Below are 57671 nucleotides of genomic sequence, written 5' to 3' on the forward strand. Positions count from 1 at the left end.
TAATCCTTTTTTACAAAGGGAACAGTTCCATTTCGCAAAAATTCATCACTCATCTTGTGCCATTCGTCAATTTGACCCATTTTTCCATGATTTCAGTCACGACAGATGGGCAACCTATTGAAGGTCTGCCTAATCCTAAAAACATACCTCTTCATGAAATACAAAAAACAATGAATTTGCAGTCACGCTACATGCCAGCACTGTTTCTTGTTGATTTAAAAACACAACACATGTCGCCCTTGTCCTACGGTTTTGTCTCCACAACCGAGCTAAAGGAACGTCTGCTGGATGTGGCGACTCATTACAAACGATACAGCTATGAGGGGTTTGAAGCATGATTGTCCGCATCATTTTTTTACTGCTTTTTTCTGTAATTAATCCATTGCACGCCAATGTCGCAGTTGAAGAACTCAATGCACTGTTATTGAAAAAGCAAGCCCCTAAAGCTTTTGCACAGAAGGAATCAGCTGAAGCTAAAGATTTATCCCAAAATTATTATTTTGCATTTATTTATCGAAGCACCTGCCCACATTGTAAAAAATTCTCCCCTGTTTTAAAGGATTTTTCAGAAACATTCCATATTAAGGTTCGTGCTTTTAGCCTGGATGGAGAATCCCTGGATGGACTCGATACCACACCATTAACACCTGAACTTTTTCAAACGTTCTATGTATCAGGAGGGTATAAGCCTACGGTTCCCGCCTTGTTTTTAGTCAATCGACATACCCTGGAAGCCTACGCTGTCTTGTTTGGGCAAGCTTCACCTTATCAGCTGGCACAAAGAGTTCATGAATTAAAGCAACACATTGAGGAGAAATTTAATGATTAGAGCTCTTGTGCTAGCCGTTGTTGCGTCTTTTACTTGTGTTGCAGGAAATGGTGTTCATGCATCAGCCAGTGCCGATTTAAATCATTTTTTTAATAATCTTGGTTATTCTGCGAATGTCACAGGTAGCCATTCCTATGAATCACAGGCAGCAGGATTTGCATCATTAGGCTCAGTCTATGCCAGAAATCAGGTGCGCTCCATTCAGATAGCTCACGTTGATGTACCTGGTTTTCGCTCAGGATGTGGCGGAATTGATATTTTTGCAGGTGGTTTTTCCTTTATTAAATCAGAGCAGATTGTTTCATTTATGCAGAACATTTTAAGTAACGGGGCAGGCTATGCAATGAACCTGGCACTCGAGACCGAGCTGCCTGAAATTGCTCATGCCATGCAGTACATGCAAAAGCTGGCAAATGACATTAATGGAACTAATTTTAATTCGTGTGAGATGGGAGAAAATCTGACTGCAGCGCTTTATCCCAAAAATAGAGCGGCACATCAGCGTTTGTGTGAGGACATCGGGCGTAACCGTAATGTATACACCGATTGGGCAGAAGCCCGACATAAATGTTCGACAGGAGGGGAGATTGAAAAGCGATTAGAACAGGCAAAAAACGATTCAGAATATAAAGACAGGGCTCTTTTGAATACCAACGTAGTTTGGGATGCATTACAACTGAATGAATTCATCAAATCAGATACAGAAATTTCAGAAGTCTATATGTCAATTTCAGGAACGCTGGTATTTGATGCCAAAGGAGGGATGCAAACGTATCCCTCTTTAGCGACTAATCAGGATTTTGTAAAAGCCTTGCTTTATGGAGGCAAATTACCCAGCTATAAGTGCACTGATTCGAACAAGCCTATAAAATGTGTTGCCATCAATGTGAAAGGAAGCCAGGAGATTAGCAGCAAAGACGCTCTGGTATCTCAAGTACAGGCCATCCTGCAGGGAGTTTATGAGAATATCAAATCAGGGACAGCCTTAACGCCCCAACAAAAAGGGTTAATTGAACTCACCCAGCCGTCCGTATTTCAGCTTATTTCAGCCAGCGCACAGCAGAATATTGGCATACAAAGCAGTTATGAGCTTGCCCAGAGTGTAGCAACGGATTTGCTTGCCCAATATCTTGCAAACTCACTTGAAGTGATTCGAGCATCCCTTGCAGGGCGTGATATAGGAAATGCCCATGAAGAAAAACTATTTAAAAATCTACAGGTGGCACAACAATTTGTAGATAATTTTAATAGCGAATCAAGAGCACGTTTTAATGCGGCACTGACCACCAATCAATTGGTTCAAAACAACGTGAAGCAGGCACTTAATGCCCTTAATCCCATCTTAAGACAATCCTATACCGGAGGAGCACAATGAGCCCATTATTAATCTATACCCCACAAAATGGGATTTATTTAAAAGAGCTGCTTGATGGTATGGCCACTTTGCTTACTGAATCTACCTTTAGTACGGCGTGTGACATTATCATGATTCTATCCGTTGGTATGGTCGGTTATCAGTACGTGATGGGGAAAAAGCTCGAATCATTAACTCGCTTTATGCTGACCACCTTTTTAGTCATGTATTGCGTGCTGGGCATTAAAGTGCCTGTGGCTATTATTGACATGCAGACAGCCGAAGGAGCAGGGGAAGCCTTAACGGTTGATCATGTACCGCTAGGCGTTGCTTTACCTGCCTCATTGATTAGTGGCATGGGGTATGGAATTACGACTGCCTTTAGTGATGTATTTCGCATGCCAGATAGTCTGGAGTATAACAAAACAGGAATGATTTTTGGTGCAAGGACTTGGCTTGCAGCAACTCAGACAAGGCTCTCCATGTCGCCTGATTTGGCACAAGACCTATCGTCCTATATCCGCCAATGCGTGTTTACGGCAAAACTTTTGGCAAGCCATCAATTAAGCCCTCAAGAACTGACCCAAAGTGCTCATCTTTCTAAAACCTATTTTGAAGAGCCATCACCCATTTATCGGGTGATTCTGCACAATGGAGTCAATTTAAGTTGTGGTGATGCAGCTGCCAATTTGAAGACTCGGTTGCCCATTGCAGCAAAATTGGAGTTGGAGCGTCTTAATCATTTGGTAACCACAGGCGCTTTAACATCACGCAACACAGACAGCAGTTCATTGCCTGGCGAAAAGACTTTTGGTGACAGGTTGGAGGCCGCTCACAAATATTACATGAACATTACCGAAGATGCTGCCGAAACACTCACCCAAAATATCTTAATTAATGCAACCCGACATGCCGCAGCCGATGCTTTTGCTTTTTCAGGAGCTGATGCTGCACTCATGAATTACACCAATACGGACAGCACCCAAAAAATGCACATCGCTGAGGCCAATAGTTTTTGGCTTGCAGGATTTCGCCTGCCTTACTATATGACCGTGATGTGGATGTTGACGCTGTGTATCTTTCCATTAGTCGTTTTGATTTCATTTTTTCCGACCCTGAGTAACGCTTATTTCCTGTGGGTGCAATCTCAAATCTACCTTTGGTCATGGCCACCGATGTTTATTATTTTTCATTGGTTTGTTTCCATGGCCTCAAGTACTACCATTACTTTGTTTGGTCAAAAAACAGGAGGAGTGACCTTCTCTAATATCGATTCATTAGCCAGCATGCACAGTAATTTTGCCTATACGGCAGGTGCATTGGCGGCAAGTGTTCCAGTTATTGCCCTGTACATCACGAAAGGATTAGGACAGATTTTAAGTACATCCTCCCAGCATTTTGGTGGTATGGCGCAATCTTTGTCAGTCAGTGAAGCGCAATCTGCAGCTGCAGGTAACATCTCAATGGCAAGTTACAGCGGTTGGAATATGAACTATGAAAATACCAGCGCCAATAACGTTTCGGCCAATAAGCACGATACCAATTGGACGAACATGCATGGGATGCACACGGAACAATTGGGAAGTGGTGTGCTTAAGACTACCACAAGCCATGGGGATGCTGTTTTTGACGTAAATCCTGGGATGTCACGAGGCCCCGTACACATTTCAGATACAAAGGCCTTAAGCGGCTCTTTAAATCAGGCTTTTGAAGAATCCAGACAGGCTGCAGCCAATGAAAGTCAGCATTATCAAACGTCCTTGTCCAGTTTTGCGCACAGTGCCGTGCAGTTATCTAAAATGCAGGGTCATGATATGCGTTTGGGCGATGGAGTTTCTGAAAGTGAATCCGGTCAATACAGCCAGGCATTATCGACCATGACGCATATTGCCTCGGATGTAGCTAAACGCGAAGGGATAAGCCAAGAGGATGCGCTGGCTCATATGACCGCTGTTGGATTAAATGTCCACGCCGGAGTTGCAAGTGAAAAAAGCATGCTAGGAAGCATTGGGCGGTTTGCTTTTGGAGCAACAGGAGGTGCTGATAGCCATGCCAAGTTCGATCGGTCATCAACAAGTAGTGATCGTTACCATGAAGGGACGGACAGCAGCATGTCAGCGAAGGAAGCAGAAGACTTTAATCAGGCGCTTAATTACGTGAGTCAGTTTGCACAAAACCATCATTTTGATAACAGCCATTCGGAAGGGGCAAGCCTTTCGAATCAAATGGGTACTGACTTGCGGGAAGCACAAACGGCAAGTCAAAACTACGATGCCTCGATGTCTAAAGCCGCTCGCATTAGCACGGCCAGGAGTTATGTGGAATCAAACTCCGATCAGATTACAACCGATCTTAATCAGGCATTTCCTGGCTTTGTGGCACACCGCATTGGAGAAAAGGCACGAGATGAATTGTATTCTAATCCTTCAGATCTGGCTTCATTAAAACAATTACAAATGCTAGCTAATGAGTTTATCAGTGAACAACGAGAAGGTTTAATCGCACGATACGGCAATGCTTCTAAAAATGCTCGGATTGACTCCTTTTATCAGGATGCAGCAAATCCATTAAGTACCAAAGAGTCACAAATGAGAGCGGACTACCACAAAAACAGTAATGCATTGGAGGATTCTGGAAGGACTCTGGGAGTTGGCATGGATGCATCAAGAGCCGAAAGCATGCAGCAAAAAATTAATAATCAGGTCGATGCGGCGGTAAATAAAACAAGCAGTGGAGGAGGGCGTTTAAAGAGTCAATACCAGCAAGCGGTTGAAACAACGAACAACGATGTAGGCGAGGGGAAAAAACTGGGGCAAAGTAACGTCAACGCAGTTATACCTCGCCTATTTTACTAAATGGGTTGATCATCATGATAAATCAGCCCCAAAGAAGGAGCTTATCCATGAATAATGAAGAAATGAATTCACAAGAATTAAAAGAGGCCATCGCCTTGGATATAGAAACATTAAAAACATTGGACGTGGATATTATGCCGGCCAAGGAGTATTACCAGGCGAACAGGCGTTTGTTTTTGCATGTTTTTTTTAAACTATATGGAACAATACTTCTAGGATTTTTACTTCCACTCCCTTTTTATTGGAACGTATTGATGGTGGAGATTTCAACGCACGAGCTCATCTACATGTTTTTCTGGCTGCCATTAATGGCTCTAGGACTATGCCTTTTTGTTTTTCTATTCATTTACAGCACATTAAATCAATACATTTTGATTGACTATCAATTGAAACACAAACTAAGAACAGGCTCATTGATTGTAAAACAAATAAGAAGGGCTGGAACTATAGCCTATCGAATATTTGCGGGGATTGTTTTGATTCCTTCACTGTTCTTGTTTCCCAGTGCTGCCTTCTTCATATCCTTTGGCGCGTTTTTCATCAGCGGGATTTTAACGAGCATCCTTGTTGAAATGGAGCTCAATAGGATAGGCATCAGCGTGCTGTTTACTCTCATAAAGAATTATTTTGATAAGGACAAAAATGCCAGTGCGGCAATACCCTTAAAATAAACAAAACACATCAAAAAGAATAATTTTTAACCACAAATACAAGCAGTGGAAGCCGCTGCTTTGCCCAAAACAAGCTGGAGGAAGATATAATGCGCCATGAATCCAATTACAAACATTATACACGGGGCGGCCAGATCTCATTCCATAATCTGCGGATGTGGTTTCAGATTAACAAAGCGCTCTTTCATGTTTACTTATTCATTTGGGCAGGGTTAAGCATTGTAATGACCTGTATCTTTGCGCCACATGGAATGATAAGACAGACTGTGTCCTATCATGCGGCTCATTTTTATCACCTGGCAGGGGTGCCACATGTATTTTCTATCCCTGTTAAAGGGGGGTATGCATCACAAACTGTCGAACAGCTTCTCCACAATCACTATTTTTCTGCTACCTCCGATCGTTTACTGACACTCCTGTTACAGTCAACTCTATGGAGTTTTCCCCTATCGTTGATTGTGGCACTTTTGGTGAGCCGATATTTCATTTATCGAGGAAAGGTACAAACACAAAACCAATTTATACGAGGGGCTAGTTTAGTCCCATCAGAAACACTTAAAAAACAGATCATAAAGCAAAGAAAAGCATCTGATTTACATCTTGATGGATTTCCCCTGTTGCAAGGTGCAGAGGTGCAGCATTTATTGGTTCATGGCACGGTTGGGATGGGGAAAAGTCAGTTCATTATGAAATTGATGGATTGTTTACGTGCACGAGGCGACCGAGTCATTGTCTATGACAAGGGATGCACGTTTACTCAGGCTTATTTTCAGGAAGATCATGATGTTTTACTTAATCCTTTTGATGCACGCTGTGCTAATTGGGATTTATGGCTGGAAGCCCCAAAAGATGAATTACTGGAAAACATGGCAGAAAGCCTCATCCCCATGCATGGAGAAAACGATCCATTTTGGGTTAATGCAGCACGCACCGTGTTTGCCTGTCTTGCAAGTCAAATGCGTGAGGATAAGGAACGTTCCCTATCCAAGCTGTTAGGGTTACTGGTAACGGGCGAGTTTAGTGAGTTGGAACCTTATCTCAACGGCACGGCTGCAGCGACTTTGGTCAGTAATAAAATAGAAAAAACAGCCATCTCCATTCGCTCCGTCATCACAACCTACCTTAAATCAATGCAGTCGTTAAGTGGGCTTGATGAATCTGGTAAGCCTTCCTTTTCCATTCGTGATTATCTGTTAAATAAAGATTTGGAGGGCTGGCTTTTTATATCAAGCAATGGGGAACAGCATAAATCTTTAAAACCATTGATTTCGATGTGGATTGCCATGGCATCCCTGACACTTTTGAGCTTGCCAGAAGATGCGAACAGGCGAATTTGGTTTATTTGTGATGAATTACCAAGCCTGCACAAATTACCCTTATTGGGTGAAACCATTGCTGAAGTCAGGAAATTTGGCGGCTGTTTTCTGCTGGGAATGCAGAGCTTTAGTCAATTGGAGAAGGTATATGGGCGTAGTGGGGCGGCTGAAATTTTTGACTTGCTGAATACCCGAGCCTTTTTTGCAAGTCCAAGTCATGAAATGGCGCAACTTGTCAGTAAGGAACTTGGGGATGAGGAAATTGATGATACCCGAGAAAATTATTCTTATGGAGCTAACTCCATTCGTGATGGGATTTCCTTAGGAAAAAACCGTATTACACGACCCTTGGTGACTTATCCTGAAATTATGGGGCTTGATCCGCTTACTTGTTATCTGCGATTGCCAGGTCAATATCCTATAACAAAATTGGAGCTTCATTATCAAAAAAGAAGCGCGAAGGCTTCAGGTTTTCTACCTCGTGCCATACCGTCTCTTCCTGTTTCTAATACCAGCATTAAACATGTGCCTGTTGTTAATGAGTCCTCAGACAGTCGCTTTAATGCGCAAGAGTCGACTAATTCCAAGCGTTTCCAAGGTGAATACGAGATTGAATCTATTTTTTGATAGAGGAATAAATTATGTTAAGTCTGCGAGTTAAACCGATTAAAATGCCAGGTTATTATTTTGATAAGGAAAATTATTACTTTTCAAATCAATTGACCACCGAATGGGTGGGGTTAAGTGCTGAGCGACAAAACCTTTCTGGAGAGGTTAACGTACTATCCCTTGAGGCCGTTGTTCGTGGTGCATTACCGAGCGGCGATGTCATTGGCCTCAAAACCCAATCCGGCGAAATCAAGCATCGTGGCGGATATGATCTGACCTTCTCCGCGCCTAAATCGGTGTCCTATCTTGGTTTGGTTTGTGGCCATAAAGAGTTTATTGATTTGCATTTAAATGCCGTAAAAACGGTATTAAAACTCATTGAGAAGGAAGCTGCCGAAGCACGCAAATCAGGAAAAGAGGGTATGGAGTATGAAAAGACTGGCAATCTGTGTTTTGCGACCATCCTCCATGACACCTCCCGAGAGCTTGATCCTCAGCTCCATGTGCATGCACTTTTGATGAATTTTACTGAACGTCTTGATGGCAAGTGGCGTGCTTTAGCCTCTGATATCAGTCGTAATCACGGCACTATGGAATGGATTATGGACAACCAAATCTTTTTAGGGCTTGTGTACCGGTCTGAAATTGCTCTTGGTTTAAAAGAAATGGGGCTCGAAATAGAACATACAGGCGATGCCCATGGTTTATTTGAAATCAAACATTTTGATAAGACATTGCTGGAACGAATGTCTAAACGCCGTACCCAGGTTGAAGAACACATTAAAGGGATGCACTCAAATTCGTTAAAAGCATATGACAGAGCAACTCTGGATTCAAGAAAGTCAAAGGAAGTGGTTTCCCCAGAGGAATTACGCATGCGATGGAAAGCAGAAAGTGAAGCGCTGGGAGTAAATCCTGCCACCTATCTGGCCACTTTAAAGGATAAAACCAAAGAATCGCATACGCCTAAAGAAGCCATGTCCAATAATCAAGAACTCGATAGAAGTGTTCTTGATGCAATTGCGCATTTAGAAGAGAAAAAACTTACATTTACCTATCAGGAAGTGTTACAGACAAGTCTCTATTTTTCCTTAGGTGAACAGGGCTTTGAAGCGCTGATGTCACGGATTGATCAAGAAATTGATGCACAAAATCTGATTGCTCTTAATGCAGAAAACTCCTCTTTTACAACGAGTAAGCTCATTAACAAAGAACAAGAGCTCATAAAAAAAATCGTGAACTTCACACACCAAAAAAAAGGCATCGAACGAAATATGGATAAAGTGTGCAAACTCACCGATAATGAGTCCATTCAAAAGGCAGTAACTCAAGCCTTATTTAATAAAGATGGAGTTGTACGCATCAAGCAGCAAAGCGCTACCTCGCGTGAGCTTTTAAGTACTTTAATTGATTATTCACAGGATTCCAAAATAATTCGTATCCTTTGTCCCTCTGCTTTTTCTGCCAATACAATCAATAAGGATATGGCCAAATCAGCGCCTACACTGTGGCAATGGATTTTATCTATTGGGAAACAGGATTTGTGTGAAACAGTAGCAGGCTTTAATTATCGTCATGGTTCAGAACATAAATTGCCCTTTTTTCATAGTAAAAAGGAGCGCGAAGTACTGATTGTGGATGAAGCACAGCGCCTGGCTCCTGACGAGATGAATACTTTATTATCTATTGCCGATAAGCGATGTGCCAAGGTCATTTTTCTGGAAAAATCACAATCTCTGTCTGGCTTTAAATCCGATATTCCCGACTTGCTTGATAAAGCCTGTATAAAATCATTTGAGGTTGATGACAGAAAGGTGCCGGCCACCAGCATCAATCTTATAGAAGCCCAAACCGTTGAGGGACGTATTCTTAAAACAGCGCAAATGTACTGTAACTTGCCAGTAATCCAGAGGCAAAATACAAAAGTCTTTACTGTCTCAAAGCTCGAAGCTAAAGAAGTCAATGAAGCAATCCGTACTCAGTTAAAAGAGCAGGGAGAGATTTCATCAGATGAAAAGACTATAAATACATTAACCCGTATTCCCTTGACCCTCAGTGAAAAAAAACTGGCTAAAAGTTATCAGTCCAATTGGATATTAATCCATAACACCCGTACGGAATCAAAAAAATTCACGGTACTCGGTATTAATGAAAAAGACAATCAATTGATTGTTCGTAATTCCAATGGGGCAAGATCACTACTTGCTGCTAAAAATATTACAGATTCCATGCAGATTTATGAACAAACACCTTTATCGGTAGGAATCGGGGATCAATTAGTGGCCACTGCCAGTTTATCCTTTGAAGGATTAAAAATAGGAAACCAATATGAGGTTACTGCATTTACCCGACATGGAATAAAAATAAGAGATGGGAAAAGAAGCATTCATCTTATCACGAGTAACGAAAAGCATTTCCCATTGAGCCATGCCTATGCCAAAACCATGTATTCCGATGATCTTAAACCCGTGAAACAAACCATTATGACACTGCCAGCCTATGCGCTCAAACAAAATACCATGTCGCTTTTATGCGAATCCAGTAAAGAAAACGTAATGATTATTACGGATAATGTGGACAAGGCAAATCGATTTGCCATGAAAAGTGCGACAAAATCCTCCGCGATATCGCTGACTTTGGATGCCGCCAAAACAAATCATGGTGCACAGATTATTGACCATAGAACCACGAGTGATCTACTCAGTTCACTAGAGCAGGCCTTAACCCTATTAACCGCTAAAAAACCCCAAAAAAGTGATGCGGAAAAAGCGCTGCACTTTGCAATTGCTCACCTTTCAGAACGAGAGGCAGCCTTTACTCGATCAGATTTACTTGAAGTGGCCGTTCATCAGGCTATTGGAAAAGCAGGTCTTAATGAAATAGATAACGTCCTGGGTAATGCCATAAACAGTGGCGACTTAATATCTGGAGGGAACGAGTTTTTGACCACCAAAGAAGCGGTGGCATTTGAAGAATCGATTATAAAGAATGTTAAAGCGGGTATTAACATTCTTAAGCCATTGATGAGCAGTGATGAAGCGCAAAAACAACTAGAACTGACAGATCTTACCAAAGGCCAAAAAGAAGCTTGTGAGTTAATCACGACTACATCCGATCAGTTTATTATGATTCAGGGGTATGCAGGAACTGGAAAAACAACCATGACTCGCAGTGCTATTGATACCATCAAGCATGCCCAATCAATGACTCATGAAGAGGTTGAACTAATTGCGGTTGCGCCCACTCACCAGGCTGTAAAAGAAATGAGGGCTCTGGGAATTGAAGCCCAAACATTAAAGAGTTTCCTTATTGAACAAGAACAGGAATCGACATTAAGCAAAAAAACACTTGTTCTTATCGATGAATCATCCATGGTCTCTAATCGAGATTGCGCAAACCTCATGCAAAAAATTCATCATTCTGGCGCTCGTTGTGCAATGCTTGGCGATATTAGCCAACATCAAAGTATTGAAAGCGGTAAGCCAAGTAAGATATTAATTCAAGAGGGAAGCATCAGGGTGGCCTGTATGGATGATTTGGTAAGACAACAAGTTATCGAATACAAAAAAGCAATCGAAACATTAATCGCCGGTGATATTGACAAGGCCTTAGCTCAGTTAGCCAATCAACCCTTAGACTCAATCACCCGCACTAAAGCGGATAGTCCTTACCATAGCATTACCTCTTCAATTATTGAAACAGGCGATTCGACCAAAGACTACCTGCAACTGGAAAACACACAACAGCAATCAATAGATCCATTCCAGGAAGAATTAAAGCAAAAGAACCCCATCGAAATGGCTGTAGGAGATTATTTATCTCGTACACCATCATGCCGTGATAACACGATTGTTATCATTCATGAAAATAAAAAACGGGAAGTTGCAAATGGTTTGATAAGAGATGCCCTTATGAAAGAATCTACTTTAGGCTCCGAAAACAAAGAATTTCCGAGACTGTTAAGCACTAATTACACTACTGCAGAGCTTTATTATTGCGAAACATATCGGGATTGCTTAAAAAAGCAAGAGGAGTATTTTTTAAAGAAAGCGGAGCACTATTTCAAAGTGGTTTCAGTAGATGAATCAGCGAAAGTGGTAGTATTAAACGATGCGAAAGGAAATAAATGCCTCTTTGTTCCTGAAAAAGAAAATAAAGACTGGAAAATTGAATTGTTTCAATCGATGCCAGGAAGGGTTTCAGTTGGTGAAAAAATTCATTTTAAAAAATCCGATAAGACTCTAGGTCGATTCGCTAATGAAAGGGTACAGGTGACGGCGGTAAATAATGAGTCATTTACCGTAAAAGACAGTAGTGGTGTGGAACACGTGCTGCAAAAAAAATTGATGAGCGACTCCCATTGGGATTATAGTTATACGGCTACCAGCTATTCAATTCAAGGAGCTTCATCCCCATTTGTTATTGGGGTTGCTGAGACTAAAAATGCGCAAGTAAATCACCTGCGGTCGTTTTATATTATGGTAACGCGAGGCTCCTTGCAGGCAATGATTTATACAGACGATCATAAAAAGCTGCAAAAACAACTTCGCGTTACTCCTGAGAAAACTTCTGCATTGGAATCACTTAACCATCTGAATGTCCAAACAAAGCCCCCAATACCCAATGCACCATCAACATCACTCAAAGCAGCGCAAAGAATGCCCATAATGAAGAACCAGGAGCCTCGTTATGATGCGAATATGCTGTCACAACACTTATCCGAGCAGGCAGAGCTGGTAATAGAATCATTGCTAGGGCAGCCTAATCAAGCGCTTTCTTCCAAAACAGAATATCGATATGGTACTCACGGCAGCTTAAGCCTCTGTTTAAGCGGAGAAAAAAGAGGAGTTTGGCATAACTTTGAAACACAAGAAAAAGGAAACATGCTTCATTTGATCCAAAAAACATTGAATCTAAATTTTAAAGAAAGCCTTGAATATGCCGCCAAATTAACAGGTGATGACCTAAAGGAACGTATTAAAATAGCAAACAAAAACCCCAATAATTTTCAAGTGAAAGACACTGATAAGAAAAGAAAAACATCAGATTATGGTTTGCAATTGGTGCGAGAATCCAAACCTATATCAGGCACTATAGCAGAAAGGTATTTAAAAGAAATTAGAAAGATACATAATGTATCTGGGGAAAATATTCGATTTCATCCTAATGTCTATACCAAAGATACTGAGGAAGTACGCTACAGGCCAGCACTGTTAAATATTGCACGAGACAAAGACAATAAAGTGGCCTGCGTTGAAGTGGTATACCTGGATAATGAAACAGCAAATAAAGCAATAATGAAGATAAAACCCAAGAAATCTTATGGCTCAAAAGCAGGCGTTGGCGTCGTTTTAAGCGAGGGTAAAGGACATGAAAGTGTCACCTACATTACAGAAGGGGTGGAAACCGGATTAAGCGTTAGAGATGCAGTTCAAAATGAACGGGTTATAGCGACTCTTGGGAAAGAAAATTTTGTAAATATCGATATGGCATTACTTACAGATAAAATAGTCATTTGTATGGATAATGATGGCAAATCAATTAAAGAAGATAAGGTAATCATTCAAACCATTGAACGATTAAAACAGCATGGAAAAACTGTAGAAATTGCCATTCCGTTACATCAAAAAGACTTTAATGATGTGAATAAAAGCAGTGGGGTTCAAGGAGTGGTAGATATATTAAATAAAGCAACGAATGTCGATAAATTTATTGGCTGCCCTAATAAAATAGATATGAATCAAGATCAAATTAAGAAGTGTCTTGAGAGCATTTCTCGACAAATGAATCTCGAACTTCCTGAAAATAAAAATAATCCAATTGAGAAACTGAAAACCCTGCAGCGAGGAGAAATGGAAATATATTAATTACTTGAACGCAGTGCATCTAGGAATTTTATATGAAAAAAATGTTTGGAGTAATTTCTCTTTTATTGATAAATGGATCATCGGTCTACCTCATTTATCTCTATGTTTCAATAGCGTGCTCCACCAAAGTGAATAACCTGCTTCAGGTTGCTTATGAGCCATCTGGAATGCAAATGATTTTTTACTTTATATCGTTTCCAATTTTTATGGTTTTAGCAATATTAAGTCGTATTCATTGCTATTATTTTAATGTAAAAAATGGATTGACTTTATGTTTATTTTTAATCTGGTTCTTGTATTTTATGTTTATCATATACATTGATCGAATAGTTCATTTTCCTAAAGGGAATGAACTATTTTATTATGGTAGTTTGGCTATTTCATTAGTGGCATTTGCTTTAATTGGATTGACAACATATTTCCAGATGAAACAATTAATGACTTATTCAGAGTAAAATTTGAAGCTTAAAATAAGCCATATTATTTTTAAATTTAACTGGTAAATACCATTAATACTAACTTAATTATTGATATATCCTTCAATGAAATTATCTACTTTCTTCTTAAGTTCTGCGATATGTTCTTCGGCATTATTTGATTCACCTGAAAGTTTATTTTTATCATAAACACAGCGAAAAATATCAGCACTTATTCCCAGTAATCTTAAAAGATGAGTCGTGTGTTGACGATTCAATTCCTCCTCTTTTTCTAAGCGTCTTTTTTCATCTTCGCTGATTACTGGATTATCTTTATTGTGTAGGTATACCTTAATTCCTAATTCGATCATTTCTTTCATGGTTTGGGATGATGAATCATGTCCTTCATCTTTTTTAATTGTTTCGAGCTGATCAATGATTCTTTGATTTAGATAACAATAAGCCTTGGGCATACAATCCTCTTTTAAATTTATAATGCAGGTTCTGTGCATTGTTTTTACCTGGTTTAGAATAATTGTATCATTTAATAATGGGTGTCGAATAGGTGTGTATATTCGTTCAATAGATATTTTTTACTCATTCAATAGGTGTGGATTAGGTGTTGATATTTTATAACTTATTGATTATTATTAAAGAGTGGATGCACACCTATATAAAATAGGGGTGTTAGCAGATCTTAAAATGCCAATCCGCACGTAAGCTACTGAATAATAATAAAATGTTTTAAGCAATAAACATTGCGAGGGGTGTGTTCTTTTTTATTTTAATCATTCTTTTATATGTGTATTTAATTGGGTATTTTAGTATTATTTATTTAAATTAATATTTTGAAAAGCGCATAATAATTGCGTGCTTGTGATTCACAGTATTCTCTTAACCATTTACTCAATAGGGATATTTATATCATGAATATATTAAAAAGATTTCTGAAAAAAATTGCTAAAATCATTCATTTTAGACCCTATAGTGAATGGACTGAAGAAGAGAAGGCTGTGTATGCTAAACGGCATTCTTTTCATTCTTACTCTAAATCAAATGATACAAAAATTAATCCTGCAAGCGGCCTGCCAATGATTGGTTGTCTGGATGTAAATGGCAATACATTTGGATCTAGCAGTTCATTTGATGATTATCATAGAAATCATGACAACAATTATCGTAGTTATTCATCTACAAATTATTGCAATAGTTATGATCCGTTTGCCAATCGCTATTAATTGTTTCGATTTGTATTTTTATGTCCTATTTTTACTGATATAGTAAACTAAATTTTTTATAAAATTGATGTTAATTTTGGAGAATACCATGGCTTTAATTAGTGCAAAAAAAACACCTGAAAAAGAAAAAATTAAAATCGAAATTAGTAAAGACATTTACTCAGAAATAAAAGAATACTGCTCATGGGTTGGCATTGATGATATTAGCTATTTTTTTGAAGAGTCCTCCATCATGATCTTTTCTAAAGATAAAGAATGGAAGCAACATCGAAAAGAGAAAAAACAGGCTATTGAATCCGTTTAGTATTGTTCCGCATTAAGATTTAATTTAGTAAATATACAATTAAAAAAACAAGGATATCCGAGTGAAAAACCGTATTAGGACTACATGTAAATACATCATACCACTAACTATTATTGGTCTATTTGGTTATCACTCTTATTCCGTTCAATCAAAACTAAATCAAAAAGAAAAGCAAATCTATATATCTCTAAAAGAGTTGTCCGAGATTGCCACGAAAATTCATGGTGTTGAACCTCCTTTTCTGGATAAGGTCATGATAACCATTGTTGATTGGTTTATCCCTATTCCGTTTATTAATAAAAATGAGTCTCTAAAACTGCTGGCCGAACATAAAAATGAACTCACATCAAAATCAAAAAGAATTTATGTGTCAGAAAGCAAGATGGGGGAAGTTGTGGTTACAAAAAATTTTAATTTCACCTCATCTGATATTAAGGAATCTAAATCGATACCCATGGGTACAATTTTCAGCGCATTCGTCATGGCTCCTTTTCATGATTCTGATAATCCAAATCAATTACGATTTAAAATAAACATCAATTCCATGTCTTGTACGGCAATTGCTGATTCCATTTTAAAAGCAGATTATCAATCAGGAAGTATAGTTGCCAAAATTAACGGCATAAACTGCGCTAATGAGAACTCAAAATCGATACCCTTAGAAGCGGTGGGATTGGTATCAGGTAGGGTACTATCCTAGAATGAATATTAGATCCTTACAAATAAAAGCACATTCAATAATGTTATTTTTTTCCTTAATAAAAAGGAAGGTGGCGTTATTTTTAGTCATTATTATTCTGATGAATATTAATGCTATTTTTTCTTACATCAAGAATTTTTTATTTTTAATCATCAATAAATTGGAAGCTCTAATTTTAGATCACAGAATTTTTTTATTATTCTGTGATCCTATCAATTAACATACTATTAATTATCAACGCATATATAAGATATAAAACCAACAAAAGGAGACAAAAGGAATAGAAAAAAGTACCACTTATATTCCAATTAATTCCCAATCCCCAAAGTACCCCTCTTTGGTTTTAATTAAATCCTCATAAACACGCATCTCTAAACCATCAGCAATCTCATCCCATCCGGTTACTTCCTTGGCAATATTAAAATAATCATCATTAATAAAAAACACCCTGGGAACTCCGTATGTCCAGATAATGCCATCAACACCAAAAAGTGTTGCTCCTTCAAAACCCCAATCATCCATTTCTTGTTCTGGGGTATTGCGTCCGTGGTATAGTCTTAATTTCATCAAATGTTCCTTTCATCTTGCTGTTGTTATCACGCCATTTTCAAAATGAGGCAAAGGGATTGTTCTTTGCCTCTTAAAAAATTCCGTTACCTTTTTATTTCCATCATTCTTTCAGTAAGAGTCCACAAGGCACGATTTAATTTCACATTTTGATCAATGGCTTTTACTTCTCTGGTTCTTGTTCGAGTGGTGTATCCGTATTTATTTAAACGATGGCCACGAATCCCACCTTTAATTAAATTTTCTTGCAGGACATTAAACACCGTAAACAAATCATTATCTTTTTGATCCACATAACGCCTTGGTTGCAATAAACGCTCAGGAGCAACGATCATTGCGCCCTCATCATCAGAAAATTTTAGAGAATGGGCAGCTTCGGCAAAAATCATCTTTTCAGTATCGTTTAAATGAATTGAAGTCATATCATCTGATACATCGAGCATCTTGTTCGCGGTTTCAATCACCTTATAAGTACCTTCAATAACATTTCCAATAACATCTCCCTGATGTTTAATTCTAATTTCGTCATAAGATTGTCCCGCAATCATTCCATTACTGCATACGACACGAAAAAGACCCGCCATTAAGCGATAAGAAGACAGGCCATCATGAGAATTAATAAGAACCAGTTCAGGATAAAGCCCCTGATTATTTTGCATGACATCATGGCGTTGAAAACGGAGCATGTGTTTTGCAAATGCTTTCGATTCTTGACTTAAGCTTTTGGTCTGAGTTGCCCAAGTTGGAAAAAATCCTTCTGACATTAATTTTTCAATGATTTGCTCTGTTGAGATGGGTGAGTACTGAGCACTTGTTTTGTGGGAGCTTTCTTGTGTGAATATGGAAGGGGCTAATTTAAATAGTTTTTCTTTTGATAAAATGGGTAACACGATTTCTTCTCCTATGCTTTCTTTAATGTTCCTAAACGAACAAGTACATTATGACAAAACTAGGAATAATAGTCAATTAAAAACATCTTTTATTTAGATGGTTTTAATTGGCCTTATATGGGGATGCGGAAAAACCCATATTTTAATTAACAATTAAATATCCAACATTAATCCACGACAACACACTAAAGATTAGCTTAAAACTAAATCCATATAATTTGTAATTCATTCCTAAAGAAAGCAACGAACCATTGTAGTAGATTGCTGCAGAAACAGAATTACTAACATCAATTTTTTTCATCAAACTCCCCAAATAAATTATTTAATTATTATATACTCTCGGTCGGGATCCTAGTAAAAAAGGTATGTTCAATTTTTTAATCCAATTAGGCCATTAATTATAATTCAGGTAAGTGCTTTCATGATTGCATACCTCCATCATTCGTTTTTCAGCCACGAAATAAATGTAATTGCATTTTAAATCCCTCTAATTTTATTCATCACCACTAAAACCCCACAACAAATACTCTATTTGTCGTGGGGACGGATTTAATCAATTGCTGCAAAGATTTGTTTAAATTCGTGATGCTGCCGAGCAAAGTTTAACAGGGCGTAATATTTATCAATTATTTCATCCGATTCGGTTCGCCATGCGAGGTTATTTAGAGCGAAGGATGTAGCAATAATACCCGCCGCATCGCAAGATACGCTTCCCTCATAGCCATTACCGTGAATAAAGATATCGAATGGCTCGTCTGATTGGGGTGCTAAATAAAACCCACAGTTACTCAACTCAAAGAAATCCCAATATCCTCCATGATATGTATTGCAAATAGTACCCATGGTTCGATATACCATTGATTCAAAGCTTAAGTATTCTTTATTTAAATGCTTAGGGAGAAAGGCTAATCGTTGATTGTCAGAAATTAATTGGGATTGAATGAGGAATTGTTGTCTTTCAGTATTCATGTGAAGCTCCTTATTTTTCTATTATGTTCCTAAGTGAACAAATACAGTATCTCAAAATACCCTGAAATAGTCAACTAAAAACGTCTATTTTTATGATGTTTTTAGTTGACTATTTTAGCTAGAGCACTTGATGCCCAAATAATAATGCATCATTTTCTTTTTATGCTTCTGCCTCTTAAAAGCATGGCCAACATCCAGAAAAAGAAAATAAAATTTAACCCTAATTTTTTTAATCATAACAATGTCCTTATCAATTTATTTATTAACGGAAAGAGAACATAAACTCTTTCCGTTGATATGCGCTTGAGTGCGTTAAGCATAAGATGAGTAATAGAGGGCCTCGCCAGACCAAATACTAGCCCAGACGACCTCATTAATCTTCACGGAACCATGCATGTTAATTCTTTTCCTAAAAGGCGGGCTTATATAATTACCGGGAATTGGTTTCGTTTTTCCACTAAGACCGAAGCCATTAGGAATTGGTTCTTGTCCTAGCTCTCGCAACTCTAAAGTAGTGCTGCCAATAAGTTTGGTCACTTCGTAAAAATCTATATTTGTTTGGTCGTATCCCCAGCTTGCGTACAGGATAGAGCCGATTTGAAGGGAATTGTGATTCATGTTCTTTCCTTATTGTTATCGTTTATGTTCCTAATTGAACAACTACATTATGACAAATTAGCCGCCAAAAGTAAACACAAAACATCTTATTTATAGATGTTTTTATTACATGTAATATATTGACATTATTGCACCTACTGCTACAATAGAATGGGTCAATAAGGACAATGAGGGAAAGAACCATACCATGATTGCCACAAACCAAACAAAAGTGCCACCTGAGTTTAATACTCGACTCAATAGCCTTATTTACTTGCATGGCCGAAATGCATCAACACCTATCCCAGGAGATTTTAAACCCTGTTTTACAAAGAGAAACGCAGCCTACAATGTTCGACCACCTTTATCTAAAAAAAACGATATGCCTGGTAAAGAATACTTTAAACATTTAGCTCTTAATGCCGTTTATAACAGCCTGAACGATTCAATGAAAACCACCTCGAATGATTACATACACCCACAACTTACCCTGCTTGAGACAATAAAATGAAAAAACTATTACGACTTGAAATTAAACAAAATTTACGTAGACCTCCACGGGTTTACGTCAAATCAATCGACTTAAAAACCATTTATGGCTCTTTTCATGTTGATGCCCCAGATGCTTTTGATGGATGGGACTTACTATCTTCTGAACAAACCATTGAGCTTAAACAATTCATGCAAAACGTTACTGCCGTTTATGAGCACTTAAACCCTTCCCCTGCAAACACACTGACAGACTTTCGTTTTCGCCTTCCTTATGAATTCCTAAATACTTTAGAACAAATTGAAATCCTGTGTCATAAAGAAAAAGTGGAACTCAATGTGTTTGATTCAATGATTACAAGCATGATTCAGCAAATTAAAATAGCCACCAGTAAACTATCAGGCCATGCCAAAGAACAAGCCCTTGCCTTGTTAGATCGCGCCAATCTTGCTGAGTATAAAAAAATTGATTTTAGCCCTCAAATTAGAGCAGTATTTGCAGAACTGCAAGCAATTCACAACCGCTCTGAAAAACTACACCTTAAAGCCAAGGATTTATATAACAAAGATAAAAGTTACTCGCCCTTGGCAATTAAAGGAATGGCTGAAGGGGAAACCATCCCATCAAAGTGGTTGGTGTGCTGCGCTATAGATATTCTAATCGATGAACGAAGCGATCCTCTTAACTCTATGCTGTCTAGTGACGATCTATTTATGCTTTGGGCAAGGCCTTTACTGAAAGAAGATTTTTCAAAAGAAGTACTTCTTAGTAAAGCTCAAAAGCTAGAAAAAAATAAGTCACTTATTGATAGAATCACCCAATTCAATCGGGTAAATTGAAAATTTGTTCAGCCGTTTGTAAGGACTTTGACTGTCATGCTCAATTTTAAACTAAAAGTGACTTTATTTTTTTCTGCATTGATAATAATTCAAAGTTTAATCGGTTATGCTTTGTTTCAACAAATTAAAGACGATGATCTAATAATGTTTGCAACGATTCAGGCAATCACGATGATATAACCAAATGAAATCTGGGCAATAATTGGCATTAATCGCTTCTTAATAGCAATGCGATAAAATAGGAAAAAAAGGAATTGATAAAATGTCTTTTAAAGCAAAATTATCATCAACTATAAATAGATTAAGAAAATTTTTTTTTCCAACAGGTGAAGAAGTTTATAGGGAAGCAATGAGCAATAAACAACCTGGTAGATTTGGAAAATTTTTCATTGCACTATATTTTCCTTCAGTTAAGGAAAATGAAGATTCGAAATCTACTGTAACACGTATATTAAATCGAGTTATTTTAATCGCAGTCGCATCTGGCTTTTTTTGTATATGGTCAATGATTCTTGATTTGCATTTATTGGAAGGGATTTTTTTAATTTTTTGTATGAGTTCAATTATTCCTTACATAGCCTATGTGATTACAAAAAAACAAGTACTTCGTTGATAATATCTAAGTCTTGAAGCTAACAAATATCTGAGGAAAAAATCTCCAAACGGAGTACAAGGCCTAGCTATGACAATACATGTTTTTACTACAACTATTGAACAAGTAGTAAATCCAACCATTTGCATTAAAACTCAAAAAAACATCAAATCTGAGTTGTCGTTGAAAATAACATTCCAACTCAATCATGAAAACATTGAATGGCATGAGCAGCCCTATCCTGAGATTATTTTTCTTGAAATAATCAACTTGGAAACTAACGAACTAATGGATTATGAGCACTTGCCAATTATTGCGAAAATCAATATCCGCAAGCAGTGCCGCCAATTTTTAATTGATAAGAATTTTGACCCTTATCGCAATATTGTGCCTTTCAATTGTGTTCCTTATCGATTTTCAGATCCATTTAACGAGAACCAGAGCCACAATGCTGAACTTATTGATTTTAAAATGCATTTTGAAAAAGCAAAAGCATTTAAGTAAAGCATTCTTAAGTCTGGGAATCAGTAATCAGACTTAATTGAAAATATTAAAGATTGAATGAAAGTCCCGCCTTTTTGTAAAAAAAGTTATCTCTACTTATCATCATTAATAGTTTTTTGAATTTCTAATACATTAGCAAAAGCATCTTTCATAGTTTTACCCAATTCATTGGCATGAGCTTTTAAATTTTTATAACTTTCAGTTTGAGATATATCCTCAAACATCTGCCAATGCTCATCAACTATTTGAAATTTTTCTTTTGTATTGTTCATCTTTATCCCTGGTTTCAAATACTTATATTTCATGTGCATTTAAAAGAGAAAAAGGATTCTCTCCATTCCTATTTTAGGAAAAAATCAGCACTAATTTTAAATTTTCTTTTTAGCTCAGATATATGATTTTTTCCTAAGCTTCGTTCTCCATTTAGAAATTTGGAAACATTTGCTTGGCCACCAAATATAGGAGCAAGATCTTTTTGATGAAGTTGATTGATATTCATTAGATACTTTACCAACTCAACATCTGTTACATTTTCACCAATCAAAGGAAAATGCTCATTATCATATTGCTCTAAGTTCTCACCGATGATTTGCATTGCCAAAGCTAGAGGATGATTTTCATCATCACGAACCTCGTCAATTAATTTATCTAGAATATCTTCGAGATATTTATATTCATTATCATTAGTTGGTTTCTTAAACACAGTTAGTGGTAAATGAAATTTATGTTTGGTTTTATTGTCAATGTAGTCAATAGCAAGAGCCTTCATAAATCACCTCGCTTTAATTTTTCTTTATTAATTGGTTTGTCATATTCAGCATGTGTCCAAATTGTTCTGACATAACAAGTTTGGGTGTTGTAATGAATCGCCGTTATTAAACGATAATTATTACCACCAACATTAAATATAGTGTAGCCATAAACAGGATCTACACTATTAAAAACTTGCCTCAACTCAAAAATATTAGACGCATTTGTCTCTAACATTTTATAGTACCACTCTGTCAGTGGGATTTCAGATTGAACATTACTTATATAATAATCGCGAAGTTTTTTCTTAGAAATGATACGCAAAATTTATTTTCGCTCAAAAGTATTTAATACAAGTATATGTCAATATGATATATATGTCAATGTGACATATAAGTAGTATGATGATGCCAAGTAAGAAATAAAACGGGGGATTTATTTATTACCCTGCCCTACCCTATCATCCAACCAAAATGCAACAATAAATCAGTTAATAAATATGGTTAATTTTTCTAAAATTAAGAAAGAGGCTAATAAGATATTTTGCACAAATTAGTTAAATATTTTTGATGCTACTCTGTATAGCTTGGAGTCGTCTTTTTTCATCTATATCAATTAATTTTTTTGCCTTGGAAATATCCTCAATACTCAAACTATGTAGTGTACTGAACCACGAGTTAAAACGTTCAATTATCCCTTTCATTGAAATTTCATGGTATTTTGTTTTAAAGAAAAATCTCTGTAATAACAATAGTGCACCTGAAGGTATTTCTTTGTTTTGAAGAAACCTTTGATATAACCACAGAACTAAGTCCGTTACTTCAACCCCGATACTATTTTTATGGGATAAAAATACCAATTTATCTGACGGGTAGTTTCTAAAATCAGTTGTTCCCAATGGCGTCTTTTCTATGACTTTTTGTTCTTTCAAAATAGCACATAAATCAGCCAATTTTTGCTGATATTTATTAAACTCTGATTGATGATCAATCGTAATTTTTACTGGTGACTTAGGAGTGTTTTTTATATATTCACCTATTTGATGCAGTACAAACTGAAAGCCAATTATATTGGGAGAGTTGGCCTTTACTTGGGATTCATCCGTACAATTATAACCGAGGGCATAGAAGTTAGATTTTGCCCAAGATAAAGTATCATAGATTAACTGTTGAGATCGTTTGTCAGGTATTTCTCCTAACCGGCTTAAAAGCACATCACATACTGAGGTAAAAATTTCTTTTGACCTATAATTGTCTATACAGACTCTAGCATCCCATGATTTTTTTAATGTATCAAAGTCAAATATGCTCGCAACTTTAACTAACATTGCATACCTTAATGGCGTCCAATATCCCGTCCAGGTATAAGCAGGGTTCATACCTTGATCAAATACCTGATCGAAAAAAGAGATGATTGCAAGATCGCTTTTGCTAACTTTAGATAAATCAAAGCGTAATTTGTATTTTTTTTGAAGGCCAATTAAATCCGAAATAACAGATTCAATTTTATTTAAAGGAAGATTCTTCCCGTGCAGATGAGTAATGCCATATTTTTGTTTAATTATATTTACATGTTTTTCCGCTAGTAGATCAAAATTTATATTACTAGTTAATAGACCGTAGAATAAATTAGGTTGAGAATCATTGAACAGATCTTTACCTGTGTTCCCACTTTCATCAACATAGTAAAACATTGATATCTCTAAAATAATTCACCTGGGTCAATTATAGAACAAATTAACAATTAGTGTAGTTGGTCTGCAGAAGTTCATGTAGAAAAAATAATTGAAAAAATAGTGTTTTTTTCAATTGCTACTGAATGATTTGACCACCACACACTCTGAAAGACTCGATTATATAAACTCTTGTTGATACTTTGATATTATCTATTTAGGATAAAAAGAATAAAAAGGCAGGTTTATGACAATATTTGAAGGGATAAGTATTTCTGTTAGTTTGTTTGCAGTGCTAATCAGCTATAGAGCAAATAGGAAAAGCAATAAACTTCTAGCTGAGGCCAATAATCTACAAATTAACCAATCTGAACTTGCCGCGATGCAAAAAGAATTGCTGAAAAAAGAGCAGTCTGAAGCTCTCTGTAGAATAGAGCTTATGAAGTTACAAGGTACTAAGTACAAGTTCAATATCACAAATATAAGCCAAACTAATGCTCATGATGTAAATATCACCTTTAAAGGTCATAATCAGAGGCCGGATTTCATAAAATGGGAAAAATATAAAAATCTGTTCCCCATTAGCACTTTATCTCCTGCTCAGTCAGTTAGTATAAGCACACACAGAGATTTAGGTAGTCCATCCAGCTATGACATAATTTTAAGTTGGAGTAATCCTGATGGTTCTTTGAAGTCTACAGAAGTAACTTTGTTTCCTGAATAAAGATGTCTACTAATTCATAACTCTTTAGACTTTCATTTTCCCAATAAAAAAATGTCTATTAAATTGGGTAACGAGAAATAATAGAAATCCATTTTCCAAATCGATTTAATAGACACTAATTCATGGAACCCACTTTAGGTTCGGTCTTTTCTTACTATCTGAGTTAAAGAAAAAAATCAGCTCATATAAATGATGTAATTCTATTGGGTATTAGCATTGCTATTAATCAAATAAACATTATGGAGCATATCAATCCGTAATTTTTTACATAAATGGGGTTAGGCTTTAACCCATATTAAATCTAAATTACCGTCAACAAAACCTATTGCTACGGCTTTATGTTGTTTAAGTACATTTATATTTGTATTCCGGGCTTGGGGAGCAATGGAACAGCCAACCGACTTAAGGCTTTTCTGTTGTTCTTAATGGCCTTAACTCACCACGTTTTACCTCATCTGGCATGGCAAAGGAATATCGTCCGAGCATATTAATATGACCATATCCATATGCGGACAGTCTGGCTACATCTTCATCGTATACGGGGAAGCCTTCTTGTCGTAATTGATTAATGGCAGCATCCATGTAAATAGTGTTCCAAAGTGTAATGATATTTAAAACCAGTCCAAGGGCACCTAACTGATCTTCTTGCCCTGCACGATACCGCTGATGAAGTTCTCCTCGCTTACCATGAAAAACAGAACGACCTAAACTGTGTCTGCCTTCGCCCAAATTTAGTTGTACCAAAGTCTGACGACGGAATGACTCATCATGAAGATAATTGAGCATGTGGATAGTTTTGTCAATTCGCCCAATTTCGGCAATTGCTTTGGCTAAACGAGTTGGTTTATCAGCAACTTGAAGAGTGCGCATAATGCCTTCTGCGGGAACTCTCCCGAGTTTTAATGAAGCCAATAAACGTAAAATATCATCCCACTCAGGAGGAACAAGATTTATATTTATACGACTTTTTGCAAGTACATTGAGCTTTCCATAATCAGCCAACGGATCAATCCGCCAGAATCTAGCACCACCCATATCAGCCAATCGCGGACTGAAACGAAGTCCCAACAAACGAAACAGTCCAAATACAATATCACTGTATGCGCCTGCATCTGTCATGATCCGCGTTGGCTGTAATTCCGTCTGTTGCTCAAGAACAACGCCTAACAATATTAGGCTATCACGTAAAGTGCCAGGTACTGTTACAGCATTTAAGCCAGTTCGTTGATTAGAGATTAGATTGTACCAAGTGACACCACGACCTGATTTAAAATATTTTGGATTTGGAGCAGCGTGCACTGTTCTAACCGGTACAACGAAGCGCATGCCATCAGCCGATGCAATATCGCCTCCGCCCCATTTCTTAGCTAATGGAATTTGATTTTGAGCAGAAACTAAAATGGCATTGACCGCCATTATCGTTTCATTTCGAATATAATTTTGATCAACCCATACCAATCTATCTCTTTTTAAAGCAGGTATGTCCTCACGAACAAACGGTTCTCGTCCAGTATTGCAAGCGTCTGCTAGCAATTCAGCACATAAACTGATTAATAGATCCTCAGCACGCGCACTTCCTTCATTGATGTGGGTAAATCCATCCGCAAATCCAGTACGTGTGGCTATCTCAAGTACCATCTCGGGTAAATCGACACGTGGTAATTTGGCTTTTACAGCAGCTCTCAATGCTTTTAATGATGGAGGCTCATCAAGTGCATCAAGCTGAGTTAGAATCAGCTCCTCATTACCCTTAACTGTTTCAAATCGAACAGCAGGGTTATTATCAATATTTGCAGCAACTAACCGATACACTTGATGTAGTTCATCTGTAAGGCTTGTTATGGCTAACATTGGGTCAATTGTTAAATTTAATGAGCGGCAAATCATAGGACGTATTGCCTCCCACTCTGAGCCAGAATAAAGATTGGCTCTTGGATCAGCATACCGCCAACTCGGACTTATGAACACATCCCTATGTTTCAGTGCCGATTGCAATTTATCAAGAACACAAAATATATATGCTGTTCGGTCAATTGTAGTTCTATTGCTATCCCGGCCAGTTATTGATGTTATTAATGCAAGCTCTTTATTATTTGCGTTTTTTTGAACTTCCTTCATGTTTAAAATGGATTTTTTCAATTTCTCAACTTGAGATTGTTTTTTCTCTGGTACAACGATTTCCTTAATTTTTTTATTGATAAGGTCAGCATATAAAAGTTTATCGTTATGCAAAATGATACCATCTTGGGTTTTTACAAGTTTCTTTATGACGCGATAAGTGGGTCGTGGTTCGTCTTGTGGCCAATTGATAACGCTACATTCATTTTTAATAACAATATTACGTTTCCATGATGTTCCAATAATCTCCATTGGCGGTTCATCCGTTTGTTTTCCCTTTAACCATTCAAGACTGGCAAGAAGAGGTTTTCCCGCTTGATTACTATCAAAATTTATTACTCGAAGGAGCGAAGGTAAAAATTTCTGAACTGTTTTTTCCTTTTGTTCAAGCTCATGATAAAACACATTACTTGGCGGCCTGATTAAGGCAGTGGCATTTTCAACTGCAGATACAAGCGCTTCATGACCTACTGTTGTATAAATTGTGTCCCGAATTTCATGATCACATAATTCTGTATTCAGTAGTAATTTACATGCATCGACCAATGTGGCTGTAGCTTGATCGAGATCTTTAAGAGTTCGCAGTCGTGTATTTTTATTTTCTTGCTTGGCCTTTGAGAATAAATCACGCAATACCATACTGAGCACGTCCAGAGAATCATCTTGGGAGTCTGACTCAAAATGATTCGCAAAAGCAACGAGCGTCGCCATTTTACGCTCAAACGGCAAGCGGTTGATGGCTGTAATTTTTGCCGTATTAGCAAAGCGTGCAAGTGTTGCTATTTTACAGGCGGGGATGCGGTACAGTGGTAATTCAACACTAATGTTGCGGGCAGACTCAACCCGTTTTAATGCTTGCACAAGAGCTGTGCTACTGATGCTAACCGGACCTTTACGCAGTTTATCAAGCAATGACAGATGTTCGTCATCCTCTACCACCAAGAGGTCATTCAGTTTTTCCTGTTGTGATGCGCTTAAATTTTTAATCAACATTCGCCATAAGCGAGACTCCATCCTGGAGCGAATTTCTGCAACAAAACGCTCAAGAACTGTAATACCTGGTAACAATATTTTGTTGGTCGATAGCCAACCCACTGCATGATCAAAAAGCACTCCAGGTCTGTCAGTACCAGTCCAGCATAGTGCACATAATATGCGACCAAGACGATAACGACTACCTTTTTCAGCAAATTCTATATAGCCATAACGCGCTCGAATTTCAACAGCATGACGCCAACGCTGCTCACTTTTCATGTACATTGATATGCAACTTTCAGGATCATTAACCTTGATTTGAATAGCAACTCGCTCAATTACCACACGAGGAATCTGATTCAAGTCGGAAATAAAAGCTCCAATAAATCGAACTGTTGTCAGCTGTAATGCATAACCTAACCTGCTGAAGTCACCACGCTTGTTTGCAATCCACTCCATATCCTGATCATCGAGGAAAAAAAGGCTATCTACGATATCTGGTGGTAGGTCAGTAGGATATTTAGCGTAATTGTCACATTGTACTGGGGAGAGAAAACTAACAGGCATGTTTATCCAAAATCAATAGGTGTTGTTGCTAAACTTAGAAGTTTTGCAACGGAATTTGAATGCCTTTATTTAAAGGTTTAAATTCGTTGCAAAAATCAGATGCAAAAGTCTATTGTTTTGCGATATGATTTGCAAATAAAATATTAGGGATTAGTTATGAAAATTGGGTATGCTCGCGTTTCAACCACGGATCAAAATTTAGAGTTGCAATTAGTTGCACTAAAAGAAGCTGGTTGTAAACGTATCTATCAGGAAAAAATTTCTGGTGCAAAAAGAGATCGTCCAGAATTACAACGATTACTTGATCAGCTTCGACCTGAAGATGTAGTCGTTGTTTGGAAATTGGATAGATTGGCGCGTTCAACCCAGCATTTATTAGAATTAATAGACTGCATAAGAACAACAGAGGCTTCCTTTTGTTCGCTTTCCGAGCCTTGGGCAGATACCACTTCTCATGCCGGTAAAATGATCATGACCGTATTCGCAGGTATTGCAGAATTTGAGCGTGACTTAATTCGTGAACGTACTGGTGCGGGTCGCGCAGCTGCAAAGCAACGTGGAGTTCGTTTTGGACGACCTGAAAAAATGAATAAAGAACAAAAGTCATTGGCCAAGCGGCTTTTGCAAGAAGATAAATCGGTAAGTGAGATTGCAAAAACGTTTAATGTCCATAAAGCAACAATTTATCGTTTACAACAAGAATAATTCACTACAGATCCCCAATCCTATGGTATTCTTAATATTAAGAATTATTTATTAATGATAACATCTGGTATGGTTTGAGTTAATTTTTATGGATAAAGAATGATCAATATAAAATATGGATTTGGAAAAGAAGTATTGTATTCATTTGATGATGCAATTAAAAAAGTTACTGAAGAACTGCAAAAAGAGGGATTTGGAGTTCTTACAAATATAGATGTGTCAGCAACTTTGAAAAAAAAATTAAATAAAGATATGCCTCCCTATCAAATTCTTGGTGCATGCAATCCGCAATTTGCCCATCATGCTTTAGAAAAGGAGCCATCTATAGGTTTGCTTCTACCATGTAATGTGGTTGTACGCCAGGATGATATAGGCAAAGTGCATATTGAATTTATGGATCCAAAATCAGTATTAGAATTGGTCGGCAATCCTGAGATCAATCTGGTCGCTGGAGAAGTAAGACAAAAACTGGAGAGAGTATTAAGCGCATTGTAATGCGCTCATCTACAGTTAAGATTTTAACATGCGAAGACCACTTGCAATAACAATAAGCTCACTTATTTCATGGGCTAAAACTGCTATTGGCAACGTAAAATAGCCAGTTACCGCCCCGACAATAAGAGAGCTAATAACAATTATAGATAGTCCTAAATTTTGTAAAATTATATTCCAGGTTCGATGACTAAACTCGATGAGATAAGGTAATTTTAATAAATTATCACCCATTAATGCTACATCCGCAGTTTCTAATGCAACATCGGTTCCAGCGGCGCCCATTGCAACTCCTACATGTGCTGCTGCAAGTGCTGGAGCATCATTTACTCCATCGCCAACCATCATTACCTTACCGTAACGTCTTTCCAGTTCCTCAATTTTTCGTGTCTTATCTTCTGGTGATAAATCAGAGAATACTTCATCTACACCTGCTTGAACTCCAATTGACGCGGCAGTTATCGAGTTATCTCCAGTGAGCATAACAACACGCTCAATACCCATCAATTTTAGGGACGATACCATCTGCCTTGCTGTAGATCTTAGAGGATCAGTAATTGCAATTAAACCGAGAATTTCCTTATCTGTTCCTACTAATACGACAGTCTTTCCAACGGTCTGTAATTTATTTATTTCTTGAATTACAGTTTCTACCAATAGACCCATATCAATAAATAATTTTGGATTGCCAATATAAAATTGTTCTCCATTTATAAAACCCTGAACCCCTGAACCAGTCAATGACTTAAAATGTTCAACAGGTTTATATGCAACACTTTCTGCCTTTGCTTGTTGTAAAATGGCATGTGCCAGTGGATGCTGGGAACGCGATTCAAGGGTGGCAGCTACATTTAATATTTGGTTCTGAGTATAATTATTTAACGAAATGATATCGGTGACCTTGGGTTGTCCTTGTGTTAAGGTTCCTGTTTTATCAAGCGCAATAACCTTTATTTGAACCAATTTTTCTAAATATATCCCACCCTTAAGTAATATTCCGTTTCGACTGGCTGTACCAAGAGCAGCTACAAGGGTAATTGGGATAGAAATTACTAAAGCACATGGTGCAGCTGCAACAATAAACACCGTTGCACGTAGCACCCATTCTTGCCAATGCAGCCCAAATAGAGGAGGTAGGGTAGCTATTAGTACCCCTGCTAAAAGAACGAATGGACTGTAGAGATTGCCAAAACGCTCTATAAATCGTTGACTGCGACCTTTTTTATCCTGTGCTTTTTCAACAAGAAAAATAATACGAGATAACGTGTTCTCAGCAAATTTTTTGGTAGCGCGAATAGTAAGAGTCCCCTCGCCGTTAATAGTTGCAGAAAATACTTTATTTCCCACAAATTTCTCAACAGGAATTGATTCACCCGTGATAGGCGCTTGGTTTACACTAGAATGTCCAGATATGACCTCTCCATCTGTAGCGATGCTTTCACCAGGACGAACAATAAACTCATCTCCAATTTGAATGTCTTCTAAAGGTATTAGGAACTCGCTATTATTACGTCGGACTAATGCGGATTTTGGGGCAAGTTCCATCAATACTCTGATAGCATGTCGCGCCCTTTCACCAGCATAACCCTCTGCTGCTTCAGAAATAGAATATAAAAAAACCAGTGTTGCCGATTCTGCCCATTGTCCCATCACACCAGCAACAATAGCAGCGGTAGACATCAAAAACTCAATACCGATTTCATGTTCTTTGAAAAATTCTTCTATAGCTTCCCGTGCGAAATAATATCCACCAATTAACACCGCGCCTATGTAAAACCCGTTAGCAATTATCCTTGGTAGTGTCAAATATGAGCCTACAAAACCAATAGTTAATAATATACCGGCTATTGCTGCCGTAATGACTTTAGGATTATGCCACAGTTTGGGCATTGGTTCTTTGTGAGAAGGACAAGTGGAGCAGCCCATTTATTTATACCCCTTATTCATAGTTTTCTTCAGAGCCGTAATGTTAAAGCGTCATTGTTACCTAAAAATAAAGGTTTTTAAAGAATTCATCATAGATATTGAATAAAACAATAAAACTATTTGTTCTATTATAGGTAATTTGAAAACTTAATTACTAATGATGAAAAAAATTGGTTATCTATCTGTATTCAATGAAAATACTTGAACAACTTCACAGTTTACAATCCTATAAAATGAAACATACCGAATTATAGATATTAAAAGACCAATATAGTCCTTAAGTCGGTTGGCTGTTCCATTGCTCCCCAAACCCGTTGTGCCACAATCCACTTCAATATCGATGGGAATTTTCTTTTTAGATACCCCAAGCCCTGATTTGGCCAATTGAATGGCTTTGTTCATTTTGTCAATCAATGATGCTTCATAAGAAGTTTTGTACTCACTAAGCGTATCAGGAAAAGGAGGGCAGGTAATTAAAATATGAAGCTGTGCCTCGTTTTTAGAAGCTAATTTTAACGCCAGCTGTAAGGCTTCTGTTTCGTTCTTAATTCCATGGCTAACGAATAAAATGTTATGAAATCGGTGCATTACTTATTCCTCCTTGAAAGGGCTGGAGCAATGTTTCAAAATCGTATTTGAACCGCAATTGCTCCTTGCTTTTTACATGTATTGGCCGCCATTGACATCCAGATTAGCTCCAGTGATAAAACTCGATGCAGGGGATGCCAAAAAAGCAACGGCCTCTGCAACATCTTGCGGAAGTCCCAAGCGCCCTACCGGTATGACTGAAATTATAGTATTTAAAACGTCTTCTCGCATTTTGCGAATCATGGGCGTTTCAATATAGCCTGGCGAAATAGTATTCACCGTAATGCCTTTGCTGGCTACTTCAAGCGCCAGGCTTTTGGTAAAGCCAAACAATGCGGCCTTGGTTGCTGCGTAATTGCATTGCCCAAACTGACCCTTACGTCCATTAATTGAGGAAATAGAGATAATACGTCCATACCCTTTCTCAAGCATGGCAGGTAGTGTATTTCGCGTCATGTTAAATACACTGGTGAGGTTCGCATTCACTACACTTTTCCATTGCTCTGGCGACATCTTTTTTAAACTGGAATCCTGAGTCACACCTGCATTGTTAACCAATACGTCAATACGACCGTAGCGTTCCATAACCAGTGATACCAGCTGTTCACAATCATTAAACCGCGCAATATCCGCATACAGTATATCAATTTCAAATCCTGCTTGTTGTTGCTCTTTTTGCCATTGAATTGCTTCTTCATGATTGCCGTTTTTGAAGTAGCAGGCAATCACAGAATAGTCTGTTGCTAATCGTTGACAAATAGCGCTACCAATACCTCCTGTACCACCAGTAACAATTGCTATCTTTTTCTCCATGATTATTCTCCTTAATTAAATTGGTTTGTCCCTATAGAAAAATACTTTGTTATCGTTTGATTGAGGCCATTTTTAACATTAAAAATCCAGTGAGTCCTGATATAAACGAACCAAGCACTACGCCCATTTTAACCATGGGCATTAAGCTTGAATCATTGTTTTGGTAAGCCAAAGAACCAATAAACAAACTCATGGTAAAGCCAACGCCGCAAATAAGTGCAATGCCATAAACTTGAGCAAGATTCACCTTATCTGTCTTAAGAAGTTTTTTGAACTTAACAAAATAGCCCAAAGATAAGAAAATACCCAATTGTTTTCCAAGAAACAATCCTAGCCCAACGCCTAAAACCACTGGGTGGGTAAATATTGAGAAATCAAGCCCTATAAAAGTGATCCCTGCATTAGCAAAGGCAAACAAGGGAAGAATGAAAAAGACAACCCAATGATGCAAACCGTCTTCTAGGCGCGTCAGCATCGATTCCTTGCCTACATCAGGGATGGTCATGGCAATCACAATCCCGGCAAGGGTTGCATGAACGCCAGATTTTAATACGGCGATCCACAGAGCTACCCCAAAAAGCATGAATACTGAAATGCGGCGACATTTAAAATAATTTAAGCCAATCAAAATCAGGGTAAACAATAATGCCAGTGAAAAAGAAAAAAGCGATAACTTTGCAGTATAAAACAGCGCAATAATAACAATGGCTGCCATATCATCAAAAATGGCGATGGCAGTGAGTAAAATTTTGAGTGAAAAAGGTACACGTGAGCCTAAAAGAGAGACGATTCCTAGAGTAAATGCAATATCGGTAGCGGTAGGGATTGCCCATCCTTTTAGATAGACTGGATTATGAGCATTAAAGAAAGCAAAGATTAAAGCGGGAAAGAGCAAGCCACTTAATGCCGTAAGGGCTGGAGCCAGTAGATTGGTTTTATTACTCAAAATTCCCCGATTGATTTCCCGTTTAATTTCAAGGCCAATCAATAAGAAATATACAGCCATTAATCCATCATTGATCCATAGAATTAGCGGTTTTTTTATGGAAAGATTCCCAACAGAAACACTGCCATTAATATGCAAAAAATGCTCATAACCAATACGATAAGGGGAATTGGCAACGATTATCGCAAGCACTGCAGCAATAAATAATAGGATACCACCAAGAGTTTCCAGGTTATAAAAGGAATCCGATTTATTCATCAATTGATTGTATAAGTGACTAAAAACCAAGTGTACTTGGTGTTGTCGTTCGATACAATTCTGCAGAACATTTTCTTTAATCAGGATTCTGGTGATGCATGGTCATTCATATCCTCCGGAATTTTCATGATTTTTTATAAATAGAGTTCTGTGTTTTTCATAGCAACCAATCGATTGCCTCCTGTCCAAATAAAAAAATTTTATATTGGTGTTGCGTATTTATTTGTCAATGCTATGCTCATAAGGTAAATCATACGATTTACGTTTTTTGATGGGCAACAACACCGTGAGTGAACATAAAATATTGGGTCAATATGGGAATTGAATCAGTTAAAATGTTTAACCAATTGGCTGAAGATTATGATGGTTGGTTTGATAGTCATCCAGGTGTTTTTCAATCGGAACTTGAAGCCTTAAAGAAAGTCACCCCTCAATCAGGAGAAGGACTTGAGGTGGGCGTTGGTTCTGGACGATTTGCTGCCGCATTGGGTATAAAAACAGGCATCGATCCTTCTGTTCAATTAAGTCATTTCGCTAAATTAAGAGGTATTGATGTATTCGAAGGGGTTGCTGAATCATTGCCTTTCCAGGAACAGCAATTTGATTTTGTCTTATTCAATACGGCGTTATGTTATGTTGACTTGCCGTTAGTAGCACTTCTCGAAGCAAAACGAGTCTTAAAACCTAATGGGAAGATTATCATAGGCATGATTGATAAACATTCGATGCTTGGACAGCAGTACGAAGCCACAAAACAAGACAACCCATTTTCTCAATATGCTCACTTTTATTCAGTATCCGAGATTCTTGAATTGCTTCATGAAATTCATTTTACAGAAGAGGCAATTAATCAAACACTATTTGCTCCTATTGATACCATCATAACAGCAGAAGAGAGCAAACCAGGTTATGGAGAAGGCGGGTTCATTGCACTATCCGCCGGCATGTCTCCCTTTTCTTATTGAAGGTTTATTAGCAAGTCTTGCATCGACCAATCAGCAGATTGAGCGTGAAGACCCACTAAAAAAGTATTGAATCGCTTTGTAAAGACGCTACGCGGCTTGTTTTTCTTGTATTATCGCAACATCCCCTTGGACACACTATACTTTTTAATAGGATTTGAACAAAGAACAGAGGACTAATGAATTATTCTTTTCGTTTTCTTGTTGCAGAAGCATCTTTTCCTGCTCGCATTATTATCCGAAATCAATTAATGCAGCTTGGACAACACGTGGATATCGTTCCCTCAATTGAAGACACTCTGATGCAAATTACATCTAAAAGCTATGATATGCTTTTAATTGATAGCTACTTGTACTATTCACAAGGTGACTATGATTGGACTGCATTGATAAAAAAACACCACCCATTTACTACAGCTCCAGTGATTGCACTAATCTGCGAACATCCACCGATAAAAAATGAAATGGGAAGCCCTCACTTGTGTAGTTTTAGAAAACCATTCAGTGAAGAAAAAGCGATAATAATTATCCATTATCTGGAAAGCACATTAAGCTAAATTGAAAACCCCAAAGATAAATTGATACATTAATGTCCCCACGGTATCCGATGGTCATTAAAGAAGCCCTGCATCTTGAAAATCCACGCGCAACCATGCCAAATGGAGTTGATTTAAGTGACCCGGAAGGAACTTTTAAACCTAACGCTCTCCATTAAGTAATTCAATAAAACCAGTGGATTACCTATTTCCAAACGCGCACCCGGTTTCGTCCTTCGGACTTAGCCAAATACAATGCCTTGTCTGCATGTTCAATAGACTCCTCTATCGGTTTATTAGGCTCAAGCAGCGCCAGACCAAAAGAGGCAGTTACTTGAATCAAGTGCTCCTTGCCATCATCGATGGTAATGGCCTCAAGCACTTTCCGAAGACGTTCACTCATTGCGAACCCCATATCCAAATCGGTAAATGGCAAACACAGTAAAAATTCTTCACCACCATAACGAAAAACTTTATCATAGGCCCTTAGATTCTCAATAAACAGACGAACAGCTGTTGCCAAAACACGATCTCCCATCTGATGGCCGTGCCGATCATTAATCTCTTTAAAGTAATCTAAATCCACCATAACCAAGCAACAACTTTGCCCTTGGCGCTTAATAATTTCTTGTTGCTCTCGCAAAGTCGACAGCATCGTCACGCGAGACAGTGCCCCAGTCAACGCATCTCGGCTGTGAATCAGATATTCCAACTCATTTTAAGAGCGGAGAGCTCAAGTCGCATCTGCTCCAAGGCATTGGCAAAATGATTGTAGTCAATAGGGGCTATCCCTTCTGGCATACTTGCCTTTTGTAATAACTGCGCGGTTAATTGATGCATGCGTTGGTGTGACACGCCTATATTAATGATTCCAGGATGTTCTTGAATTTCTTTTGGGATGCCACTGTAATACCATTGCCCAAATCGGCAACGCGTATGAGCGTCAGGCTGCAAATCGTTGTTATCTCCAGGCAGTCGGCAAATCAAGGTTCTAATCAATGAATTGTGCCATTGTTGATGATTATAAATTGCTTGCTCTAGTTGTGAAATAATTTGCTGCAGTTCGTTTTGAGTAACACTAGTAAATGCTGCCATGACCTATCCCTTGTTTCCTTGTCACTAATACTCAGGTGAAATAAGAGTATTTCACCCATCACAGCCCAACTCAATGGAAAGGCGTATAAAACTTAAAATTATTTCTTCCTGTGGATTTCACTTGATATAAAGCGGCATCCGCATGTTGAATCAACGTATCCAAATCAGAACCATCTTGAGGATAAAGGCTCACACCGATACTCAACGAAATCGAAATGGTCTGTTCTTTTATAAGAATAGGCTGTTGGATAGCATGAAACAAATGATTAATCACGGTATGTACCTCTTCCTCATGAACAATATCTGAAAGAATAATTAAGAATTCGTCCCCACCTTGTCGTCCCACAATATCTGAAGAGCGCACCGATGCTGTTAGACGTGATGCAACCTCTATTAATAACAAATCACCGGCATCATGGCCAAACGTACCGTTAATCTTCTTAAAGTAATCCAAGTCCATAAACAGCACGGCGATACTGCATTGATGGCGCTTTGCATACGCCATAAATAATAGAAACGATTGCTCCAATTGCTTGCGGTTTGCCAATCCTGTCAATGCATCATGGTAGGCCATCCTAACCAACTCATGTTCAGCCTTTTTTTGAGCATCAATATTTTGAATTTGAGCAATAAAATACAGCGGGGCACTATGTGCATCCCTAATTAACGAACCACTCAATAAAATCCAAACGATGGCGCCATTTTTACAAATATAACGTTTTTCCATTTGGTAGGAGCTTATTGTGCCGTTCAATAATTGGCGCACATAATTTAAATCGGTTTGCAAATCATCAGGATAGGTTATCCGCTGAAAATCGATTTGTAATAGTTCTTCTTCTGTGTAACCTGTTATTTGGCACAGCGATTTATTCACCTTAAGCCAGCGTCCTTCCAATGAAACTAAAGCCATACCGATGTCTGCATAATCAAAAGCCGCACGAAATCGTTTTTCGCTTTCTTCAAAAGTTTCATTAACCCGATGAAGCGCTCGTGTTCGCTCATGAACTTTTTTCTCTAGCTTAAGATTTAAAGACTCTAAATACTCGGTTTGCGGCCAAAGAGCGAAACAAAGATTGACATCAGCAACTATTTTGCATTAAAATTTGAAATAATATGAAAAACCGTAAAACGTAGGTTTATAACGCCATGAAAATTACATCTTAAGTACGCCCATCTAATAGGGCGAATAGAGGAAATCATTGTTGATTTTCTATTTTTTATTGTCCTAAAAGACATGCTTAAGAGTAAATCATGCACCATAAACCGATTCAATTTAAAGACCTAGGTCTTATCTATTCGCATAAAATCTGTTTTCAAAACTTCAGTGGTGAAATCCATTTTGGTGAGCGTATTGCACTGATTGGCAGAAATGGCTCGGGAAAATCTACCTTACTTAAAATGCTTGCTGGTTTTTGTTCAGCCTCTGCTGGCGAAATTCAAATGCCACAGGATGTTCGTTTTGGTTACTTACCCCAATTGATTGAAGAATGTCCTGATTTAAGTGGTGGTCAACGATTAAACCAGGCGTTAACCAAAATATTGTCTGAAGATCCGAATGTTTTGTTGTTAGATGAACCCACAAATCATCTGGACAGACGCAATCGTCGTTCTTTAATGCGGATGCTCGAGCATTATCCGGGGACGTTGGTCATTGCTTCTCATGATACGGAGCTCATCAATACCGTCGCAGATACTCTATGGCATATTGATTTGGGTAGGCTCACTCTATTTAGAGGGGCTTATTTTGAGTATCAGCAGATGCTTGAAAACAAGAAAGCATCGATTGAACAGGAATTATCACGGATTGCACGTGAGAAGAAAGAATCACATCTTGCTCTAATGAGAGAACAAGAACGTAATAAACGTTCTCGTGTTTCAGGTGAAAAAAAGATAGCCCAACGCAAATGGCCAACGATTCGGTCTCATACAAAGCTCGCCAATGCAATGACAACAGGAAATAAACGATTAAGTCAGATTAATCATAAAAAAGAACACTTGCTTGAAGAGCTTTCTTCTCTAAACCTTCCGCAAACGATTAAGCCCAAATTTAAATTAAACGGTCTTGACCACCATAAGCCCTTAATCAGGATTCAAGACACTTCTATTGCCTATGAATCAGGAGCTGTGATTCTGGAAGACATTCATTTTCACTTAAATGGCTGCGAACGAGTGGCATTGTATGGGGACAACGCATCAGGGAAGTCCACCTTTGCCAAAGCGATTTTGGAGGATAGTCACATTAAGAGAACAGGTGAGTGGACTCTTCCTCAGTACAATACAGTTGGGTATCTCGATCAGCATTATCAACATCTGGATTGTGACGAAACAGTTCTGGATTTGATGAAAAGTCAGATGCCCCATGCTTCTCATGCTGAACTTCGTGCCCATTTAAATGACTTTTTATTTCGCAAAAATGAAGAGGTAGAAATAAAGGTCAAAGATCTTTCTGGTGGTGAAAAGGCAAGGCTTTCTTTAGCCTTGATTGCTGCCAATCCGCCTAAACTACTTGTTTTAGATGAGGTAACCAACAATGTAGATCTGGAAACACGCGATCATATCATCGGAGTATTACGTGAATTTCCAGGTGCGATACTGGTTATTTCTCACGATCATGATTTTTTAGAATCCATTCACATTGAAACCAGGTATCACATTCATCAAGGGAAGATACATCATTTCAATGGGGAACAAGCAGAGGGTGTTCATCATGACTAGTCGTTTGCCTAACCACATAAGCTCTTTTATGTGGCATTTTTTAAAACCGTATCGTCGCATGGTTTTTTTATTTATCCTGCTTGCTTTAATGGCTGGATTTTGGGGACCGTTTAATAGTTTATTGATTAAGTCCTTCATTAATACCTTAGTGGCAAAGACAAATACAGACCTCTCCGCTTTGTATTGGATCGCTGGATTATTGGTATTGAACTTTATTATCTTTGACAATATCACCTGGCGAACAATCGGGTACTTGAACTATAAATACGAAGCGGTGATTAAAAACCAAATTATTAGCCAAATGTTTGAGTATGTGTTGGGAAGTAGTACGCAATTTTTTCAGGATAACCTATCAGGGCGAATTGCCACACAAATTACGACTCTTGCTGATAATCTTGAGATTATTTTGCATCGCGTATCTGTCGATTTTCTACGTGGTGCTTCATTGTTGCTGGTTTCCTTTATTACAGCCTATTTTGTTAATGTCCTGTTCTTTTATATTTTATTCTTATGGTTCATTGCCTTTGCCTCATTTAGTATTTGGATGTCGGCGCGATTGGTTCAGTTATCGGATGACCATGCAAATTCTGAATCGCAGCTTTCTGGGCAATTAGTAGATAGCCTGGCGAATCAATCCAATATTCGTATTTTTTCACGTAAAGGCTTTGAAGTAGAGCGTATGAATACTTTTTTTCGCTCGGTACAACGGGCTTTCCAAAGAAAAGAGCTGTTTATTGTTTTGTTATGCTGCGCCCAAGGTGGAATGATTGCGGTAATGATGGGTTTGGCATCGATTACCTTAATTCACTTGTATGGCAAGGGACTGGTGAGCATTGGTGATTTTGCTTTGATTCTTGGGCTTTCCATGGAATTGGGGCATATGATGTGGTACACCATGTACCAAGTGGACCAATTTAACCAAGCCTTAGGCAAGGCAAGACAAAGTTTAAATGCATTGGTCATCCCCCATGAGATACAGGATAAAAAAAATGCATCCCAATTAATTGTTACGCAAGGGCAAATTGAATTTTCAAAGGTAAAATTTCATTACCAAGGTGGTTACTCCTTGTTCCAGAATAAGTCGGTAACCATTGAAGCAGGTCAAAAAGTGGGGTTAGTGGGCTATTCAGGCAGCGGCAAGTCCACTTTTGTTAATTTGATTTTGCGACTTTATGAGGTAGTGGATGGACAAATTCTAATCGATGATCAAAACCTATCTGAAGTGACTCAAGAGAGTTTAAGACAAGCCATTGCTATGATTCCTCAAGACCCTACACTTTTTCATCGAAGCTTAATGGATAATATTCGTTATGGTAGGACAAAAGCCTCGGATGAGGAAGTCATTTTAGCCTCCAAGAAGGCTCATGCGCATGAGTTTATCAGTCTTTTGCCAGAAGGCTATGAGACATTGGTCGGTGAGCGTGGTGTGAAGCTTTCAGGCGGGCAACGCCAGCGTATTGCCATTGCTCGTGCGATTTTAAAAAATGCACCCATTTTAATGTTGGACGAAGCCACGTCCCAGCTGGACTCCATTACAGAATCCAACATTCAAGACAGTCTTTGGGAGTTGATGCAGGGAAAAACAACCCTGGTCGTTGCGCATCGCTTATCGACTCTGCTGCATATGGACCGAATTTTAGTATTTGATAAAGGCCATATTGTTGAAGATGGCACACATACTGAACTGTTGAATCTTGGTGGTTTGTATAAAACCCTGTGGGACGCGCAAGTAGGTGGATTCTTGCCTGATGAGCGAAAAGAAGAATCTGAAGAGTCAGTTAATAACGGGGTATTAGATGAGTAAATTACATACAGAATTTTCGGAAGTGAATCATTTGCTTAATGACTTACTGTCCGGCTTGCAATCAATTTTAAAGGAACATTTGCTGGGCGTTTACGTGTATGGTTCATTCGTCTGGGGTGATTTTGATGAAACAACCAGCGACATTGATGTTCTTGTGGCATTAAACCAAGAAATGACATCAGAAGAATTCGCGGCTTTAGATTATTTGCATACCAATCTGGTTCAGCATTTTCCAGATTGGTATGACCGAATTGAAGTAGCTTATGCATCGTATAGAATGTTACAACATTTTAAGACAGAGCAAGGTCAAATTGCTGTCATTAGCCCAGGAGAACCGTTTCACCTCAAACAGGCGGGAACTGACTGGCTTATTAATTATTATTTATTGCAAACAAATAGCCTCATTCTATATGGTCCATCAGCAAAGTCGATTGTTGCTCCTGTATCAAGCAGTGAGTTTATAGAGCATGTCAAAAAGCAGAGCATTGAATGGCAAGATTGGGTTATTCATACCAGAAATTCTTTAGGGTACCAATATTATGCTGTATTAACACTGTGCAGGGCTTTGTACGTGCTCCACCATCAGGAACAAGGCTCTAAGTTAAAAGCTGGAGTGTGGGCTAAAAATCAATTCCCAAAATGGCGAGCTTTAATTCAACGAGCATTAACTAAAGCGGAACTAGATCATGCAAGCGATATCTTGACCGAAGAAACCTATCAAGAAGTCACCGCATTTGTGGATGAAATGGTTCAGCATATTCAAGAGAGAGAATAGATGATGGAAGTCAACCAACAACAACGGCTTATCGAAGTAGTTTCTTATGATGCTAATTGGCCTATGCAATTTGAACAGGAAGCAGAGCGAATTAAAAAAGCATTAGGTAGTAATTGCATTGAAATTCATCATATCGGTTCCACTTCAGTACCTGGTTTGGCTGCAAAACCAATCATCGATATGATTCCAGTTGTTTTGGAACTAAGCAAAGTAGATAGTGCCAATGCTGCCATGAAAGCCCTGGGCTATGAAGCAAAAGGAGAATACGGAATTCCATTTCGCCGCTATTTTCAAAAGGGAGATAACCAAAGAACTCATCATGCTCATATTTTTGAGTTTGGAAACCCAGAAATCGAGCGCCATTTAAAATTTAGGGACTGGATGAGAGCAAATCCAGAAGATAGAGTAGCCTATGCTCGTTTAAAACAAGAGTTAGCACATCAACATCCCTATGACATTACTGCCTATTGCGTGGGTAAAGAGGATTTTATCGCAGCTATTGATAGAAAAGCAGGATTTAATGGATTAAGAGTGGTTAAGGCATTAACACCTCGTGAATGGGATAAAGTACGCCATTTTAGACAATTCTATTTTTTTGATAAGGCAGGGCTTTCTGATCCATATACTTGGACTTTTGAGCATGAAGCTCATGTTCATTTTGTTTTATCTCAAGGAAGCGACATCATTGGTTATGCCCATCTGCAATTATGGCCTCACAAAAGAGCAGCTTTGCGCATCATTGTGATTGATGAGGAAAAAAGAAACCACCAATATGGTGGCCAATTCTTGGCGTTATGTGAAAAGTGGCTAAAAACACAAGGCTATCAAAGCTTGCACGTGGAGTCTTCACCGGATGCGCTAAGATTTTATAGAAATAATGATTACATCGACATGCCATTTGATGATCCAGATGGCTATGAAGGTGATGCGAGAGATACTGCAGTAGGGAAAATACTATGATTCAAATCGAAAAAATAACGGGAGATTTAGCTCAATCCTTATGTCGAACCATTACAAAGGATTTGCCAGAATACTTTGGTTTGCCAGAAGCGAACGAGCACTACGCAATAGGTGTGACCACACGCACTAATTTTGCGGCAAAAGATGGGGATAATACGTTTGGCCTTGTTTCAATTGATTTTCCCTATCCTGATAATGCTAATATTTACTGGATGGCTGTAAAACGTGATTATCATCGTCAAGGTGTAGGAAAGCAATTAATCAAAACGGCTTGCCATTTTGCTGCAACACAAGGTGCTAAAACTATAACCGTTGAAACCCTAAGCCCCTCTGAATTGGAAGAGAATTACCTTAAAACCTACCGATTCTATCAGTCCGTTGGTTTTAACCCTCTTTTGGATTTAAAACCAGCAGGATATGAGTGGAATATGGTGTACATGATGAAACAGCTTGAAGCTTTAGCAGAAAACCAATCGTCAATTGCCATTAAGCCACTAGAATTATGCGATATCCCCGTTTTGGTCGATGCGTTTCAAAAAGCAAATTGGCAAAAACCTTACGTTTTGTTTGAAGGGTACTATCAAGAACAAGAACAGTCTGAGCGAGTCGTTTGGGTGGCCTATGTTCAAGACCAAATCGCGGGCTATGTTACTCTAAAATGGACCTCACACTATAAACCTTTTTCTCATAAAGGAATCCCAGAAATTATGGACTTAAATGTATTGCCTGCTTTCCGCAAGCGTGGAATAGGCAGTGCTTTGCTCACTATTGCTGAAGAAAATGCAGCCAGTCAGTGTGATGTTGTAGGAATTGGTGTTGGATTATATGGTGGTCCTGATGGCGGATATGGACAAGCTCAACGACTTTATGCTAACCGAGGTTATATTCCTGATGGTTTAGGGGTAACTTATCATTATAAACCAACCATTCCTGGGGAAACATATCCCTTGGATGATGATTTAATTTTGTGGTTTACCAAAAAAGTAACCAAACATTTGCATGTAGAAAGAGATACTGTAACTAAAAAAACAACTGATAGCTGCGATGTATATGTACCAAACACAAAATATAAATTGGAGTTCAATGCCAAAGATTCATTTAAAATTATCGATCAAAAGTTGTTTGAGTTTAATAAATTGTGTGTCTCTGCAACACAACAACCGGAATTAATTGATATAAACGTTACGATTAAAAACGGTGATGAGGTAATAGCGGGTATTTGTTCGGAGGTTTATACATGGAATATCCTGTACATCAGTGTCTTTTTTGTTGAGGAAAAATATCGGAACCAAGGTTTGGGTACCCTTTTACTCAATAAAGTTGAGGAGAAAGCAAAAGAATTAGGAGTCAGTTTAATTCACCTCGATACCTTTGATTTTCAAGCAAAAGATTTTTATCTCAAACATGGTTATGAAGAGTTTGGGGTTCTGGATGACTGTCCAAAAGGTCATCAGCGTTATTATATGAAGAAGGTGCTATGAGTTTTATTAAAAAAGGAATATACCGTCATTATAAAGGCAATCTGTATGAAGTGATTGATATTGCCAGGCATTCGGAAAGCTTAGAAGATATGGTGGTTTACAGAGCGCTTTACGGCGATTTTGAACTATGGGTTCGACCTCTCAAAATGTTCCTTGAAAACATTGAGATAAATGGTGAGCTCCAAAAAAGATTTGAATTACATGAATAAATTAGAACAAGCAAATCGTTTTATCTTTACTGGCACCCCAGGCAGTGGAAAAACTTCTGTTATTTTGGCATTGAAAAGATTAGGGTATGTAGTGATTCCTGAGTCTGCAACAGATGTCATTGCAGAGGAACAGGCAAAGGGAATTATGCGTCCATGGGAAGAGACTGATTTTGTAGATAAGATTGTTTTAACACAAAAATTAAGGCAATTGAATGCTCAAGGTGCGTTGCAATTTTATGACCGATCGCCATTTTGTGCTTATGCATTGGGGCGTTATTCCGCTCATTGGCATAAAAATGATTTTACACCCTCACCTATCTTATTAGCTGAAGTTGACCACTGCCTAAAAGCTAGTATTTATCAACGCAAAGTATTCTTTTTTGAGAACTTGGGGTTTATTGAACCAACTTCAGCTCGCAAAATCAGTTATGAAGACGCCCTTATTTTTGAGCAAATTCACATAGATGTATATAAAGAGTTTGGTTTTGAAATCATGCTCATGCCTAAAAAAACGATTACAGAGCGCTGTGAATTTGTTCTTGAAACGTTAGGCATAAAAAAATAAATATCAATTTTATGAAAAAACCGCTTGACCCTATTGTTACTATATATCTTACCTTTGTTCTTAAGGAGGTAATACTATGACTCAATGGTTCGTAAAAGACTTAAGCAAATTAACTGGTGTTTCGGTGCAAACATTGCATCATTATGATCGCATTGGTTTACTTAAACCTTCATTACGACAGTCCAATGGGTATCGTATTTACTCCGAGAAGGATTTATTGAAATTACAACAGATTATTGCTTTAAAGTTTTTTGGTTTTGAGCTATCACAAATCAAAACCTTGCTCTCTGAAGAACGTCACGCGCTAAACCATTTTGAAGCCCAAGCTCAAGTGTTAGAACAAAAAGCATTGGCATGTACTTCCGGAGCTAAAACCTTAAGAAGCATTATAGACTCTGTTGATGTCAATCAATCCATTCCATGGGAAACCATTATACAACTGATTGAGGTATATAAAATGGCAGAGCATCTTGAACATGATTGGGTTAAGGAAATATTTACTCCTGATGAGCTCAAACAATACGTAGCATTTGAAAAGGAAATGAAAACAAATAACAAGGCTGAGTTTGAAAAACAATGGCATCAACTTTTAGATGAATTGAAACAAAGTATGAAACACGATCCTGATTCCACTATAGGTATCCAAACAGGGAAAAACTACATGGAATGGGTTAATAGCGTATACGGTAAAAAATATGCCCATCTGAGAACCAAAAAATGGGAAAAAGGATTTGGAGAAGGAAAAGGTCTTGATGAAATTGGTTTAACACCAGAGATTATGACATGGTTAGAGAAGGCTTTAGACGCTTATTGGAAGCATAGGCTTTATGGTATTCTTGAACAAGTAGGCAAAACGCCAGACTCCAACATATTAACGCTTTGGAATAAGGCATTAGATGATATGTATGGCGAAGAAACTTCACGAAAATATGCTGTTTGTGATATTGCTTTGAAGGATGAAAAGGTCAGTCCAGAAGCAAAGACTTGGCTCAAAAGTATCGTAGATGCTTACAACATGTAAAAAAATAGCTATAAATTTTGGATCGGTCTTGTTTTTACCGATCCAATCTCAACGGAATCCATTTTAGGTTCTTCTTTCCGTCTAGAAAACGGCTAATCTAAACATCCGACAATGTTAAAAATTTGTAAAAAAATACTGATTGAGAATAAATTTTACGGCATAGGGTATAATTAACTTACTTGTTTTTATTATGATCAATTGTATGTCTTATGCAAAAATGGCGGAATTACTTTTGCTGGATGTCATGTCTAAAGCACAAATTCCAGGAATTTCTATTGCCTTTATAAGCAGTGATGGAATCATATCTACTCAAGAAAAAGGGCTTACAGATGGTTGCGGCCTTTTTGCAATACCTGTTGATCCACTCAAATATCCCTTTCATAAGTTGGGATTAGGAACTAAAGATGCTGTAGTTCTATTTGACGACACACTTTATTATGTGAATCAAACAACACAAAGCGTTCATCAAATACAGTTAAATGAAAGTAATCAATCCTCATATCAAAAGTTACGAGAAAGTTGTACTGATACTTATAAATTGGCCAATTCTCAAGAATCTGAATTAATAACTACTCTAACAGGCCTTGCACCACCTACAAAAGTGCAACCAGAAACCGTTTTTGGAGCAGCCTCGCTAAGCAAACCCGTATTTGCCTATTTAGTACAAAAATTGATGCAGTCCAATGCGGCGAATCAAGCAAAGCGCGGGACAGGTAAATTTAATTTGGATAAATTCAACCTGAGTCAATTTGATTTAGATACTCCTCTTTTTCATATTCTACCATTAGAAGAATTTGAGATAGATGGAATGAAATTTGATATGTCTGACAAATCTGCTGTTGTCTGTGCTAAAGCACTCACTGCAAGGATGGTGTTATCACATACAACAGGCCTTGCTCATGGTGAAATGAAGTTTCAGTTCATTCCTAACCCTAAAGAAAAAGATTCTAAAGAAAAAATGCATGGATACTCAAATGTTGGTATCGTGTACTTACAACAAGTGATTGAAAAATTGACTGAAGCAAATCTAGAAACATTGGCCAAAAACCATGTATTTGATCGTTGTGACATGACTCATAGCACTTATGAGCCATTAAAGGCCTATCACTCGCTTTTGCATGCTGAAAAAGAACCCTTGTTTGATGAAATGAAACCTGGTCAGATTGTCATACTAAAAGAAGATGAGCAACTAACAGCATATTGGTTAGATAATGGAAAAATAGTCAATCGCTCCTTTCCGGAAAGAGTAGTTTCAAGCATTCTTGAACAGTTACCTGATAAAGGTAAACTTTCAAACAATCCGGAGCTGATTGGAGCTGTAGTCTCACAATATGGATGTAAAGAACCCAAACCATGTGCCGCCAATACACTAAGAACTACGGCATCAGATTATGCACAGTTTGTCAAACATCTAAGCCATGACAGCTCGATTGAAAATCCTTTTATTCCGCATGCCTTCATGACGCACGATAGAGGTTTGGCGGGAGCAATTGGAATTGCTAGAGACAAGATACGCGATTCCATTTTAAGCCATGTTGCATGGGGTTTAGGTTGGGGGTTACAAACCAATGAAAAAGAAGAGGTTGTTACCGCCTATCATTCGGGTGACATGAATGATTGCAGAGCGTGGGTTGCAATCAATTTAAAGGATAAGAGTGCCATGGTATTTTTCGCTAATTCACATAATGGACATATTCTTGCGGAACAAATTGTCCCTTCGACAATTCAAATAGAACTGGCTTCGAACTATTTTTTTCCAAAATGGGGTTTTGCTAGAACTATTGATGAGCTAGGGGGTAAAACTAATAATTGGGGCATCAATCCACTTCCAAGACCCAATCCATCTAAAGAACGGACAAGTTCTTTAAGTGAATTGCAAAAAAGAACTAGTATCCCAAGTATTGCCACAGCAATTATTTCTGACCGCGGAGTTGTTACTACAGAAGAGGTAGGTGTGACTAATGTCAGCAAACCTGAAGAAGTTACTAGTTCGACTGTTTTTGAAGCCGCTTCATTGAGTAAACCTGTATTTGCTTATATTGTATTGAAACTAGCGCAAAAAGATCTCATTGATTTAGACAAACCACTCCATGAATACGGCGATTTTGGTCCTCCACAGATGCGAACTGATAAAAATTATAAAAAATTAACTGCCCGTATGATCCTATCCCATCAAGCAGGCTTACCTAACGAATTTTCATCACCAGAATCTCTAAAGTATGTCTCTGAAGTAGGAAAACAATTTGATTATTCAGGAGTAGCTTATCAATTTCTAGGTGAAATTGTGGAACACATTACTGCAAAATCACTGGAAGCTTTAGCTCAAGAAGAGTTTGCTAAGATAGGTATGACTGATAGTAGTTTCATGCCACCAACGGGTTGCAGTCTTATTAAACTGCCAGATGAAGAGGAAGAACCAACTCCTGAACGCATTAAAAAATTATTAAAAGATACTTTAGATGTACATGGTCAATTAAGTATTATCCTACAAAAGGATAAATTATTTGTTGCTGAAAGGGCAGTAGACGGCAGCGTACAAATGACTGAAAAAAATTCCAACCAACTTGAAGAAAAAAGCCTACAAGAAATCAAAGCTCGCTTTGCTCAAATACCACCATTTTTTTGGTCAAAGCCAATACCTGTTGAAGCAAGGGAGTTACCCCTTGTGACTACAATTATTGGTCATCCTCCAGAACATGCTGCAACAATAGCAATTGGCCATGATCAAGATGGCTCAGTAAATCGTAAGCAAAAATTTTATATGGTTCACCCGGCAGGATCCTTGTATACAACGACTTCTGACTATGCAAAATTTCTAAAAGCCTGTATTAACGATCCCTATATTAGATGGGAAATGTTTAAACCGGTTGTTTCATCGTTGAAAGATAAAGATACTAAAGCAATGAAGCAAGGAGTCTCTACTGATACTTTAGATCAAATCTCTTGGGGTCTAGGAATTGGGATTCAGAAAAATACCGATGGAACCCGTATCGCTTTTCATTGGGGTGATAATGGAACTGGACGCAATTTAGCAGCGATCAACCTTACTACTGATGAAGCAGTTGTTTGTCTCACTAATAGCGAGAATGGACCCGCTGTTTTTCGAGAAATTGCAGAGCCTATCGTTGGTGATCTAAGTGCTATTGGGCAATGGTTATCAATACGAGAAGAATTGCCTCTTGATATGCGTTTAAAAGAAAATCCCACCCAAGAAATGAACCCACGTTTACAAGAGCAGACACAAATTAAAACGACAGGCGTTGCTACTAAAGGGCAACAAGAGGTAGAGCAAAAGCATTTTGACTTAGGGCTGTTCTAAGCACCGCAGCGTTTTGTACAAACCACCACAATTCAATAGTTCAGCATACGTTTAATTTGTCGATCATTAAGTAGGAGCTCTGGGGTTTGCACCCAGAGCCCCTATAAGATGTCTTAACTAAATAAAACTTCAACAAATTTATTTTCTTTCAAAACTATTTCAAGGCTACTATTTTTATAGTAGTATCTACTAAAAATATAGTAGATTATGTTTTACTTAGTTTCTGGAGAAAAAATGTCAATAAAAAGAGGGGAAAACACTTTTGCTCATGATCGCCTCCTTACAGAGGTAGAGCTTGAATTAATGAATATTATTTGGAGCCTTAATAAAGTAACCATTAAAGATATTGTTTCACATTTGCCCAAAGAAAGACCTTTAGCTTATACCACTGTGGCAACTGTAGTAAAAGTACTTGAACAAAAAGGATTTTTGGGATGCCAAAAAAATACTTATGCCCATGTTTTTCTCCCAATTGTTACCAAGGCTGAGTACGAAAGCACGTGCATTGAGCATATGGTCACTAATGTTTTTGATGGTGAACCTGTAGCACTGGTGCAAAGACTCTTGATGGCCAAAAAGCTACAACATGATGACATTCAAGCAATTGAGGAAGCACTAAAACAATTAGTAACCTCTGAACAAAAAATAGAGGCATGATTATGTTATTCCTGGAAATTTTATTGAGCATTCATTGCTTGCTTTTAGTCAGTTCATGGTTTATTGGCGGTCGTTGGCTCTCAAATCAGCCATCATTTAAACTCAAATTGGCTCGCTTTTTATTAATTAGCTGTGTGATTTCTCCATTAATGGTTCATTGTATTAAAACCAATCAAAAATTGGAGCGGCATCACTATGCATCCATTGATGCTTTGCAAGAGTATGTGAATCAACCTATTTTAAAGTCTAAACACTCCCAAGAGACTCCTGAATCAGCAACCTCTTTTTCAATAAGCAATACGAGTTATTTTCATATTTTTTATATCGTATTTTGTTTGCTCGTCTTATTTCGCAGTTATAAAGTATTGTTGAGTTTGGGCAGTTTAAGAGCACTATTAGCTGAAGCAATTCCATATCGAACTTCCGGTAAATTGGTCATTAAAGTTTCTCGACGTTGTCATATTCCTTTCTCCGTCGTTTTATTTAACAAAGCTTATATCGTATTACCCGTATCCCTATTTTCTTCCTCCAAAAATGTGAAGATTGCCATTGCTCATGAGGGCCAACATCATCGTAATGGTGATTGTCTATGGGCCTATTTTATTGAAGCCCTGCGCATTCTTTTCTGGGGTAATCCAGGTGTTATTCGATGGGGTCGTATTTTAAGCGAATTACAAGAATGTTCATGTGATGAAGTATTGGTTGGCCAGCCAAAAATTTCGGCACATGACTATGGCAGCTGTCTGTTTCATGTAGTGCAGACAGTGTCTCAATGTTCTCTGTCATCAGACCTAGAAATTGCATGCACGGTAGGTATGGCCTTGGGCAAAGACAATGAAGACTGTACTTTTATCATCAGGAGAATTTCAATGTTATCAGCTTATCCACTTAAACCATCTAAATCATTATGGTTAGCAGTTGGATTTATGGGGGTTTCTATTTTGGCACCAATCTGTGTCGCCTATTCAGCAGTCGGTTCATTGACCGGTTCTAAGGCACAAGAAATCGATACCTCTCATTTAGATCCTAAAATGCAACAAATTGCCGCGCAAGAAATTAAAATGGCGGTAAAAAACTATCATGCAAAATCGGGGGTTATTGCAATCGTCAATGCACAAACTGGTAATCTCATTGCCTTTGCTGAGTCCGGTAATGATGAAAATCAGAATAGCTGGAAATCACGTGTTTTTTCACCTGGCTCTACGATAAAACCGTTTATTGCGGCGGCAGCAATTGATGCTGGGAATAGTTCTGAAACCAAAAAATATGATTGTCGCTCACCTTACTCCGTAGAAGGTAAAACATTTACAGATTACTATGTAAGTCAAGGCCCTACTTCATTGACCCAAGCGGTTGCAAGATCAAGTAATGTATGCATGATTAAAGTCGCCCAAGAAACTGGACTACCTGTAATTCGTAAAAAACTCACTGAATTTGGTTTTGATATTAATACTTGGTGGCAAGCAAATCAAAGTGATGACTTGCAACTTGCAATGGTTTCTCTTGGGGAGAATATACCGGTCACAATTGATTCATTAACAAAATCCTACGCCATTCTTGCAAACTTTGGACGTCCATTCAAAGGAGAAGAGGCTCCTATCATTTCAGCAGCAACAACCAATTCAATAAATCATATCCTCGAGAACGTTGTTATAAATGGCACAGGAAAACTTGCTGCGATTCCTGGTGTTCATGTCGCGGGTAAAACAGGAACTGTTACAGAAAATATTAATGTTGCAGAAGGCGAGCATATTGCCTTGTTTGCAGGTTTTGTACCGGTTGATGCGCCACGTTATGCCATGGTGGTTGTAATAGAAGACGGTCATTCAAGAAAAAATGGTAAGACTTTAACCTCCGGTGGAGAATTGGCTGCTCCAGTATTTCGTAAGGTTGCTCTAAATAGCCTAAGTAATACCACGCTATAAATCACCTGTGGGTACAGCAGTGTAGCTCGTACCCATATCGATATAAATTCACATGATGTTGGAGTTGTTATGAAGAAACTAAGCGTACTTCTATGGTTGACACTATTTTATTGCGGAACTATTTGGGCCCAAAGTACTTGCTTTTTGGTACAGGAAAATCAAACTGTGCTAAAGCACGAGGGTAAAGATTGCAATAAGCGTTTTGCGCCAGAATCAACCTTTAAAATTGCTTTGAGTCTTATGGGTTTTGATTCAGGAATATTAAAAGACACACTCAATCCGGAATGGCCGTACAAAAAAGAATATGAACTTTATCTTAATGTTTGGAAATATCCTCATAATCCACGTACCTGGATAAGAGATTCCTGTGTTTGGTATTCACAAGTTCTAACACAACAATTAGGTATGACTCGATTTAAGAATTATGTTGATGCATTTCACTATGGCAATCAGGATATTTCCGGCGACAAAGGTCAGAATAATGGATTAACCCATTCCTGGCTATCAAGCTCGCTTGCCATCTCACCAAGTGAGCAAATTCAGTTTCTGCAAAAAATAGTCAATAAAAAACTATCCGTGAATCCCAAAGCTTTCACTATGACTAAAGACATTCTATATATTCAAGAATTAGCGGGTGGTTGGAAACTGTATGGAAAAACAGGGAATGGTCGACAGTTAACAAAAGACAAAAGCCAAAAACTATCACTACAACACGGATGGTTCATCGGCTGGATTGAGAAAGATGGTCGTGTGATTACCTTTACGAAACACATTGCAGATAGTAAAAAACATGTAACCTTCGCCAGTTTCAGAGCGAAAAATGAGACCCTGAATCAATTATTTTACTTAATTAATGAATTGGAAAAATAATACATGAAATCCAACATTTCTTTATTAATAGCACAAGCTCTATTCCTATTTTGCTATCAAGCTTTTGGTTACGCCAGTGAAATAGCAATTACTTTTGATGATTTACCTGCTTCAATCGAAGAATCTATAGAGGAACAAGCTCAAATAAATCAGCAAATAGTAAATGCGCTTATCAAATATAGAGTACCTGCAATTGGATTTGTGAATGAAGGGAAACTCTACCGCACTAATGAAACTCAAGAAAAAATAAATCTCCTAAAATTATGGGTGGATAACGGATTTGATTTGGGAAATCATACTTATTCGCATCTGTCCTTAAGTAGCATCACAACCAAGCAATTTAAAGCCGAAGTGACTAATGGCTCTAAAATATCCAAACAATTAATGCAAAGTGCAGGTAGAGAGTACCGTTACTTTAGGCACCCCTACCTTGATACAGGTGAAACATTCAAGATTCGCTCTCAATTTGAGTCGTTTTTAAAACATGAAGGATACCTAGTTGCTCCAGTTACTATAGACACTGACGATTGGAAATTTAACCAACAATTACATGAGTTTCCTCAAAATAAAGACAAAATCATTCAAAGTTACTTGAAACATACACGTGCTAAATTTGCCTTTTATGAAAGCGCATCTAAACAAATGTTTGGTAGAAATATTAATCAGATTTGGCTACTTCATGCCAATCTTGTTAATTCATTAGCCATTGAATCACTCTTAACTATAGCCCAAGAATACGGTTATCATTTTATCAGCCTAGATGATGCACTACAGGATAAAGCCTATCTATCCGCTGATTCTTACTATGCCCATTTTGGGGTTTCTTGGCTTTATAGATGGGATTTTACCCGCGGGAAAGTGGTTGATTGGTCTCAGGATCCAGAGCCTGATAACAATCCATTTATCTCAACTAAGACCATTAAATTTTATGATAAAGATCGCAAACGACTTATTCCAGTTAAAATTTATGTGAGTAATGAATCACAGGGGAAAGCAAATGCTGGTATTATTAAACTACCCGTTGCCATCATTAATCATGGATACACTGTACGCGATACTGAATATTCATTCTTAGCCAATGCACTTGCTGCAAACGGTTATTTTGTTGTAAGCATCCAGCATGATCTAAAATCAGATCCCCCATTAGCTCAAACTGGCAATTTATTTGAGCGACGCAAACCCTTATGGGAACGAGGAAGTACCAATATACTTTACGTAATCAAAGAGCTTAGCCGGATCAACCCCAGTTTAAACTTGTCTAAAGTGACATTAATTGGTCATTCGAATGGTGGTGATATTGCCATGTTGTTTGCAAGAAACCATCCTCAATTTGTGAAAAAAATTATATCATTGGATAGCTTGCGCATGCCTTTTCCACGTACCGGGCTAACACCTATTTTATCGCTGCGTGGAAATGATACTAAGGCAGATGAAGGCGTACTGCCTTCTCAAGAGTCGTTAAAACAATTAGCCATAACAATTATTCCACTACCTGAAGCCAAACATATTGATTTATGTGACCGTGGGCCTGAGGTAATTCAGAAACAAATGAATGCTCTTATTTTAAAGTCTTTGCGAGGCTAGTTTATGAAAAAAATGTTCACCTTGTTCATTTTAATATCTTCCTTAAGCCTTATGGCAGCAGCCAGCATATCGACGAAGATACAAAGTAATCCGCTAGAGGAAAAATACACGAATACATTTAGCTTACATCATACGTTAACCAAAGAGTTTCCTTCAAAGATCAATGGAATCAAATATAACTTATATATTAGTCTCCCCAAAGAATATGATTCTAACAAAAAAGACTATCCAACTATTTACTTATTAGATGCTGATTACAGCTTTGCATTAGCCAAACAAATTAGTGAGCATTTATCTGACCGAAATAGAATCAACGACTCCATTATTGTTGGGATAGCTTATGCAAATCCTAATGAGTATAAGAAAAATAGAACCAGAGATTACACACCAAGTTATGTTGGATCAGGAGGATATGGAGCTGAATATCAAAAATACTCGGGTGGTGCCGAATCATTTTATCGATTTATTCATTCAGAACTTATTCCATATCTTCACCAGACATATAGAGTTAATAAAACCGCTACTTTTGTCGGTCATTCTTACGGTGGATTATTTGGGGTATATTTATTAGTCCACCATCCTGGAATATTTAATCGTTACATTATCGTTAGCCCCTCTCTCTGGTATGATAATCATTTGGTGCTAAAAGCAGCTCAAAAAAAGCAAAATTTTAATCTTGAAGAAAATACTCGTGTTTGCTTTATTATCGGCGACCAAGAAAATAAAGGCGATTACCAAATGATAGATGATTTAAAGTTATTGAATGAAACCATCATGAGCAAGCCTCACAGGAATTTAAGCACTGCTTTTAATGTTCTAAATAATATGGATCATGATACTGTTTTTCCAGGAGCTTTAAGTTTAGGACTTCTAGAGTCTTCATCTGACTTCAAAAAGAATCGACTCTGAACTCAATCAATAAGTCTGTATACAAAGGATAAACGATTATGCTTGCTAAGTGTTCTGTTTTTATTGCTACAAGTCTTAATGGTTTTATTGCAAGAGATGATGGTTCTATTGATTGGCTAACCAAAGCAAATGAGCTTGTGCCATCTGGTGAGGATGGTGGTTATAAAGAGTTCATATCTACGGTCGATGGACTCATTATGGGTAGGCATTCTTTTGAGAAAGTATTATCATTTAATCCTTGGCCTTATGGTGAGCTTCCAGTTGTAGTGATGAGCAGCAAACCCATAAAAATTCCTGTTCATTTAAAACATGTTTCAACCTCCTCCGAAACACCTATTGAGCTCGTGAAGCGCTTAACTGATGAAGGGTTTAAACATCTTTATATTGATGGCGGTATAACTGTCCAGAATTTTATAGCCGCGCATTTAATACATGAATTAACAATAACCATTGCACCAGTGTTGCTCGGCTCTGGGCGTTCGTTATTTGGACCTTTGGCACAAGACATCGAACTGGAGCATATTGAAACTAAATGTATTGGCGGTGGCTTTGTTCAATTGAAATATCGAACTAATCCCTCAATCAAGAAAAGAAATAAAAACAACGTCTACCTTATTTATGATGAAATTTCTGAGTGGTTTGATAGTCACCGCAATAAAGAGCTCAAAATGGAGCAATTTTATTTGGAACTACTACAAAATCAGATTCCATCCAAAGGAACTATTTTAGATGTTGGCTGTGGCACGGGCGAACCCATAGCCCAATTTTTAATGAAACAAGGGTATAAAGTAACAGGCATTGATGCAAGTAAAAAAATGATTGAGCAATGCAAAAAAAGATTCCCAAATGCAAAATGGCTACTTGCTGATATGAGGGCTTTAGATTTGCAAGAGAAATTCGATGCAGTCATTGCCTGGCATAGTTTCTTTCACTTACCTCATGACGATCAACGAAAAACATTAAAATCCCTTGCCTCTTTAGTGGAGCAAAATGGTTTATTAATATTTACTTCCGGACCGGAGTATGGAGAAGTTTGGGGTGATAATGGAGGATATGATTTATATCATGCCTCCCTTTCTTCCGAAGAATATACTCAAATCCTTCTAGAGTGCCATTTTAAAATCCTTGTACATAACGTTAGGGGCCCAGAGTGTGGAGAAGCAACGGTTTGGGTTGCTCAAAAAAATCGACTTTGTCCAGGATAAAATGGAAAGAAACTTATCAAAGCGTCTTCAAATCTCATGCTCAATAATAAAAGGACATCTATATTGTATTCCAGGCCACTAATTTTACATCATACAGACGCTACTGGTAAAATCAGAAACCAAAACTTCATCTTCTAACACAATGACTATTGAACAGAATGAATTAGAGATCAAAAATAATGTCCACCAAAATGTCGGATGGGGACAACCTATTCCACTTTCTCCAATCTTAGCCCCTGACTGTCCTTATCCAGTTGAGGCACTTCCCCCAATTGTAAGAAAAGCCGTAATCGACTATCAACAATATGGACAGCAACCCCTGCCTTTGATTGCATGCAGCGCCTTGGCTAATATGTCACTATCATGCCAATCACTTGCTAATGTGGCGCGAGACAACTATTTAATTAGTCCAGTATCACTTTATTTTTTAATTGCCAGCGGCTCTGGCACCCGAAAAACTGCTGCAGATAATGTTTTTTCGAAAGCAGCGCGTCACTGGGAGACATTGATTCGTAAAAGGCGCGAGCCTGAAGTGTTATCAGCACTAACGCAACATCAAGTATGGCAAATGGAAAAAGATAGTTTATTCTCTCAAATCAAACGTGCAACTTATACGGGGGAAGATTCTGATTATGCCAAAGAAATGCTTGATGAATTAATTCATCAAGAGCCGGAAATTCCTTTGCAACCCACTCTTTATTTTGAAGATGCGACCCAAGAGGCACTGGCCATTCATTTGGCTCAAGGTTGGCCTTCCGCTTCCCTTTGGTCTGATGAGGCAGGCATCATCTTAGGTAGCCATAGCATGCAAGGTAATCCGACTCGTTTTGTAGCTTTGCTTAATCGTTTGTGGGACGGTAAGACATTCACCGCGCATCGTAAAACAACGCAAGGATTTACCATTGAAAATCGGCGCTTAACACTTAACTTGATGATGC

Annotated in this window: 55 protein-coding genes (2 of these 55 only partly in view); 38 read left to right on the forward strand and 17 right to left on the reverse strand. The window is 38.0% G+C overall.

Annotation, left to right across the window (positions count from 1 at the left end):
• The 8 genes from traF to BW930_RS08460 form a co-directional block, all read left to right on the forward strand.
• Window positions 1-338 carry the 3' end of a type-F conjugative transfer system pilin assembly protein TraF gene (traF, locus tag BW930_RS08425; RefSeq protein WP_058453002.1) on the forward strand. Its footprint begins 445 nt before the window's first position, so 338 of the gene's 783 nt are visible here — the last part of the coding sequence; its start codon lies beyond the left edge, outside the window; it ends in the stop codon at window positions 336-338.
• Window positions 335-829: a type-F conjugative transfer system pilin assembly thiol-disulfide isomerase TrbB gene (gene trbB / locus BW930_RS08430; protein WP_058468991.1), complete on the forward strand. Its 495-nt coding sequence runs from the start codon at window positions 335-337 to the stop codon at window positions 827-829. The genes traF and trbB overlap by 4 nt, the downstream gene beginning before the upstream one ends.
• The gene (locus BW930_RS08435) at window positions 822-2204 is read left to right on the forward strand and encodes a conjugal transfer protein TraH (RefSeq protein ID WP_058468990.1); all 1383 of its coding nucleotides are present in this window, start codon (window positions 822-824) and stop codon (window positions 2202-2204) included. Before trbB ends, BW930_RS08435 begins: the two co-directional genes overlap by 8 nt.
• Complete coding sequence (locus tag BW930_RS08440) at window positions 2201-5038, forward strand: conjugal transfer protein TraG N-terminal domain-containing protein (RefSeq protein ID WP_058468989.1); 2838 nt, start codon at window positions 2201-2203, stop codon at window positions 5036-5038. The genes BW930_RS08435 and BW930_RS08440 overlap by 4 nt, the downstream gene beginning before the upstream one ends.
• A 47-nt stretch (window positions 5039-5085) precedes the next feature.
• Window positions 5086-5709, forward strand: coding sequence for a hypothetical protein (locus BW930_RS08445; RefSeq protein WP_014845136.1), 624 nt, complete (start codon window positions 5086-5088; stop codon window positions 5707-5709).
• 89 nt (window positions 5710-5798) lie between these two features.
• Window positions 5799-7652, forward strand: a complete 1854-nt coding sequence (gene traD, locus BW930_RS08450) for a type IV conjugative transfer system coupling protein TraD (RefSeq protein ID WP_014845135.1) — start codon at window positions 5799-5801, stop codon at window positions 7650-7652.
• Window positions 7653-7666: 14 nt separating this feature from the next.
• Window positions 7667-13501, forward strand: a complete 5835-nt coding sequence (gene traI, locus BW930_RS08455) for a conjugative transfer relaxase/helicase TraI (RefSeq protein ID WP_014845134.1) — start codon at window positions 7667-7669, stop codon at window positions 13499-13501.
• Between the two features lie 32 nt (window positions 13502-13533).
• On the forward strand, window positions 13534-13956 hold the full coding sequence (locus tag BW930_RS08460) for a hypothetical protein (RefSeq protein WP_019350439.1): 423 nt from the start codon (window positions 13534-13536) through the stop codon (window positions 13954-13956).
• A 65-nt stretch (window positions 13957-14021) separates the two neighbouring features.
• On the opposite strand, the gene BW930_RS08465 is transcribed toward BW930_RS08460, so the two are convergent.
• Window positions 14022-14390 carry a relaxosome protein TraM gene (locus tag BW930_RS08465; protein ID WP_014845133.1) on the reverse strand — a complete coding sequence of 123 codons (369 nt, stop codon included), beginning with the start codon at window positions 14388-14390 and terminating at the stop codon, window positions 14022-14024.
• 393 nt (window positions 14391-14783) lie between these two features.
• On the opposite strand from BW930_RS08465, the gene BW930_RS08470 reads away from it, so the two are divergent.
• The 3 genes from BW930_RS08470 to BW930_RS08480 all read left to right on the forward strand — a co-directional run bounded on the left by BW930_RS08470 (window position 14784) and on the right by BW930_RS08480 (window position 16159).
• Window positions 14784-15155, forward strand: a complete 372-nt coding sequence (locus tag BW930_RS08470; protein WP_482538259.1) for a hypothetical protein — start codon at window positions 14784-14786, stop codon at window positions 15153-15155.
• Between the two features lie 88 nt (window positions 15156-15243).
• The gene (locus tag BW930_RS08475) at window positions 15244-15459 is read left to right on the forward strand and encodes a hypothetical protein (protein ID WP_021582697.1); all 216 of its coding nucleotides are present in this window, start codon (window positions 15244-15246) and stop codon (window positions 15457-15459) included.
• Between the two features lie 61 nt (window positions 15460-15520).
• Window positions 15521-16159 (forward strand): hypothetical protein, encoded by a 639-nt coding sequence (locus BW930_RS08480; protein ID WP_058468987.1) that lies wholly within the window; start codon window positions 15521-15523, stop codon window positions 16157-16159.
• Window positions 16160-16456: 297 nt separating this feature from the next.
• Here BW930_RS08480 and BW930_RS08490 read toward each other — a convergent pair whose 3' ends face one another.
• From BW930_RS08490 to BW930_RS08505, 4 genes are all read right to left on the reverse strand, one after another.
• The gene (locus BW930_RS08490) at window positions 16457-16726 is read right to left on the reverse strand and encodes a hypothetical protein (RefSeq protein WP_021460508.1); all 270 of its coding nucleotides are present in this window, start codon (window positions 16724-16726) and stop codon (window positions 16457-16459) included.
• A gap of 86 nt (window positions 16727-16812) precedes the next feature.
• The gene (locus tag BW930_RS08495) at window positions 16813-17616 is read right to left on the reverse strand and encodes a DUF932 domain-containing protein (protein ID WP_058468985.1); all 804 of its coding nucleotides are present in this window, start codon (window positions 17614-17616) and stop codon (window positions 16813-16815) included.
• 549 nt (window positions 17617-18165) lie between these two features.
• On the reverse strand, window positions 18166-18585 hold the full coding sequence (locus tag BW930_RS08500) for an antirestriction protein (RefSeq protein ID WP_058468984.1): 420 nt from the start codon (window positions 18583-18585) through the stop codon (window positions 18166-18168).
• A 312-nt stretch (window positions 18586-18897) separates the two neighbouring features.
• Complete coding sequence (locus BW930_RS08505) at window positions 18898-19203, reverse strand: hypothetical protein (protein WP_058468983.1); 306 nt, start codon at window positions 19201-19203, stop codon at window positions 18898-18900.
• Between the two features lie 187 nt (window positions 19204-19390).
• Here BW930_RS08505 and BW930_RS08510 point away from each other — a divergent pair, with 187 nt between their 5' ends.
• From BW930_RS08510 to BW930_RS08525, 5 genes are all read left to right on the forward strand, one after another.
• Complete coding sequence (locus BW930_RS08510; RefSeq protein WP_058468982.1) at window positions 19391-19693, forward strand: hypothetical protein; 303 nt, start codon at window positions 19391-19393, stop codon at window positions 19691-19693.
• Complete coding sequence (locus BW930_RS08515; RefSeq protein WP_058468981.1) at window positions 19690-20511, forward strand: hypothetical protein; 822 nt, start codon at window positions 19690-19692, stop codon at window positions 20509-20511. Before BW930_RS08510 ends, BW930_RS08515 begins: the two co-directional genes overlap by 4 nt.
• A 36-nt stretch (window positions 20512-20547) precedes the next feature.
• On the forward strand, window positions 20548-20691 hold the full coding sequence (locus BW930_RS17135; protein WP_154668514.1) for a hypothetical protein: 144 nt from the start codon (window positions 20548-20550) through the stop codon (window positions 20689-20691).
• A gap of 82 nt (window positions 20692-20773) precedes the next feature.
• Window positions 20774-21124 carry a hypothetical protein gene (locus BW930_RS08520; RefSeq protein ID WP_058468980.1) on the forward strand — a complete coding sequence of 117 codons (351 nt, stop codon included), beginning with the start codon at window positions 20774-20776 and terminating at the stop codon, window positions 21122-21124.
• 69 nt (window positions 21125-21193) lie between these two features.
• Complete coding sequence (locus BW930_RS08525) at window positions 21194-21607, forward strand: hypothetical protein (RefSeq protein WP_058468979.1); 414 nt, start codon at window positions 21194-21196, stop codon at window positions 21605-21607.
• A gap of 92 nt (window positions 21608-21699) precedes the next feature.
• Here BW930_RS08525 and BW930_RS08530 read toward each other — a convergent pair whose 3' ends face one another.
• The 4 genes from BW930_RS08530 to BW930_RS08545 all read right to left on the reverse strand — a co-directional run bounded on the left by BW930_RS08530 (window position 21700) and on the right by BW930_RS08545 (window position 24050).
• On the reverse strand, window positions 21700-21879 hold the full coding sequence (locus BW930_RS08530; protein ID WP_058393377.1) for a hypothetical protein: 180 nt from the start codon (window positions 21877-21879) through the stop codon (window positions 21700-21702).
• A 68-nt stretch (window positions 21880-21947) separates the two neighbouring features.
• Window positions 21948-22376 (reverse strand): helix-turn-helix domain-containing protein, encoded by a 429-nt coding sequence (locus tag BW930_RS08535; RefSeq protein WP_058393378.1) that lies wholly within the window; start codon window positions 22374-22376, stop codon window positions 21948-21950.
• Window positions 22373-22681 (reverse strand): type II toxin-antitoxin system HigB family toxin, encoded by a 309-nt coding sequence (locus BW930_RS08540; protein ID WP_064276601.1) that lies wholly within the window; start codon window positions 22679-22681, stop codon window positions 22373-22375. The genes BW930_RS08535 and BW930_RS08540 overlap by 4 nt, the downstream gene beginning before the upstream one ends.
• Before the next feature lie 232 nt (window positions 22682-22913).
• Window positions 22914-24050 (reverse strand): DUF3800 domain-containing protein, encoded by a 1137-nt coding sequence (locus BW930_RS08545; RefSeq protein WP_058393380.1) that lies wholly within the window; start codon window positions 24048-24050, stop codon window positions 22914-22916.
• 226 nt (window positions 24051-24276) lie between these two features.
• Here BW930_RS08545 and BW930_RS08550 point away from each other — a divergent pair, with 226 nt between their 5' ends.
• Window positions 24277-24753: a DUF8453 domain-containing protein gene (locus tag BW930_RS08550; protein WP_058468978.1), complete on the forward strand. Its 477-nt coding sequence runs from the start codon at window positions 24277-24279 to the stop codon at window positions 24751-24753.
• 402 nt (window positions 24754-25155) lie between these two features.
• Here the strand turns inward: BW930_RS08550 and BW930_RS08555 are convergent, their stop codons facing one another.
• Window positions 25156-28413 carry a Tn3 family transposase gene (locus BW930_RS08555; protein ID WP_012187537.1) on the reverse strand — a complete coding sequence of 1086 codons (3258 nt, stop codon included), beginning with the start codon at window positions 28411-28413 and terminating at the stop codon, window positions 25156-25158.
• A gap of 156 nt (window positions 28414-28569) precedes the next feature.
• Here BW930_RS08555 and BW930_RS08560 point away from each other — a divergent pair, with 156 nt between their 5' ends.
• Together BW930_RS08560 and BW930_RS08565 are read left to right on the forward strand one after the other, a co-directional pair.
• Window positions 28570-29118, forward strand: a complete 549-nt coding sequence (locus BW930_RS08560) for a recombinase family protein (protein ID WP_012187538.1) — start codon at window positions 28570-28572, stop codon at window positions 29116-29118.
• Window positions 29119-29217: 99 nt separating this feature from the next.
• Window positions 29218-29613: a DUF302 domain-containing protein gene (locus tag BW930_RS08565; RefSeq protein WP_012187539.1), complete on the forward strand. Its 396-nt coding sequence runs from the start codon at window positions 29218-29220 to the stop codon at window positions 29611-29613.
• A gap of 15 nt (window positions 29614-29628) precedes the next feature.
• On the opposite strand, the gene BW930_RS08570 is transcribed toward BW930_RS08565, so the two are convergent.
• From BW930_RS08570 to nhaA, 4 genes are all read right to left on the reverse strand, one after another.
• Window positions 29629-31500, reverse strand: coding sequence for a heavy metal translocating P-type ATPase (locus BW930_RS08570; RefSeq protein ID WP_231294691.1), 1872 nt, complete (start codon window positions 31498-31500; stop codon window positions 29629-29631).
• Between the two features lie 210 nt (window positions 31501-31710).
• Window positions 31711-32124 carry a hypothetical protein gene (locus BW930_RS08575; RefSeq protein WP_014845095.1) on the reverse strand — a complete coding sequence of 138 codons (414 nt, stop codon included), beginning with the start codon at window positions 32122-32124 and terminating at the stop codon, window positions 31711-31713.
• Between the two features lie 72 nt (window positions 32125-32196).
• Window positions 32197-32937, reverse strand: a complete 741-nt coding sequence (gene phbB, locus BW930_RS08580) for an acetoacetyl-CoA reductase (protein WP_014845094.1) — start codon at window positions 32935-32937, stop codon at window positions 32197-32199.
• A 49-nt stretch (window positions 32938-32986) separates the two neighbouring features.
• The gene (gene nhaA / locus BW930_RS08585) at window positions 32987-34141 is read right to left on the reverse strand and encodes a Na+/H+ antiporter NhaA (protein ID WP_014845093.1); all 1155 of its coding nucleotides are present in this window, start codon (window positions 34139-34141) and stop codon (window positions 32987-32989) included.
• A 314-nt stretch (window positions 34142-34455) separates the two neighbouring features.
• Between nhaA and BW930_RS08590 the strand changes: the two genes are divergently transcribed.
• From BW930_RS08590 to BW930_RS17440, 3 genes are all read left to right on the forward strand, one after another.
• Window positions 34456-35106: a class I SAM-dependent methyltransferase gene (locus BW930_RS08590; protein WP_014845092.1), complete on the forward strand. Its 651-nt coding sequence runs from the start codon at window positions 34456-34458 to the stop codon at window positions 35104-35106.
• A 176-nt stretch (window positions 35107-35282) separates the two neighbouring features.
• Window positions 35283-35660, forward strand: coding sequence for a response regulator (locus BW930_RS08595; protein ID WP_014845091.1), 378 nt, complete (start codon window positions 35283-35285; stop codon window positions 35658-35660).
• A gap of 32 nt (window positions 35661-35692) precedes the next feature.
• Window positions 35693-35818: a hypothetical protein gene (locus BW930_RS17440; RefSeq protein ID WP_019350452.1), complete on the forward strand. Its 126-nt coding sequence runs from the start codon at window positions 35693-35695 to the stop codon at window positions 35816-35818.
• A gap of 26 nt (window positions 35819-35844) precedes the next feature.
• On the opposite strand, the gene BW930_RS08600 is transcribed toward BW930_RS17440, so the two are convergent.
• From BW930_RS08600 to BW930_RS08610, 3 genes are all read right to left on the reverse strand, one after another.
• Window positions 35845-36294, reverse strand: coding sequence for a GGDEF domain-containing protein (locus BW930_RS08600; protein ID WP_019350453.1), 450 nt, complete (start codon window positions 36292-36294; stop codon window positions 35845-35847).
• A gap of 44 nt (window positions 36295-36338) precedes the next feature.
• A complete protein-coding gene (locus BW930_RS08605) occupies window positions 36339-36734 on the reverse strand; it encodes a CZB domain-containing protein (protein ID WP_014845089.1) in 396 nt (131 codons plus the stop codon).
• A 70-nt stretch (window positions 36735-36804) separates the two neighbouring features.
• Window positions 36805-37644 carry a GGDEF domain-containing protein gene (locus tag BW930_RS08610; RefSeq protein ID WP_014845088.1) on the reverse strand — a complete coding sequence of 280 codons (840 nt, stop codon included), beginning with the start codon at window positions 37642-37644 and terminating at the stop codon, window positions 36805-36807.
• 341 nt (window positions 37645-37985) lie between these two features.
• Here BW930_RS08610 and BW930_RS08615 point away from each other — a divergent pair, with 341 nt between their 5' ends.
• From BW930_RS08615 to BW930_RS08690, 16 genes are all read left to right on the forward strand, one after another.
• Window positions 37986-39449 carry an ABC-F family ATP-binding cassette domain-containing protein gene (locus tag BW930_RS08615; RefSeq protein WP_014845087.1) on the forward strand — a complete coding sequence of 488 codons (1464 nt, stop codon included), beginning with the start codon at window positions 37986-37988 and terminating at the stop codon, window positions 39447-39449.
• On the forward strand, window positions 39442-41253 hold the full coding sequence (locus tag BW930_RS08620; RefSeq protein ID WP_014845086.1) for an ABC transporter ATP-binding protein: 1812 nt from the start codon (window positions 39442-39444) through the stop codon (window positions 41251-41253). The genes BW930_RS08615 and BW930_RS08620 overlap by 8 nt, the downstream gene beginning before the upstream one ends.
• Complete coding sequence (locus tag BW930_RS08625) at window positions 41246-42028, forward strand: nucleotidyltransferase domain-containing protein (RefSeq protein ID WP_014845085.1); 783 nt, start codon at window positions 41246-41248, stop codon at window positions 42026-42028. Before BW930_RS08620 ends, BW930_RS08625 begins: the two co-directional genes overlap by 8 nt.
• 3 nt (window positions 42029-42031) lie before the next feature.
• Window positions 42032-42988, forward strand: a complete 957-nt coding sequence (locus tag BW930_RS08630) for a bifunctional GrpB family protein/GNAT family N-acetyltransferase (RefSeq protein ID WP_029489092.1) — start codon at window positions 42032-42034, stop codon at window positions 42986-42988.
• A complete protein-coding gene (locus BW930_RS08635; RefSeq protein ID WP_014845083.1) occupies window positions 42985-44469 on the forward strand; it encodes a GNAT family N-acetyltransferase in 1485 nt (494 codons plus the stop codon). Before BW930_RS08630 ends, BW930_RS08635 begins: the two co-directional genes overlap by 4 nt.
• A complete protein-coding gene (locus tag BW930_RS08640) occupies window positions 44466-44678 on the forward strand; it encodes a DUF1653 domain-containing protein (protein ID WP_014845082.1) in 213 nt (70 codons plus the stop codon). The genes BW930_RS08635 and BW930_RS08640 overlap by 4 nt, the downstream gene beginning before the upstream one ends.
• On the forward strand, window positions 44671-45243 hold the full coding sequence (locus tag BW930_RS08645) for an AAA family ATPase (RefSeq protein WP_014845081.1): 573 nt from the start codon (window positions 44671-44673) through the stop codon (window positions 45241-45243). Before BW930_RS08640 ends, BW930_RS08645 begins: the two co-directional genes overlap by 8 nt.
• 76 nt (window positions 45244-45319) lie before the next feature.
• Window positions 45320-46264 (forward strand): MerR family transcriptional regulator, encoded by a 945-nt coding sequence (locus tag BW930_RS08650; RefSeq protein ID WP_014845080.1) that lies wholly within the window; start codon window positions 45320-45322, stop codon window positions 46262-46264.
• Window positions 46265-46466: 202 nt separating this feature from the next.
• Window positions 46467-49583 (forward strand): serine hydrolase domain-containing protein, encoded by a 3117-nt coding sequence (locus BW930_RS08655; protein ID WP_014845079.1) that lies wholly within the window; start codon window positions 46467-46469, stop codon window positions 49581-49583.
• Between the two features lie 234 nt (window positions 49584-49817).
• Complete coding sequence (locus BW930_RS08660; RefSeq protein WP_014845078.1) at window positions 49818-50240, forward strand: BlaI/MecI/CopY family transcriptional regulator; 423 nt, start codon at window positions 49818-49820, stop codon at window positions 50238-50240.
• Between the two features lie 2 nt (window positions 50241-50242).
• Window positions 50243-52165, forward strand: a complete 1923-nt coding sequence (locus BW930_RS08665; RefSeq protein ID WP_019350454.1) for a M56 family metallopeptidase — start codon at window positions 50243-50245, stop codon at window positions 52163-52165.
• Window positions 52166-52234: 69 nt separating this feature from the next.
• Entirely contained in the window at window positions 52235-53035 is an 801-nt protein-coding gene (locus BW930_RS08670) for an oxacillin-hydrolyzing class D beta-lactamase OXA-29 (RefSeq protein ID WP_014845076.1), read from the forward strand.
• Between the two features lie 3 nt (window positions 53036-53038).
• Entirely contained in the window at window positions 53039-54619 is a 1581-nt protein-coding gene (locus BW930_RS08675) for an alpha/beta fold hydrolase (protein WP_014845075.1), read from the forward strand.
• A 3-nt stretch (window positions 54620-54622) separates the two neighbouring features.
• The gene (locus tag BW930_RS08680; RefSeq protein ID WP_014845074.1) at window positions 54623-55528 is read left to right on the forward strand and encodes an alpha/beta hydrolase; all 906 of its coding nucleotides are present in this window, start codon (window positions 54623-54625) and stop codon (window positions 55526-55528) included.
• A 38-nt stretch (window positions 55529-55566) separates the two neighbouring features.
• The gene (locus BW930_RS08685) at window positions 55567-56733 is read left to right on the forward strand and encodes a methyltransferase domain-containing protein (RefSeq protein ID WP_014845073.1); all 1167 of its coding nucleotides are present in this window, start codon (window positions 55567-55569) and stop codon (window positions 56731-56733) included.
• A gap of 142 nt (window positions 56734-56875) precedes the next feature.
• Window positions 56876-57671, forward strand: partial view of a YfjI family protein gene (locus BW930_RS08690; protein ID WP_014845072.1) — the 5' portion only. Its footprint extends 707 nt past the window's final position; the window shows 796 of its 1503 coding nt (coding positions 1-796); its start codon is at window positions 56876-56878; its stop codon lies beyond the right edge, outside the window.

Source organism: Fluoribacter gormanii, assembly GCF_900156395.1.
Classification (GTDB): Bacteria; Pseudomonadota; Gammaproteobacteria; order Legionellales; family Legionellaceae; genus Legionella; species Legionella gormanii.

Bases quoted from the DNA above. Each gene is read 5' to 3' on its own strand.
- trbB (WP_058468991.1), top strand. From the start codon at position 335: ATGATTGTCCGCATCATTTTTTTACTGCTTTTTTCTGTAATTAATCCA.
- BW930_RS08435 (WP_058468990.1), top strand. From the start codon at position 822: ATGATTAGAGCTCTTGTGCTAGCCGTTGTTGCGTCTTTTACTTGTGTT.
- BW930_RS08440 (WP_058468989.1), top strand. From the start codon at position 2,201: ATGAGCCCATTATTAATCTATACCCCACAAAATGGGATTTATTTAAAA.
- BW930_RS08445 (WP_014845136.1), top strand. From the start codon at position 5,086: ATGAATAATGAAGAAATGAATTCACAAGAATTAAAAGAGGCCATCGCC.
- traD (WP_014845135.1), top strand. From the start codon at position 5,799: ATGCGCCATGAATCCAATTACAAACATTATACACGGGGCGGCCAGATC.
- traI (WP_014845134.1), top strand. From the start codon at position 7,667: ATGTTAAGTCTGCGAGTTAAACCGATTAAAATGCCAGGTTATTATTTT.
- BW930_RS08460 (WP_019350439.1), top strand. From the start codon at position 13,534: ATGAAAAAAATGTTTGGAGTAATTTCTCTTTTATTGATAAATGGATCA.
- BW930_RS08465 (WP_014845133.1), bottom strand. From the start codon at position 14,390: ATGCCCAAGGCTTATTGTTATCTAAATCAAAGAATCATTGATCAGCTC.
- BW930_RS08475 (WP_021582697.1), top strand. From the start codon at position 15,244: ATGGCTTTAATTAGTGCAAAAAAAACACCTGAAAAAGAAAAAATTAAA.
- BW930_RS08490 (WP_021460508.1), bottom strand. From the start codon at position 16,726: ATGAAATTAAGACTATACCACGGACGCAATACCCCAGAACAAGAAATG.
- BW930_RS08500 (WP_058468984.1), bottom strand. From the start codon at position 18,585: ATGAATACTGAAAGACAACAATTCCTCATTCAATCCCAATTAATTTCT.
- BW930_RS08505 (WP_058468983.1), bottom strand. From the start codon at position 19,203: ATGAATCACAATTCCCTTCAAATCGGCTCTATCCTGTACGCAAGCTGG.
- BW930_RS08510 (WP_058468982.1), top strand. From the start codon at position 19,391: ATGATTGCCACAAACCAAACAAAAGTGCCACCTGAGTTTAATACTCGA.
- BW930_RS08515 (WP_058468981.1), top strand. From the start codon at position 19,690: ATGAAAAAACTATTACGACTTGAAATTAAACAAAATTTACGTAGACCT.
- BW930_RS17135 (WP_154668514.1), top strand. From the start codon at position 20,548: ATGCTCAATTTTAAACTAAAAGTGACTTTATTTTTTTCTGCATTGATA.
- BW930_RS08520 (WP_058468980.1), top strand. From the start codon at position 20,774: ATGTCTTTTAAAGCAAAATTATCATCAACTATAAATAGATTAAGAAAA.
- BW930_RS08525 (WP_058468979.1), top strand. From the start codon at position 21,194: ATGACAATACATGTTTTTACTACAACTATTGAACAAGTAGTAAATCCA.
- BW930_RS08530 (WP_058393377.1), bottom strand. From the start codon at position 21,879: ATGAACAATACAAAAGAAAAATTTCAAATAGTTGATGAGCATTGGCAG.
- BW930_RS08535 (WP_058393378.1), bottom strand. From the start codon at position 22,376: ATGAAGGCTCTTGCTATTGACTACATTGACAATAAAACCAAACATAAA.
- BW930_RS08545 (WP_058393380.1), bottom strand. From the start codon at position 24,050: ATGTTTTACTATGTTGATGAAAGTGGGAACACAGGTAAAGATCTGTTC.
- BW930_RS08550 (WP_058468978.1), top strand. From the start codon at position 24,277: ATGACAATATTTGAAGGGATAAGTATTTCTGTTAGTTTGTTTGCAGTG.
- BW930_RS08555 (WP_012187537.1), bottom strand. From the start codon at position 28,413: ATGCCTGTTAGTTTTCTCTCCCCAGTACAATGTGACAATTACGCTAAA.
- BW930_RS08560 (WP_012187538.1), top strand. From the start codon at position 28,570: ATGAAAATTGGGTATGCTCGCGTTTCAACCACGGATCAAAATTTAGAG.
- BW930_RS08565 (WP_012187539.1), top strand. From the start codon at position 29,218: ATGATCAATATAAAATATGGATTTGGAAAAGAAGTATTGTATTCATTT.
- BW930_RS08570 (WP_231294691.1), bottom strand. From the start codon at position 31,500: ATGCCCAAACTGTGGCATAATCCTAAAGTCATTACGGCAGCAATAGCC.
- BW930_RS08575 (WP_014845095.1), bottom strand. From the start codon at position 32,124: ATGCACCGATTTCATAACATTTTATTCGTTAGCCATGGAATTAAGAAC.
- phbB (WP_014845094.1), bottom strand. From the start codon at position 32,937: ATGGAGAAAAAGATAGCAATTGTTACTGGTGGTACAGGAGGTATTGGT.
- nhaA (WP_014845093.1), bottom strand. From the start codon at position 34,141: ATGAATAAATCGGATTCCTTTTATAACCTGGAAACTCTTGGTGGTATC.
- BW930_RS08590 (WP_014845092.1), top strand. From the start codon at position 34,456: ATGGGAATTGAATCAGTTAAAATGTTTAACCAATTGGCTGAAGATTAT.
- BW930_RS08595 (WP_014845091.1), top strand. From the start codon at position 35,283: ATGAATTATTCTTTTCGTTTTCTTGTTGCAGAAGCATCTTTTCCTGCT.
- BW930_RS17440 (WP_019350452.1), top strand. From the start codon at position 35,693: ATGTCCCCACGGTATCCGATGGTCATTAAAGAAGCCCTGCATCTTGAA.
- BW930_RS08600 (WP_019350453.1), bottom strand. From the start codon at position 36,294: ATGCTGTCGACTTTGCGAGAGCAACAAGAAATTATTAAGCGCCAAGGG.
- BW930_RS08605 (WP_014845089.1), bottom strand. From the start codon at position 36,734: ATGGCAGCATTTACTAGTGTTACTCAAAACGAACTGCAGCAAATTATT.
- BW930_RS08610 (WP_014845088.1), bottom strand. From the start codon at position 37,644: ATGGCTTTAGTTTCATTGGAAGGACGCTGGCTTAAGGTGAATAAATCG.
- BW930_RS08615 (WP_014845087.1), top strand. From the start codon at position 37,986: ATGCACCATAAACCGATTCAATTTAAAGACCTAGGTCTTATCTATTCG.
- BW930_RS08620 (WP_014845086.1), top strand. From the start codon at position 39,442: ATGACTAGTCGTTTGCCTAACCACATAAGCTCTTTTATGTGGCATTTT.
- BW930_RS08625 (WP_014845085.1), top strand. From the start codon at position 41,246: ATGAGTAAATTACATACAGAATTTTCGGAAGTGAATCATTTGCTTAAT.
- BW930_RS08630 (WP_029489092.1), top strand. From the start codon at position 42,032: ATGGAAGTCAACCAACAACAACGGCTTATCGAAGTAGTTTCTTATGAT.
- BW930_RS08635 (WP_014845083.1), top strand. From the start codon at position 42,985: ATGATTCAAATCGAAAAAATAACGGGAGATTTAGCTCAATCCTTATGT.
- BW930_RS08640 (WP_014845082.1), top strand. From the start codon at position 44,466: ATGAGTTTTATTAAAAAAGGAATATACCGTCATTATAAAGGCAATCTG.
- BW930_RS08645 (WP_014845081.1), top strand. From the start codon at position 44,671: ATGAATAAATTAGAACAAGCAAATCGTTTTATCTTTACTGGCACCCCA.
- BW930_RS08650 (WP_014845080.1), top strand. From the start codon at position 45,320: ATGACTCAATGGTTCGTAAAAGACTTAAGCAAATTAACTGGTGTTTCG.
- BW930_RS08655 (WP_014845079.1), top strand. From the start codon at position 46,467: ATGTCTTATGCAAAAATGGCGGAATTACTTTTGCTGGATGTCATGTCT.
- BW930_RS08660 (WP_014845078.1), top strand. From the start codon at position 49,818: ATGTCAATAAAAAGAGGGGAAAACACTTTTGCTCATGATCGCCTCCTT.
- BW930_RS08665 (WP_019350454.1), top strand. From the start codon at position 50,243: ATGTTATTCCTGGAAATTTTATTGAGCATTCATTGCTTGCTTTTAGTC.
- BW930_RS08670 (WP_014845076.1), top strand. From the start codon at position 52,235: ATGAAGAAACTAAGCGTACTTCTATGGTTGACACTATTTTATTGCGGA.
- BW930_RS08675 (WP_014845075.1), top strand. From the start codon at position 53,039: ATGAAATCCAACATTTCTTTATTAATAGCACAAGCTCTATTCCTATTT.
- BW930_RS08680 (WP_014845074.1), top strand. From the start codon at position 54,623: ATGAAAAAAATGTTCACCTTGTTCATTTTAATATCTTCCTTAAGCCTT.
- BW930_RS08685 (WP_014845073.1), top strand. From the start codon at position 55,567: ATGCTTGCTAAGTGTTCTGTTTTTATTGCTACAAGTCTTAATGGTTTT.